The organism is Lactobacillus laiwuensis (assembly GCF_019972835.1).
Lineage (GTDB): Bacteria > Bacillota > Bacilli > Lactobacillales > Lactobacillaceae > Lactobacillus > Lactobacillus laiwuensis.
Genome location: NZ_BPPB01000003.1, coordinates 1 through 57671 on the forward strand (window position 1 = coordinate 1; position 57671 = coordinate 57671).

35 protein-coding genes (1 of these 35 running past the window's edge) are annotated in these 57671 nt (G+C 36.6%); 6 read left to right on the forward strand and 29 right to left on the reverse strand.

Translation table 11 applies throughout. The features are described 5' to 3' along the window. From LDM92_RS02285 to LDM92_RS02295, 3 genes are all read right to left on the reverse strand, one after another. Positions 1-9223 (reverse strand): YSIRK-type signal peptide-containing protein (locus tag LDM92_RS02285; protein ID WP_223901881.1); only part of this gene is annotated, 9223 nt, incomplete at its 3' end. Positions 9224-9754: 531 nt separating this feature from the next. Next, positions 9755-19933 carry an SLAP domain-containing protein gene (locus tag LDM92_RS02290; RefSeq protein ID WP_223901882.1) on the reverse strand — a complete coding sequence of 3393 codons (10179 nt, stop codon included), beginning with the start codon at positions 19931-19933 and terminating at the stop codon, positions 9755-9757. Between the two features lie 500 nt (positions 19934-20433). Next, complete coding sequence (locus LDM92_RS02295) at positions 20434-30783, reverse strand: SLAP domain-containing protein (RefSeq protein ID WP_223901883.1); 10350 nt, start codon at positions 30781-30783, stop codon at positions 20434-20436. An 885-nt stretch (positions 30784-31668) separates the two neighbouring features. Here LDM92_RS02295 and LDM92_RS02300 point away from each other — a divergent pair. Next, complete coding sequence (locus LDM92_RS02300; RefSeq protein ID WP_223901884.1) at positions 31669-31950, forward strand: hypothetical protein; 282 nt, start codon at positions 31669-31671, stop codon at positions 31948-31950. A 44-nt stretch (positions 31951-31994) separates the two neighbouring features. Further along, on the forward strand, positions 31995-32450 hold the full coding sequence (locus tag LDM92_RS02305) for a universal stress protein (protein ID WP_223901885.1): 456 nt from the start codon (positions 31995-31997) through the stop codon (positions 32448-32450). Between the two features lie 75 nt (positions 32451-32525). Here LDM92_RS02305 and LDM92_RS02310 read toward each other — a convergent pair whose 3' ends face one another. The 20 genes from LDM92_RS02310 to LDM92_RS02405 all read right to left on the reverse strand — a co-directional run bounded on the left by LDM92_RS02310 (position 32526) and on the right by LDM92_RS02405 (position 48054). Beyond that, positions 32526-33647 (reverse strand): helix-turn-helix domain-containing protein, encoded by a 1122-nt coding sequence (locus LDM92_RS02310; RefSeq protein ID WP_223901886.1) that lies wholly within the window; start codon positions 33645-33647, stop codon positions 32526-32528. Next, complete coding sequence (locus tag LDM92_RS02315) at positions 33631-33849, reverse strand: hypothetical protein (RefSeq protein ID WP_223901887.1); 219 nt, start codon at positions 33847-33849, stop codon at positions 33631-33633. The genes LDM92_RS02310 and LDM92_RS02315 overlap by 17 nt, the downstream gene beginning before the upstream one ends. Positions 33850-34070: 221 nt before the next feature. Further along, positions 34071-35264: an FtsW/RodA/SpoVE family cell cycle protein gene (locus LDM92_RS02320; RefSeq protein ID WP_223901888.1), complete on the reverse strand. Its 1194-nt coding sequence runs from the start codon at positions 35262-35264 to the stop codon at positions 34071-34073. Between the two features lie 16 nt (positions 35265-35280). Then, entirely contained in the window at positions 35281-35508 is a 228-nt protein-coding gene (locus tag LDM92_RS02325; RefSeq protein WP_223901889.1) for a DUF2969 domain-containing protein, read from the reverse strand. Positions 35509-35516: 8 nt separating this feature from the next. Further along, positions 35517-35810, reverse strand: a complete 294-nt coding sequence (gene yidD / locus LDM92_RS02330; RefSeq protein WP_034981179.1) for a membrane protein insertion efficiency factor YidD — start codon at positions 35808-35810, stop codon at positions 35517-35519. A 16-nt stretch (positions 35811-35826) separates the two neighbouring features. Further along, positions 35827-36816 carry a rod shape-determining protein gene (locus LDM92_RS02335; protein WP_045927967.1) on the reverse strand — a complete coding sequence of 330 codons (990 nt, stop codon included), beginning with the start codon at positions 36814-36816 and terminating at the stop codon, positions 35827-35829. 81 nt (positions 36817-36897) lie between these two features. Continuing rightward, positions 36898-37128 carry a DUF1146 family protein gene (locus tag LDM92_RS02340; protein ID WP_046331980.1) on the reverse strand — a complete coding sequence of 77 codons (231 nt, stop codon included), beginning with the start codon at positions 37126-37128 and terminating at the stop codon, positions 36898-36900. 73 nt (positions 37129-37201) lie between these two features. Further along, the gene (locus LDM92_RS02345) at positions 37202-37639 is read right to left on the reverse strand and encodes a F0F1 ATP synthase subunit epsilon (protein ID WP_046331979.1); all 438 of its coding nucleotides are present in this window, start codon (positions 37637-37639) and stop codon (positions 37202-37204) included. A gap of 11 nt (positions 37640-37650) precedes the next feature. Beyond that, positions 37651-39090 (reverse strand): F0F1 ATP synthase subunit beta, encoded by a 1440-nt coding sequence (gene atpD, locus LDM92_RS02350; RefSeq protein ID WP_046331978.1) that lies wholly within the window; start codon positions 39088-39090, stop codon positions 37651-37653. A gap of 22 nt (positions 39091-39112) precedes the next feature. Next, a complete protein-coding gene (locus LDM92_RS02355) occupies positions 39113-40075 on the reverse strand; it encodes a F0F1 ATP synthase subunit gamma (RefSeq protein ID WP_223901890.1) in 963 nt (320 codons plus the stop codon). A gap of 11 nt (positions 40076-40086) precedes the next feature. Then, complete coding sequence (gene atpA, locus LDM92_RS02360; RefSeq protein WP_187154285.1) at positions 40087-41598, reverse strand: F0F1 ATP synthase subunit alpha; 1512 nt, start codon at positions 41596-41598, stop codon at positions 40087-40089. 14 nt (positions 41599-41612) lie between these two features. Beyond that, positions 41613-42161: an ATP synthase F1 subunit delta gene (atpH, locus tag LDM92_RS02365; RefSeq protein WP_223901891.1), complete on the reverse strand. Its 549-nt coding sequence runs from the start codon at positions 42159-42161 to the stop codon at positions 41613-41615. Beyond that, a complete protein-coding gene (gene atpF, locus LDM92_RS02370; RefSeq protein ID WP_223901892.1) occupies positions 42161-42673 on the reverse strand; it encodes a F0F1 ATP synthase subunit B in 513 nt (170 codons plus the stop codon). Before atpF ends, atpH begins: the two co-directional genes overlap by 1 nt. A 42-nt stretch (positions 42674-42715) precedes the next feature. Continuing rightward, positions 42716-42940, reverse strand: coding sequence for a F0F1 ATP synthase subunit C (gene atpE / locus LDM92_RS02375; protein ID WP_034981200.1), 225 nt, complete (start codon positions 42938-42940; stop codon positions 42716-42718). Between the two features lie 18 nt (positions 42941-42958). Continuing rightward, positions 42959-43672 (reverse strand): F0F1 ATP synthase subunit A, encoded by a 714-nt coding sequence (gene atpB, locus LDM92_RS02380; RefSeq protein ID WP_046331973.1) that lies wholly within the window; start codon positions 43670-43672, stop codon positions 42959-42961. Between the two features lie 117 nt (positions 43673-43789). Further along, positions 43790-44419, reverse strand: coding sequence for a uracil phosphoribosyltransferase (gene upp, locus LDM92_RS02385; RefSeq protein WP_198179422.1), 630 nt, complete (start codon positions 44417-44419; stop codon positions 43790-43792). Between the two features lie 84 nt (positions 44420-44503). Further along, a complete protein-coding gene (locus LDM92_RS02390) occupies positions 44504-45508 on the reverse strand; it encodes an L-threonylcarbamoyladenylate synthase (protein ID WP_223901937.1) in 1005 nt (334 codons plus the stop codon). Further along, positions 45508-46356 carry a peptide chain release factor N(5)-glutamine methyltransferase gene (gene prmC / locus LDM92_RS02395; RefSeq protein WP_223901893.1) on the reverse strand — a complete coding sequence of 283 codons (849 nt, stop codon included), beginning with the start codon at positions 46354-46356 and terminating at the stop codon, positions 45508-45510. The genes LDM92_RS02390 and prmC overlap by 1 nt, the downstream gene beginning before the upstream one ends. After that, positions 46349-47437, reverse strand: coding sequence for a peptide chain release factor 1 (gene prfA, locus LDM92_RS02400; RefSeq protein ID WP_223901894.1), 1089 nt, complete (start codon positions 47435-47437; stop codon positions 46349-46351). Before prfA ends, prmC begins: the two co-directional genes overlap by 8 nt. Before the next feature lie 17 nt (positions 47438-47454). Next, positions 47455-48054, reverse strand: coding sequence for a thymidine kinase (locus tag LDM92_RS02405; protein WP_223901895.1), 600 nt, complete (start codon positions 48052-48054; stop codon positions 47455-47457). Positions 48055-48197: 143 nt separating this feature from the next. Between LDM92_RS02405 and LDM92_RS02410 the strand changes: the two genes are divergently transcribed. Then, complete coding sequence (locus LDM92_RS02410; RefSeq protein ID WP_223901896.1) at positions 48198-49550, forward strand: Mur ligase family protein; 1353 nt, start codon at positions 48198-48200, stop codon at positions 49548-49550. Positions 49551-49655: 105 nt separating this feature from the next. Here the strand turns inward: LDM92_RS02410 and LDM92_RS02415 are convergent, their stop codons facing one another. From LDM92_RS02415 to LDM92_RS02430, 4 genes are all read right to left on the reverse strand, one after another. Then, positions 49656-50732, reverse strand: a complete 1077-nt coding sequence (locus tag LDM92_RS02415; protein WP_223901897.1) for an RES family NAD+ phosphorylase — start codon at positions 50730-50732, stop codon at positions 49656-49658. After that, on the reverse strand, positions 50729-51640 hold the full coding sequence (locus tag LDM92_RS02420; protein WP_223901898.1) for a sce7725 family protein: 912 nt from the start codon (positions 51638-51640) through the stop codon (positions 50729-50731). The genes LDM92_RS02415 and LDM92_RS02420 overlap by 4 nt, the downstream gene beginning before the upstream one ends. Positions 51641-51653: 13 nt before the next feature. After that, the gene (locus LDM92_RS02425; protein WP_223901899.1) at positions 51654-52502 is read right to left on the reverse strand and encodes a sce7726 family protein; all 849 of its coding nucleotides are present in this window, start codon (positions 52500-52502) and stop codon (positions 51654-51656) included. Between the two features lie 116 nt (positions 52503-52618). After that, positions 52619-52936, reverse strand: coding sequence for an ATP-binding cassette domain-containing protein (locus LDM92_RS02430; protein ID WP_309294907.1), 318 nt, complete (start codon positions 52934-52936; stop codon positions 52619-52621). A gap of 405 nt (positions 52937-53341) precedes the next feature. On the opposite strand from LDM92_RS02430, the gene LDM92_RS02435 reads away from it, so the two are divergent. From LDM92_RS02435 to LDM92_RS02445, 3 genes are all read left to right on the forward strand, one after another. After that, on the forward strand, positions 53342-53758 hold the full coding sequence (locus tag LDM92_RS02435; RefSeq protein ID WP_223901900.1) for a hypothetical protein: 417 nt from the start codon (positions 53342-53344) through the stop codon (positions 53756-53758). A 100-nt stretch (positions 53759-53858) separates the two neighbouring features. Next, the gene (locus LDM92_RS02440; RefSeq protein ID WP_223901901.1) at positions 53859-54488 is read left to right on the forward strand and encodes a DUF3862 domain-containing protein; all 630 of its coding nucleotides are present in this window, start codon (positions 53859-53861) and stop codon (positions 54486-54488) included. Positions 54489-54744: 256 nt separating this feature from the next. Beyond that, positions 54745-55686, forward strand: coding sequence for a hypothetical protein (locus tag LDM92_RS02445; protein ID WP_223901902.1), 942 nt, complete (start codon positions 54745-54747; stop codon positions 55684-55686). Positions 55687-56178: 492 nt separating this feature from the next. Here the strand turns inward: LDM92_RS02445 and LDM92_RS02450 are convergent, their stop codons facing one another. Together LDM92_RS02450 and LDM92_RS02455 are read right to left on the reverse strand one after the other, a co-directional pair. After that, a complete protein-coding gene (locus LDM92_RS02450) occupies positions 56179-57318 on the reverse strand; it encodes a site-specific integrase (protein WP_223901903.1) in 1140 nt (379 codons plus the stop codon). A 97-nt stretch (positions 57319-57415) separates the two neighbouring features. Continuing rightward, positions 57416-57671, reverse strand: the 3' portion of a protein-coding gene (locus LDM92_RS02455) for a helix-turn-helix domain-containing protein (RefSeq protein ID WP_223901904.1). 815 nt of this gene lie beyond the right edge of the window; the window shows 256 of its 1071 coding nt (coding positions 816-1071); its start codon lies beyond the right edge, outside the window; it ends in the stop codon at positions 57416-57418.

Consider the following 57671-nt stretch of genomic DNA (forward strand, 5'->3'; position numbering starts at 1 on the left):
CGGTACTATTGCCATTGTTATTGTTGTTGGCACTATCTTTAATAATTTTATCAATGACAGTTGAATCTGATGAAGCCTTATTAATTGCTTCAATACCATCGTCACGCTTGCCGTCAATATCAGTTAAAGTATTATTTTGATTAATCTTTTCCTGAGCATCAGCTAAAATACGGTCGATTTCAGTCTTAATCTTGGCTTTTTCATCATCAGTATAGTTATCACCGTTTTCATGCTTTACCCTATTATTATCAATTTTCTTCTTAGCATTAGTAGCAGCATCTGAGACAGCAGCTTTGGCAATTTCCCGTATTCCAGTTATTCTATTATTCGAAACTTCATCGTAAGAATTACCAGATATATATTTATACTTGTCATGCTCACTATTAGTTGCATAAATCCATGCAGAATCACCAAAGTATTTCTGGTTCTGGGCAACGGCTCCTTTGTATTCAGTCTCAATATCCATATTAGCAGAACTCTTAACTGTGTACAATGCTTGCTGCATTAACTGATCAATTGCCTGTCTTGTCATATCAATATCGTGGTTTATCTGATTGGCAATACTTTCATACGATGCATCGGCATGAGCATCCTGAGTAAGCACAGTATTGACACTTCCATGAATACCATCAAGTCTATTTTTGAAATGATCTCTATCTTGAGGAAGTAGACTATCTATATCATTAAGCGTATCCTTTGCTTTTTTGAACATATCATTAACTCGTTCTTTGCCCATCAGTTCATTATAAGCATTGATTCCGTTGCTATACGATTGAGTTGTAGAGTCGATATTAGTTGAATGCTTAATGGCAGCAATTGCTTCACGTATAGTTTGAATATTGCTTTGATAATCAGGATTAGCTTTTTGCTCTTCCGTTAGCCCATTATATCCGGCTTCTAATCCTGTTATTTCATTTCCAGCTCCATTTAAAGCATTTGCTTGATTATATTTGAACCAGTCAGAAGTATTTTGATAAGTATCAGTTAGCTTAGTACCGATTTGATTTTCAGCAGTCGGAATTTTGTTGATATCAGTTTGTTGTTCTATACTTGCTTTTTCAGTTGCATAGAGATTATCAACTATCTGGTTTAATGCTTTCTTTTGAGCGGCAGTTAGTTGGGATAATCCAATAATGTTGTGTGCTGTTGCATATTTACTTTGTAAAATATCTTCTGCCTTTGCTTTGGCAGCAGCAAGATTAGTATCTTTTTCGACATCAGCAAATCCAGGAATGTGACTACCGGAATCACTATCAGAATATCCTTGAGTGGCATTGTTGACAATCTGATCAACGTCTTTTTGGACGTCAGCAGTAGAACGATCATTGCCGTTCTTATCTGTAGTTGTAACTGCGTCAATCTTAGCTTTATTTTGATCGTAAATATCTTGGAGCTTCTGCTTTTGCTTTTGTAAGTCGGAATTTACCAAACCGGAACTTTCAAGCTTTTTATCAGCTTCTGCTTTTTGCTCAAGAAGATTATTGATAGCATTTTGCTTAATTTGATACATTTTTTCTTTATCTTGGGCTGTTTGGTAAAGCTGGTTAATTCCAGCTTCACCCAAGTTGGTTGAGTGTCCTTCGCTATCCAATCCCTTTTCAATGCTTTGCAATTTCTGTTTAGCATTTTCCAGATCAGTTGTTGTTGGATTGTTTGGCAAAGCAACTTTACTAATTTCGTCCTTAGTTTTTTGAACTAATTGATTAAGTTGATCTTGTAAGTCAGCCTTTTGTTGGTCAGTTAAATCGCTGGCAACTTGACTTATATTACCTTTATCTTTGACATACTTATCAACAGCAGCAATTTGCTTGTTCTTTTCACTTAATAAATTGGCTGGAATACCAGCTTGATCTATCGCAGTTTCACCAGCTTTTTCAACTTGATTCAAGCTTGCGTTATCATCAGCGCCATATAAATCGCTAATGCCTTTTTGCATTGCGTCATTTATTGCAGCTTCATTTTGGCTTATTTCGGTTGGATCAAGTCCTGAACTTGGTAATTTAGCCTTAGCAGCTTCAGCGTAATCTTTTAGAGTATTAATTTGCTGATTCTTTTCTTCAAATCTCTGAGTTAAGCCACTAATTGCGTCATTGCCATCTTGTGCTGCTTGATTCATTGCACTATTGGCGTCAGTCGTATTGTTTTGAGCAGTTTGAATATTTTGAGCAGCTTTATCACGTTCTGACTTAATGCGATCTCTCATCTGATCTGCCAAACTAGGATTATCTTTAGCAATCTTATCTGCAGCTTCATTTGCCTTGTTAACTGCATCTTGCAACTTAGTCAATGCGTTATTGACAGATTCTGCCTTGACAATTTCATTATTAACCTTATTCAAATCAGCATTATTCTGATCTTTAGCATCAGATAATTGATCCTGGTTGGTAGCAGAGTTTATTCTAGTTTCACCTGACTGACGAAATTGATCAATTTTATTCTTCAAATCATTATATTGGTCTTGACCTAATTTTTTATCAGCCAAGTCTTGATCAATTTGCTGTTGTAATTTATTTGTTGAATTATCAAAATCATTTTTAGCAGAAGTCTTAGCGTTAGTGAGGCTGGTATCCTTTGCTGTATCAACAATCGCTTCTATTGCTTTATTACCCTCATCTTGAGCCTTTTGCACATCATCTTGATTTTGAGCTTTATCAATATTCTCTTTGGCCTTATCCCGCTCGCTCTCAATTGTAGATTTATCTTTAGCATCACCATCAATTGAAGTTTGGGCTTTATCATCTAAAGCAGATTTTGCTTTATTTTTGGCCGCCTGCAGTTTAGCATCAGACAAGGCCTGGTAAATATTGCTTAGACCGGTATTCTTTTCTGTATCAATGTTCTCTGCTAGAGCGCCACTGACGCTTGAAACGGCATGATCATAAGCATCATTTGCTTGCTGCTTAAACTTAGCTAACTGATCTGAAGTTAAACCAGTTAAACCATTTATTTCTGGCAGAACACCGGTAGCAGTTGAGCCTTTTCCAAGAGCTTTATCAAGTTCTTTAATTGCTTGATCTCTTTGGTTACGGATATCGTCAGCATCACTCTTACTTGCATTAGCAACTACGTTACTAATTCCCTGTAAGGTATTATTTTTGATTTTCTCAACTGTATCACTATCATTAGCCGCGCCAATATCTTTAATGCCTAAATCAGCCACTGCAAAAACTGCATTTTGGTCTCGTGAATCAGGTAGTTTAGCTCGAGCCGCGTATGCTGTATTTTTAATCAAATCGGTGGCAACAACTTTATCACTAGCTAACTTGGCAGCAGATTCAATGTTATTAATTTTATTTAATGCATCTTGATAAATACCAGTTAGTTGATCTTTATTTGTAGCTGCGTCAATTTTACTATTTGCATCTCCTGGGATTGACCCAAGCTGACTAATTGCATCATTAAATTGTTTCTTTACTTCATTTCTTTGGTCTTCCGACAATTTGCTATAAATGTCATTTAAGCGATTCTTGGCACTGGTAGCAGCATTGGCAATACTATTTTTTGTATCAGTTTTAGATGTATTAAAACCATTACCTGCAGCTTCTGCAGCGTCAATAGCAGATTCACCATTTTTCTCAGCTGTATTAGCATCAGAAACGGCAGCTGTAGAATCAACTACGGATTTTGCATTATCACGTGCAGAAGTAATATTATTAATAGCTGTTGTCTTGGCATCATTAGTAATATCTGACGAATTATTGATTCGGTCAATCGCCTTTTGAGCATAATCATCAAGCTTTTGTTTATTAAGGATCTTATTAACATTTACGTCACTAATCACATTGTCAATTAATGACTTACCATTCTGGACGATAGCATTAAGTTGCTCATTAGTAGTGGTGTTTTTATTATTGATACCAGTAGCGCCAATATCATAAGTAGCATCTACTTTGGCACGTAAGTCAGCTTTGTTGGCACTTGTAATCTGGTCCATATTGCCAATTTGTTCTTTTACTTTATTGCGCTCATCCATTAGGGCTGCTAAAGCTTGGTCTTTTGCAGATTGCAAGTTTGCTGCAGTTTGAATGCTGGCTAAATCGTTTTGACCTTTAGTTAACGCTGCGTCTACATCATCTTTACTTGCGCCTTGAATAGCAGTTTGAGCTTGATTGAAAGCACTTGTAATCTGATTATAGTAGTCATTCTTTTCCGTTACGCCCAAATTAGGGTCATTAGTAATCTGACTGTTTGCAGAATCGCGCGCATCTCTTAATTTTTCGATTGCAGCTTGACGCTGTTTCGTTAAAGCCTGAGCTTCGAGATCAGGCGAAAGAGAATTAATAACAGAATTAATAGCATCAATTCCCTTCTGCGCATCAGCGTTAATATCAGTTACTGTATGGTCATTATTAATAGCTTGGATTGCTTGATCATAACCGTCATCGATTTGATCTCGTTTAGCTTGTACTGTTGCCGGATCAAGCTGTTCATTTTTTTGCGCACTTGCAAGAATATCTTTAACATTAACTTTGGCCTGTTGCAATTTACTAATTGCTTGCGCTTTAGTAGCTGTAATTTGGGCAGCGCCTAAATCTTTAAGAATATTGTTTTGACCATCTTGTTTAGCCGAAGTAATATCAGAAACATTTTGAGCCGAAGCAATTTTTGCCTTTGCAGCCTGGGCATCTTGATCAATTTGGTCTTCATAATACTTTTTATTTGAAGGACTGAGTTGACTATCAGCAATGCTTTCAATTTTAGCTTTTGCATCATTAACAGCTGTATCTACATCTTGAGCTGCATTTGTTCTAGCTTCTTCTACCTCCTTATTTGCAGTACCTTGGGCATCGCTAACAATATTATCTATACTGTTTTTAGCGTTAGTGACTGTCTCAGCGATTTTAGAACTATCTACCTTGTTTAAAGTATCTATACTGTCAGTGACAACCTTGCTAATTTGATCATGATATGCTTTCTTTTGTTCAGCAGTCAGATTGCTTGTCTGGTCAATTTGTTTATCAGCATTAGTTTGCTCTTGTCTGATCTGCTTGATAGCATCAGCTAAGGAATTGTTACGCTCACCCTTAGCTTTAGCTGAAGCCAGTAAGCTGTTCAAGGCAGCGATACCATCATTACGTGCTGAATCAATTGCAGTTAAACTCTCTGCTTGGTCAATGCGCTGGTTATAACCAAGAGGAGTTGTTGAATTATTGAGCAGTTTCTGTGCAGCCGCCACGTTATCGTCAATATCATTGGCTGACAAGCCAGGCAAGCTACGCAGTTGGCTTTCAAGATCGCTTTCAGCTTTAGCAAGCTTGATCTTGGAAAGTTGTCTTAAAATTGACCGCTTGGTTGACTCCTCGGTTGTTGAAACAGCAGCAGAATCACTAGCTTGATCAATATTAGTCAAACCATCAGCCACTGTTTTTTCGATTTCAGAGTTTGAAGGGATGCCTAGCGAATTTTCATTTGCGTTTGCATATCCCATAATTTCAGCTTTTGCAGCATTTTGATCAAAAATAGTTTGTGCAGCTGCTTCTCTTTGTTTGATCGCAGTGTTGTCAGAAGTGCCATAAATTGACTTTTGCTCATCATACTTAGCACTTCCTGGTTTAGTTGTTGCAACTTCTGCTGCTTGATCAATTGCATCTAATAAAGGAACCTGCTGATCTGAACTAATACCTGAATCTTTTACTCGCTTTTTGGCAGCTGCAGCTGCAGAATTAATTTTACTTGCCTCTTGATCAGCATTTATATCCTTAATAGACTCCTTACCCTTGGAACCGTCAGGATCATCACCAGTGATAATGTTGTGAACTGCTTTATTATAAGTATCCCTTATTTCTGCAGTCTTATCGGCATGATTGTTAATTTCATCTTGAGCAACAGACTGTAAGTCTTTCAGTGCCTGAATTGTTTTATTAACTTGATCAATTATACCTTGAGCTTCTTTTTGGTGCCCGTCCACTGATACTTGGTCAAGATCTTTTTCAATATCGCCTTCTGGTTGAGCGATAGCCTGAGCGCGAGCCAGACGTTTAGGTAAATTAACTACTTCGTCCTTCTCTTCTTTACTCAAGTTAGGATCGCTTGAAAGCTTGTAAGCATCGACATAGACTTGATCAATTTTTTGTTTAAGATCAGTTTCAATACTCTTCTTATAGCCATAAGCCGCTTGATCAATCGCATTAATACCATTCTTCATTGCTTCAGTAATATCTTTATCAGATTGAGAACTCTTAACAGTATTTATAGCTTTATCACGTGCAGCATTAATTGCATCTACCATTGTAGGGAATCTCTTTGACTGCAATGTGGCTTCATTATTTAAATTTGTAATTGCATTATTACGAGATGCCTCAATCGTTGAAGAATTTTGCGCCTGACTTACGATATTCTTAATTGCATCAAGGGCAGCATTCTTACGATTGTTAACCTCTGTTAAAGTATTAGCACTTGAAGCATAAACTGAAGTTTTTTCGTTATCGGAAGTAATTGTCTTAGATGCAGCCGAAGCAATTTTATCTAGCTGATCATTAAACTCTTTGATCTGTGCATCAGATAAATTATTAGGCCTGTTTATTTTGGCATCACTAATAGCATCAGTGATTGCCTTGGCAGCCTGATCTTGCGCATCTGTTAAAGTTAAAATATCCAAGTTTTTAATTATTGGGCGACGTCCGGTAGCTACACTAGACGGATCATAGCTAACAAAGTTAGCATTTGGAGTTAATTCTATAGAGTAGCCTTTATCAAACCTGATCGTTTGATCGGCTGGAATAGTAAAACTAAATGAACCGTCATCATTTACAATTGCAGCATATTGTGTCGGTAAAGGATTTAAAGAACTGTTGCTTGAATCTCTGGTGGTATCTTTTGTTTGTGCGTATGGATTGTCGATTATATTTTTACCGTTTTGATCTTTTGGTGTCCATGCAGTTTTTACACCCATACTATCAATTAAGTTGGCTATAATATATGCTTTAGTTGCAACTGGCAAAATCAAACTAAACGGATTTTTCAAATTTTCTGGATCTGAATCTGGTCCATCAGTAGCAGAATTATAATTAATTACGCTGCCTGCCTCACCGGAAATTGTTTGTGAGCCATCATCATTTCTAGTGATTTTAACCTTACCAGGATCAATATCCAAAAAGCCGCTTGGATTGGCCGGAATAAAACTAATGTTGTTATAGCCGAAATTATTGCTATTATTGAATGCTTTTTGAATAATATCCGAAAAGATTTGATCGTAAGTCCAACCGTTCTTAATACCATCAGCTAACGAATTTTGGACATCAGCTGGCAATTTGTCAAGTGAAATATGAGCTTTAGCTGCCTGTGCTTTGATTGCTGCTAATTTCTCTGCTGTTAGTTTTTCTTGACCATTAAGTAACTCAATATTATCAACCGCTATCGTACTATCAGTTTTCCTAACAGTTAAAACGTGAAATGGTGGCAAAGTTACCTTACCAACCCCACTTTGAATTGAACTTAAATCAAACTGCTGCCGCACATTTGTTAAAGTAATCGGCATTGTGCCAATAATACTCGTAGCAGGATTGGTGTTGCCCTGGACATTCAAAATTAATGAGGTGGGATTATTAACAAATAATTTTCCGCCTTGCACATCTACCAAAAGTATTTGACCATTACCGCCATCAATGTATCTACCATTTGGACCTGGCCTTCCCAGAATGATGTTAAAACCACCGTTTTCAATGTTGGCCGTACCCCTAATTAGGACTAAAGTACCAGAATAGTCGCCCATATTTGAACCATTAATGTTTAACGATCCTCGTGGTAAAATGTTAAAATTACCACCATCATAAATCAGGTTTCTGTTGCCCCAGTTATTAGCTATATCACCGTTAGTAGTAATATTGACCTTTGCATCACTATTAATATTAAAAACAGAGTTACCATCATTGATCAGGATCGCACTAGATTGATCATTGTCATTTGTACCATTATAGTGATCGCTACCAGTTGTGATATTCAGCTCACCATTAACATTGACGGCTTCATTATTGCCTAACATGGCGATAGCTAAAGGAAGCCCAGTATGTTCAGCAGCATTGGAACCTAAATTATTATTAGGAATATAGATCCGCGGTGAAAGGAACACCTTAGCGTTCTTTTCAATGTTAACAATATTGTTGTTACCCGCCATTTCTATCACGTTACCGCCAACGGTTTTACCCGTAAAAGTCCCGCTAAAATCAAGTGAGTTATTTGAACCAGTAAATTCAAATAGTTGTTGAACATCGCCACTTGAAATCGTAATTCCTGGATAAGGCGTGTGCGTTACTTCCCCATAGTTGGTACCAGTAAAGTAAATTTTAGTATTATTACCACAGTGAACCATTTGCGAACCATGGAAATTAACATTATTAAAAGTAATTTTTGAAAAATGACCATCCTGATTGTAATCATCAGTCATGATGACGCCCCAGATATCGGCACTCCATAAGTCAAGGTTGTCGTACGTTATATCTAAATCTTGCGTACTGCCACTATTTAATTGGAGGTGGTTACCTTTCAAATCCACTTTAAATCTGGTATTACCATTACCTGCGGATTTGATGAGCATTTTCCTGCCATAGAAGTAGTATGCTTGTGAGCCATTCTCTGGTCCGTCAGTAATATCGTTCATAACGTCAATTTCAGAAATACTATCAGTTTGAAATGCAGTTATAAGCTCATTAAAGTTATGGACCTGTGCTACACTAGCATCCCTAGTATTTATTTCTGTGTTTTCAGGAGCATTTGAATTATCAGCCACTGCAGCAGTTGAATCGACAGGCTTTGTTGTATCACCTTTAGCGGATGAGGCAGCAGCGGTATCCTGATTATGACTAGACTGTTGATCAGAATTATTCGTCGACTCGGGCATTGTCTTTTCTGATTCTGCTTGACCAGTTGCAAAACTGTGACTAGCTTTTGAGTCACTATCTTTTAAAAACGAACTTAAGCCAGAAAAAGTGCTTAAATCGTGCTTTGTATTATCTTGAATTGATTGCTTTTCTACAGTTGCAGTTTTTGCCTTAGTCGCAGTTTGTTCAGTATTAGTTGTTTCATTTCCATTAGTTTGGGAATCTACTTCTTCACTTGCTGGATCAACTGTATCAGCTTTAACTGTTTGATTGCTTAAGCCAAAGAATGTAAAACCAAGCAAGACAGAAGCAGCACCAATAGTCAATTTACGAATTGAGAAGTGGTCTTGCTTTGCCTGCATTTCCATTTTACGTATTCTTTCCTTATTATTATTTTTACCTAGCATAATAATCCTTCCTCAAAATTATGATTACATATTAATTGTAAGTCCTGCTATTTTTACTGTCAATTTAGTAACACTATTATGCATTTTAATAGGTAATGAAATTCAAAAAAATATAATATAAAATAACTTAAATTTTAAGTGTTATGCTGATTCAATAGTATAATATATATAAAAATAACAATAATTTAATCAATAGAAATGAATTTTTTATTTTAAATAAAAATTAATTTTACTGTTTTTATAAACATATTTATATATAATATACAAAATATAATTTGTACTATATATACATGAATATATTTGTGATCTGATTAACATAGTCAATTAAGCAAATATAACTTTTTTCGGACTTGCTTAGATATTTAGATAGTATGGAAGATATGCCTGCTAGAGTTTCTCTCGCAGAAAAAAGGAGGAGACTCAGCCCCTCTTTTTCTAAAAGTATAGATGATTTGAAAATGCAAAAGAAGTGCCACAAGTGTGACACTTCTTTTGTGATATTTAAGCTGTATATGCTAGAATTTTAAATTTTTAAAAGTTTGCTTTCTTAACGAACCTCCCTTTACTTATTGTGTAGTATTTTTTATGACCGATTTTGACTGGATTACCATAGGTATTCACAGATTTACGCTTCTTGAGTACTTTCTTGCCTAGACGATGACCATACTTATTGTATACATAAGCATTATGTTTCAGCTTTAATTTCTTGGCATCAATATTGCCACTAGCTATATAAAGGCCATCAGGCAAAGCATAGTATTTCTGACCATTGATTGTCTTCTTACCAGTAGTTTCAACAACTGAACCTGCATTGAAGATCAGCTTATTTGCACGCCTGCCGTTTTCATCATAAAGGTAAGCATTATGCTTTAAGCTCTTAGCAACAGTGACAACAGGTTGTTCAGTAGTATTGGTATTTGTTGGTGCAACCTCTTCATTGGCTGATTTTGCAGAAGTTACTAACTTAACATTTGCTGCTTTGACGAAGCGGTTCTTACCAATAGTAAAGTATCTCTTACCACGGATCTTAACGACTGCGCCATAGGTATTTAGCAGTTGACCCTTCTTGTAAACGCCTGTCTTCTTAACCCGCTTGCCAAATTGATTGTAAATATAAGCATTGTGAGTCAATTTTTGTCTAGTAGCCAATACATTTGCTGTAGCAACAAAGTACTTCTTATTCTTAGCACCTTGATCAACTAAGACGTAGTATTCTTTACCATTGATCGTCTCTGTGCCATAAACAGTAACTATTGAACCAACACCTAAAGTGATCTGGTTAGCACGTTTGCCTGATTCATCATACAGGTATGCATTATGCCTCAATTTGACTTGTGATGAATTAGTTAAATTACCATCACCATTTTGAGGCTTGTCTTTACCTGCATCAGCTGAGCCAGTTCCTGGTTTATTTCCAGGTCCTGGAGTTACTGTAGAACCGCCACCAGTGTTTCCACCGTTGCCAATGTTTTCAGTGTTTCCACCATTACCATTATTATCGCCGCCGTGAATAACCTTATCGATTGTTGCTGGATCGGAGCTATCCTGATGAATGACATCTATACCGTTATCACGGTTCTGGTCAATGTCGTCACCGCTACCAGCATGATCAATCTTATCTTTGGCATTATCTTTTTGATGATCAATCTCATCCTTGATCTTTTGTTTTTCATCATTAGTTAAATCACTGCCATCTTGGTGCTTGCCCTTATTATTGTCGACATCTTTTTTGGCATTCTTAGCAGCATCATCAACGGCACCCTTGGCAATTTCTTTTTCGGCTTCAAGTTTATTCTTTTGAATTTCGTCATAAGAATTGCCCTCCGTGTTTTTATGTTTATTAAAAGCATTTTGGATTGAAGAAGTATCAGCGTTATCACCAAATTCTTTATGAATTTTATCGATAGCTGCTATTGCTTTATCAGCAACTTCCTGATCAGCTTTCTTCTTGCTGGCATCAATTGCCTTATTGACCTCAACTTGAATATCATCTTTAGCTGTGTTAGCAGCCTTGTCAATATTGGTCTTCTTACCGGCAGGATCATCACTAGGAGCATTAACTTGATCAATTGCTTCGTTACCCTCTTTAACATGTTCATTAACATTATTAATGAGGTCCAACTTAGTTTGACTATCGATATCTTTATTATTGATAATCTCAGTTTTAGCCTTATCAGCAGCGTTCTTAATGTCTTCCTTAGCTTTGAGTTTGTTCAAAGCTGTAATGCCTTGATTGTATGCAGAACTAATATCCGGAATATTGTCAGCCTTATTAATATCGGCAAGACCAGCAATAATATCATTGATATAGCCCTGATAGTCTGGATTAGCTCTCTGGTCACTAGTTAATTTATCATATTCACTTTGTAAACCGTTAGTGCCGCTTGTCGCATTCTGTTTATCTTTCACAAACCATACTGAAGGATTCTGCCAAATCTGATCAATGCTAGTACCAATCTGAGCTTCATCTTTTGGAACCTTGTTAACGTCAGTGATAGCTTCAATGTTTCCTTTTTCACTATTATAAGCATCATCGATAGCTTGGTTAGCTTCCTGCTTTTCAGAATCAGTTAACTGCGACTGGTTAATGATATTATGAGCCTGATTCTGTTTTTCTTTCAAATGGCCTTCTGCCTTGGTCTTAGCACCAGCAAGAGCTGCTTGATCAATAACATTTGCGGTGCCAGGCATCTGTTCTCCAGTTGTAGGATCTTTATACCCGTCCCTAGCTTTATCAATTATTGTTTTAGCATCTTGCTTGACATCTTCAACGCTTCTGTCGCTACCATCCTTATTTTTATCAGGAATATTATTAATAGCAATCTTACTCTTGTCAATGATATCCTTGATCTTTTGTCTTTCAGCTTGTTGATCTGTTGCTGACAAGCCAGAGTCTTCAATCTTCTTATTAGCTTGATCCTGTATATCTTGTAACTGCTTAATAGCATCTTGCTTGGCTTGATAGATATCCGCTCTGTTTTTAGCTAGATCGTATATCTTATCTACGCCTGCTTGACCAAAGTCAAGTGCTTCATTGTTTTCTGGAACACCCTGTTCGATATTAGCCAACTTCTTCTTTGCGGCTTCAAAGTCAGATTGAGTCGCGTTATCAGGTAAAGTGACTTTGCCAATTTTGTCTTTGGTACTTTGCACTACTTGATCAAGTTGCTTTTGCAAATCAGCCTTTTGATCATCAGTTAAATTAGTAGCAACTGAATTAATGTCACCTTTACCTTTGACATAATCATCGATAGCTGCAATTTGCCTGTTCTTTTCAGCTAGCAGATCACTTGGCAATTTAGCTTGGTCGATGGCCTTTTCGCCGGCCCCTTCAATATCATTTAAATTGTCATTATCCTTAGCGCCATAAATGTTGCTGGTTGCATTTTGCAAAGCAGTATTAATAGCATCTTCACCTTGACTAATTTCATTAGCATCAAGATTATTGCCTTGCAGACCCTTCTTTGCAGTTTCTGCATAGCCCTTTAACTTGTTGATAGCGACATTCTTAGCTTCAAAGCGGTCAGTTAAACCAGTAATTGCTTTGACACCATCTTGTGCAGCCACATTCATAGCATTATTAGGGTCTTGTGCATCATTTTTAGCATTTTGAATGATTTGAGCAGCTTTATCACGTTCAGATTTGATCTGTTCTCTCATTTGCTCAGCCAGATCTTTATTGTCCTTAGCGATTTCGTCTGCAGCAGCAGAAGCCTTATTGACGGCATCTTGCAACTGAGTTAAAGCATTGGTCAAAGATTCTTCTTTACCAATATCAGTACTGATATTATTTAGATCATTGTTGTTCTGGCTCTGAGCATTAGTCAAACCATTTTTATCCTTGGCCGAGTTTATCCTGGTCTCACCATCTTTACGAGCCTGATCAATTTTGGCATTTAGCTCGTCATATTGGTCTTGACCCAGCTTTTTATCAGCTAGGTCTTGATCAATCTTTTGTTGGAGTTTGTCTGCAGCATTCTTCAGATCATTCTTAGCTGCGACTTTATCATTGGCAAGTTGAGTATCCTTTCCAGTTTCCACGATACCGTTAATGGCATTTTGGCCTTCATCTTTGGCTTTATTAACTTCATCGGTATTTTTAGCTTTATCAATCTTGTCCTTGGCTTTGTCACGCTCGTTATTGATTGAATCTTGGTCATTTGAATCATTTTTACCAGCTTCAATTGCAAGTTTATCCAAGTCTGATTTAGCCTTGTTCTTAGTTGCTTGCAATTTGGCATCTGTCAATGCCTGATTAATGTTGACTATACCAGCATTCTTTTCACTTTCAATTTGATCTTTAGAAGCTCCGCTGACCTTGGCAACAGCACGATCATATGCGTCTACAGCTTGTTTTGTGAAAGCAGTCTTTTGATCATCAGTTAAGTCATTCAGTCTATTAATTTGATCACGAACACCAGCAAGATCGTCCTTCCCATCTAAAGTATCCTTTAGCTCTTGCAGTGCTTCATCCCGTTGATTTCTAATCTGCTCAGCTTGCTGAGAGGCAGCAATATCAAGAATGTTTTGTATGCTTTGAATAGTGTTGCCTTTGATCTTATTAACAGTTGCAATATCACTGGCAGCATTAATGTCATTTTGACCAAGATTCGTAACAGCTTTGACTGCGTCCTGATCTTTCTTATTTGTTAATTGGGTATTTGCTTTAGTACTTGCTTCATTAATTGCAGTTATTGCGGCAGCTTTGGCAGCAGCTAAGTCTGCAACTGTTTCTGCCTTATTAATAGCAGCTATTGCATCTTTACTATAGCCATCTACCTGATCTTTATTAGTAGCCTTCTTAATGTTTGCAATTGCAGTGCTGGAAGCCTGCTGAATAGCATTGTTGGCCTGATCAAATACGTCCTTAACTTTTGCCTTATCATCATCGTTAAGTCCATTATAAATTCCTTGCAAACGAGAAGTGGCATTAGTTGCAGCAGTAGAAATTTGATCAATTGCGCTGTTCTTATATCCTTCAAGGCCATTGCCTTTGGCAGCAGCCGCGTCAATTGCCAGTTCACCATTTTGTTCTGCAAGATTAGAAGCTGGAATATCTTTTTGACTGTCGACATTACCCTTGGCCTCATCACGAGCAGCTTTAATTCCAGCAATAGTGGAATCTTTCACAGCTTGAGTAATATCGGTTGAGTTGCTAATGCGATCAATAGCTTTTTGAGCATAATCATCAAGTTTTTGCTTGTTAATAACTTTATTAATGTTTAAATCACTGATGACATCATCAATAGCTGCTTTGCCTTGTTGAGCTGCTTGGGTAACTTGTTGAATAGAAGATGTACTTGCGGAGTTAATATTCTTGACTGCTTGATTGTATTGCTCGTCAACTTTAGCTCGTAAACCGTTCTTATTGGCACTTGTAACTTGATCCATATTGCCAATTTGCTCTCTAATTTTGCTTCTCTCAGTAAGCAAGTCATTTAGAGCTTGATCCTTGGCAGATTGCAAGTTTGCAGCTTCCTGAATCTCAGTCAGTTTCCTCGTGCCATTGGTAAGAGCAGTATCAATATCGTCTTTACCAGCTGCTTGAATAGCCGACTGAGCATTATTAAAGGCATTTGAGATTTGGTTATAGTAATCGTTCTTTTCGGTAACGCTTAAATTAGGATCGGTAGTTATTTGGGTATTTGCATTATCGCGAGCTTCTTTTAGTTTATTAATAGCATCCTGACGCTGCTTTGCTAAAGCTTGTGTGGCTTCGTTATCCGAGATACTATCAACGATACTTTGGATACTCTTTTTGCCTTTATCCGCATCATTATTAATATCTGAAACATTAAAGTCGCCCGTTACAGCCTGAACAGCTTGATCATAGGCATTGTCAATCTGGTCTAATTTATCTACCCAGTCTTTGTCGTTAAGTGAACCTTTATCATGAGCGGTAGAAATGGTCTCTCTGGCTTCATTCTTAGCAGTTTGTAAATCAGATATTGCTTTGGCACGTGCTGCAGAAACCAGAGCATCGTTCAAGTCCTTGGTAATATTGTTTTCACCGTCCTGAAGAACAGATTTGATACTGTCTTCATCTTGAGCGGCAGCAATCTTATCTTTAGCTGATTGTGCATCCTGATCAATCAAATCTTCATAGTGCTTTTTGGTTGATTGACTGAGTTGACTGTCAGGTATGCTTTCAATCTTAGCTTTAGCAGCCTTTGCTGCATCCTCAACTGCTTGTGAAGCTTTTGCCCGTGCATCTTTGATCACACTGTTACCCTTATTTTGGGCATCAGCGACTATACTGTCTATCTTTCCTTTGGCTGTTGTAACAGCATCATCAACCTTTGAAGGGTCAATGCTGTTTAAACCGTTAATACTGTCATCTGCAACTTTTTTAATTTGATTATGATATGAATCCTTTTCGGCGTCACTGAGGTTTGTTATAGCATCAATAGCTTTATCAGCATCCTGTTGTTTCTGCCTAATCTGTGCGGCAGCATCAGTTAGTTGATTATTGCGTTTACCTAACTCTTGCTGCTTAGTCAACAGATTGTTAAGAGCTGTAATACCGTCATTTCTGGCTCCGTCAATTGCTGCAAGTGAATCAGCTTGATCAACCCTCTGAGTATATCCCAGTGGATTAGTATTATTACTTAAAATCTTCTGAGCCTGCGTTTTAGCATCATCAATATTCTGAGCAGTTAAACCAGGAATATTGCTGATTTGATTTTCAACATCTGCTTCAACATCGGCTAACTTCTGCTTGGAGATTGCTTTAAGCACATTCTTTTTAGCAGTATCCTCTGCAGTTGCAACTGCATTAGAGTCAGCAGAATTATCAATACTTGCCAATCCGTCACTAATTGCTTTGGCGATAGTGGTGGTTGAATTAACCGACAGACTATCCTCGTTAGTAACAGCATATCCTGAAACTTCAGACTTAGCAGCAGCCTTATCAAAAGCAGTTTGCGTTGCTGCTACTCTTTGATCGATACCTGTAACATCTGAGGTACCATAAATTGATTTATTAGCATCATAATTTGAATCACCCGGTTTGGCAGTAGCTACTTTAGCAGCATTATCAATTGCATTTAAGTAAGCTACTTGATCTGCAGGAGCAAGACCAGAATTTTGGACTCTCTTCTTAGCTGCTGTAGCTGCCTTATTAATAGCGTCTGCTTCCTGATTTGCATAAACTTGTTTGATTGCTTCTAGACCATTTGAACCGTCAGGATCGTCACCATTGATGACTTTATGTACGGCATCATTTAAAGAATCCTGAATATCAGTTGTTTTGTCACTATGCTTGGCAATTTCATCTTTGGCTGCTGCCTGTAATTTCTTAATTGCAGCGATAGTATTCTTAAGAGCGTCAATGGTATCTTGAGCTTCTTTTTGGTGATTTTTGACTGAAGCTTCATTAGTATCTTTATCGATGTCACCTTGAGTAGCGACGATTGCATCCGGACGTTTCAACCTGTCAATCAAGCCATTGACTTCATCTTTTTCTGTATTATTTAGGTTAGCATCTTTAGCAAGGTCAGCTATATCAGATTTTACTTGACCGATTTGCTGGTTAAGACCTGTTTTCACAGTGTTCTTATAGTCAAGACCAATCTTGTCAATTGCCTTGATTCCGTCATCCTTAGCTTTAGCAACATCAGTGCTATTTTGTGCTGCCTTAACTTGGCTAATTGCATTATCCCTAGCGCCATTAATTGTCTGCGATTGTGAAGGATAATATCCAGCTTGTTTACTTGCTTCAGCGTTCAGGGCATTAATGGCATTAGTCCTATCAGTTTCAACTTGAGCCGAATTTTGTGCTGCTGTAATAGCATCATTAATAATCTTTAAAGCATCATTTTTGCGTTGATTTACTTTAGTAATTGAGTCTGCACTAGGGTCATAGACTGAAGTTGACTTGTTAGCACTATTAATGGTCTTGGAAGCAGCAGCAGCAGCCTGAGTCATCGCATCATTAAATGCCTTATTCTGATCGGCGGTCAGATTATTTGGCTTATTCGTTTTAGCATTATTAATTGCATCAGTAATTGCCTTAGCTGCTTGATCACGGACTTCACTCAATGTCAAAATATCCAATTTCTGTCTGACAGGTTTTGAAGTATCAGTTGGATCATAGCCAATGAAGTTAGCACTAGGTGATAATTCAATACCATAATTTTTATTAAATTTGACAGTTTGATCTGCCGGAATGGTAAAGGTAAATGAACCATCATTGTTGACCTCAGCAGCATACTGGGTTGGCAGCGGATTTAGTGAGCTATTCTTAGAGTCTCTATACGTATCATCAGTTGCAGCATAAGGATTGGGAACACCATTATTCTTATCATCCTTATCTGGCCACGGAATTTTTTTGCCCTTATCGTCAATAATATTGGCGGCAATATAAGCTTTAGTAGCTACCGGCATAACCAAACTAAACGGATTCTTAATGTTTTTTGGATCGCCTTTAAGGTCATCTGGACCATCTGTATCAGGGTTATACCCAATTACGCTTCCTGCAGCACCTGTAATAGTATTTGATCCATCGTCATTTCTCTTGATAGTCACCTTGCTAGTGTCAATATCCATAAAACCACTTGGGTTGGCAGGAATAAAGGCAATGTTATTATAACCAAAGTTCTTACTATTATTGAAAGCTCTTTGAATAATATCAATAAAGAGATCGTCAAAAGTTTTATTGGCCTTAGCAGTTTCAGCTAAAGATTCTTTCACATCGGTTGGTAATTTATCATAATCAATACCAGCATTCGTTACATTGATTATTAATTCCTGTAATTTTTCATTATTTAGAGGCATTTTCCCATTCAGCAACTCAAGCTTGTCTACGAGAATGGTGCCTCCCCGTTTTTTTCTAACATTTAAAACGTGGAATGGAGGCAAAGTGACCTTGTCAATTCCAAGTCCTAAGCCATTAAGATCAAATTGCTGCCGTACATTAGTTATGGTGATATTATTTTCGCCAATGATACTGGTGTCAGGGTTCTTGTTAGCCTGCGCATTCAAAATTAATGAAGTAGGGTTATTGACTATTAAGGTACCACCTTGAACGTCCACTAACGTGATAGGTTTGTTACCGGCACCTGATCCAGAACCTACTGTCGTGGAACCGTCAAGACTGATATTAAAAGCACCGTTTTCAACATCAGCTTTGCCATTAATAAAAACTAAAGTTCCGCTGTAGTCACCCATATCTTGACCAGTGACATTTAAAGCACCTTTTGGTCTAATTGTGAAATTACCACGATCGTAAATAAGGTTACCATTATTTGCATCACTAATGTTACCATTAGTAGTGACATTTACTACACCATTAGTTCCAATATTAAAACTAGAGTCATTATCCTGTAAATATATCGCCCTACATTTGCTGTTATTACGAGTACCTTGATATGGCTTTACAGTAGAGTTATCGCCCATATTAATATCCATCTTACCCGCAACATCTACTTTGCCCTTACCTCTGATGTAAATGACAGAGAATGGCATCCACCCTTCACCAGTTGCTCCATGAGAACCATCATAGTCTTTAAGGGGAGTTAAATTAACAGTTGCGCCTTGATCAACTTGGACAATATCATTGTCACTTTCCATTTGAATGACGGTGCCACCAAAAGTAGATCCTTTAAAGGTTCCATCTACAAATTCAACGCTGCAATTTGCACCAGTGAACTGAAATAATTGCTGGTCGTTACCATCATATGGTTCACCTGGAAAATAAGGTGTCTTAACTGTATTTATATCATTATCACCATAAAAGAAAATGTGAGTGTTCCGACCAGCATAGATCAACTGGGAACCGTAAAATTTGGTATTTTTAAATCTAATATTAGCAGTTTGATTAGTATTTAGCCCAGCAGTATCAAATACACCGTAAAAATCCCCACTCACTAACGTAACATTCTCATAAGTTATGTCTGCGGAAGTATTCGTGGAAATTTGAGGATGATATCCTTTAAAATCAATTAAATGCGGTTGATTTCCTACTGATTTGATTACTAAATTTCTTCCCGGAACATTACCAAAACTATAAACATCTCCATTAGGTCCGTCATTAATATCATTCATGATATCAATTTCACTGATACTTGCATTTAGGTAAGCTTTAGTAAACTCACTCCAATTTGTTACATTCGCAACAGTACCAGTAGTAGCGTCCCTCTTGGCATCTTTATCGACTAATGCGGGAGTCTGAGAATCAGTTTTTTCTGCACTATTTGTTTTTGAATTATCCTGATCTGTTGCACCATCTGCTTTAGCTGGATCCTTTGTAGCACTTTGATCCTGATCAGGAGTTTTTGCACTGTTATCAGCGGCAGTTTCCTTGTCTTTTTGATCATCAGTCTTGGAATCAGTAGTTTTAGCTGTAGAATCCTTTGTAGTAGAGGTTGTATTCTCAGTATCCGTACTCTTTAAAAAAGAACTCAGACCGGAAAATGTACTTAAATTAGTATCTTGCTTCTTCGGACTTGCTTGCTTATTTGCGTTTGCAGTATCTGCTTTGTCTGCAGTCTGATCAGATTCAGTCTGGGACTTATTCGTTTCAGAACTAATTTCTTCCTTTGCAGGATCAATAGTGTCAGCCTTGGCAGTCTGGCTATTCAGGCCAAAGAATGTAAAACCAAGCAAAACAGAAGCAGCACCAATTGTCAATTTTCTAATTGAGAAGTGGTCCTGCTTTGCCTGCATTTCCATTTTACGAATTCTTTCCTTATTATTGTTTTTACCTAACATAAATTAATCCTTTCTCAAAAATCATATTTACAGCAATATTCTAGTTCCAGGCATTTTTATTGTCAATATAGTATTTGATATTTACTTGTTGCAAATAACTTATATTTAAAAAATAAACTATTTAATTTATAAAATAACATATTTTTATTAAAAAATGCACTTATAATATAATTTATTAGGATATAAAATAACATTAATAAGTATTAAAAAAACAATAATCTTTTAAATATTTATGTATATAAGAAATATTTCCAATAATTAATCTTTTCATATATTTTTATATACTATACAGTAGTTAAAACACTGTTTACTATATATGAATATTTTTATAAACCTTATACTAACTTGATTTGTGGGATTAATTTTAATATTTGAAAAAATACTATATAAAAGAATAGTTATATACTATTAGTTTTAAAAAACTACAAAAAAGCGCAAAAAAAAGTGCCGGAAAATGTTATTTCTAACATTTTCCGACACTTTATTTAAGCTATTTCAATTTAAAAGTTAGCTTTTTTAACAAAACGTCCTTTTGAAATAATGAAATATCTCTTGCCGTTTATCTTGACTGAATTACCATAAGTCTTAACTGACTTACGTTTCTTCAATACTTTCTTGTTTGCACGATGACCATATTGGTTGTAAACATAGGCATTGTGCTTTAACTTCAACTTCTTGGCATCGATATTGCCGGCTGCAATAAACATACCATCTGGAAGTTCGTAGCAAACCTTACCGTTGACTGTCTTCTTACCAACAGTTCCAACTTGAGAACCTGCTTGGAAGATCAACTTGTTAGCACGGTTACCATTCTTATCATAGAGGTAAGCATTGTGCATCAAAGTCTTTTCAACAGTAACTTGAGGTTTTTCAGCAACTGCACTGGTTGGAACTACTTCAGCCTTTGCAGTACTTACAGCTACGACACCTTTAGCAAAATTAGCAGCTTTAACAAAGCGATTCTTGCCAATGATGAAGTACTTCTTGCCACGAATCTTGACAGCTGCACCAAAGGTCTTAATTAGTTTGCCCTTCTTGTATACACCAGTCTTCTTTACCCGTTTGCCAAATTGATTGTAAATATATGCATTATGCTTCAGCTTACGAGTTGAATGATCAATGTTACCAGCAGCAACGTAGTAGACCTTGTTCTTAGCACCTTTATCAACAAGGACGTAGTAGTCTTTACCATTAATGGTCTTAGTGCCATAAGTAGTTAGGACTGAACCAGCTCCAAGAGTTATCTTGTTAGCACGTTTACCAGTTTCATCATAGAGGTAAGCATTGTGCATCAAAGTTACATCTGAAGAGTGGCTCATATCAACTTTCGTGCCATCATCCTTATTCGTGTTAGAAGTGTTGTCTGCAGTTGGGTTCTTTGCTGGTATTACTGGTTGAATTGGAGTAGCTATTCCACCACCATTATTGTTGTTATCACCATGCAGAATCTTATCGATTGTAGATGTATCAGAACAATCTTGATGGATTTGGTGGATACCATTACCACGAATATTATCAATATCAGTTACATTGTCAGCTTTATCGATCTTATCCTTGGCATCTTTAGCGTCCTTATCAATCTGCTCATTAATCTTATTCTTATCAGCATCAGTGTAATCAGTGCCATCCTCATGCTTTAGATGGTTGACTTTATCCTTAGCAATATCAACTGCATCATCAATTGCGCCTTTAGAAATTTCCTTATCAGCGTTGGTCTTATCAGAGTTGATACCATTTTGTGATGAACTATGAACATGCTTGTTCTTTTCATAAGCATCATCTGTCTTAGGCGTCTTGCTGTCATCACCAAACTCATTGTGAATCGTATCTACCGCATCACTATGGTTCTGGGAAATTTCGCTGTTAGCGTGAGAAACATTCGGATCACCTTCGGCTTCAGCATCATTAATTACAACATTGATATCATTATGAGCATCATTTTTAATCTGATCAATCTTATCTTTGTTAGATGCGGCAGTACCATTAGAAGAATCGATCTGGTTGATCTTGTCCTTAGTGTCTTCAACAACCTTATCAACATCACCCTTTAGACGATCCTTGGTATTGTCATCCAACTTATCATTATTATCAATATCAGTCTTAGCTTTATTAGCTTCGTTCTTAACTTCTTGAAGAGCATTCAACTTATTAAGAGAAGTCATACCCTTATCGTAAGCTGAACTTGCATCCTTAATGTTCTCAGCTTTATTAATTGCTGCAATTGCATTATTAATATCGTCGAGGTAGTCTTTGTAATCAGGATCAGCCTTTTGACCAGAGGTTAATTTATTAAGACCAGCTTGTAAACCAGCTACACCGTCCGTACCGGTCAAAGCATTCTTTTGTTCATCAGCGAACCATTCACTAGGTTTAGTCCAAATAGCATCGATTGCTTTACCAATCTCGTCCTTATTAGTTGGAACATCTTTAATGTCAGTCTTACCATCAATATCAGACTTTTCATCGGTAAAGGCCTTATCAATTGCATCAGTAGCTTTTTGCTTTTGATCTGCAGTTAACTGTGAGCCCTTAATAACGTCATGCGCTTGAGCACGTTTATCATTAAGTATGGTTTCAGCAGTTGTCTTAGCACCCTCAAGTTTAGCTTGATCAACGATATCTTTGATTCCAGTTACTTTATTACCATTTTCATCTAAGCCATCAATAGTATTTTGAATAATTGTATTTGCTTCAGATGTTACCTGTTCAGGAGTCTTATCTTTACCATTTTCATCTTTGTCAGGTATATTAATGATCTGGTCCTTAGCTTGTTCAACGAGCTTGTCGACTTTATCCTTCAAAGGCTTTTGATCAGCAGCAGACATACCTGAGTTTTCGATGGCATTGATCTCTTCTTGATGTTTCTGCTCAAGTCTAGCAATTGCGTCATTCTTAGCCTTAACAATATCGGCTTTTTGTTGAGCAAGCGTCTTGACTTTGTCAATTCCAGCTTCACCAAAGTCAACTGTTTCGCTACTTTCAGCAACACCTTTTTCAGCTTTATCAACCTTATCCTTAGCTTTGTCAAAGTCATCTTGGCTTGCGCCTTCTGCTAAAGCAATATCATTGATCTTAGAAATAGTCTTTTTCTTGGCAGCTTCAACTTGCGCCTTAAGTTCTGCGATAGTGTCAGCTGGTAGACCAGCTTTATTCTTATCGGTTTGAGCAAAACCATCAATTGTCTTTTCAGCATCAGCAGCATACTGGTTGATAGCAGCAATCTGTTTGTTCTTTTCTGCAAGGAGCTTAGTTGGTAATTCAGCTAATTCAACAGCGTGTTCGGCATCCTTTTCAATTTTATCTAAATCATCGTCAGCAGATGCTTGATAAATATTGCTGATTCCATTTTGAACTGCATTGTCGATATCAGCTTCACCTTGGGCAAGTTCGTTTCCGTCAAGGAGATTATTGCCTTTTTCATCCTTAAGATTGTTAAGGTCATCCTTAGCTTTATTAGCAGCATCCTTCAAAGTCTTGATGTGGTCAACCTTATTGCCGTAATTATCAGTCAGACCGGTAATAGCATTGACACCGTCTTGCGCAGCATTTTGAATTGCTTCTATTGGATTTTTAGCATCATTTTGAGCGTTTTGAATGTTCTTAGCTGCCTTAGCACGCTCTTTTTCGATTGCGTCCTTCATTTGTTTAGCAAGCTCTTTATCATTCTTGCCTAGTTCGTCAGCTTTTCCATTAGCCACGTTAACTGCATCTGATATCTTGCCCAAAGCCTTGTTTACAGCTTCCGTTTTATCTACATCTGAAGTGATTTGGCTTAAAGCATTATTACCATCATTTTGGGCTTTGTTAATAGTAGTTGGATCTCCAGCTTGGGAAATAGCTCCCTTGGCTTTATCAACAGCCTCTGTTACCTTATCCTTAAGAGCTTTGGCTTGATCGTGATTTAACTTACCGTCTTTTTCATCTTTATCTATACGATCGTTGATCTTATCGGCAGCAGTCTGAATGTTGTCTTTAGCAGTTTGCTTGTCTTTATCTATCTGTGCTGTATCAGTACCATTACCGTTATCACCTTGATGATTGATTTCTTTATTGATATCATCTTTACCATTTTGTTGAGCATTGTTGATATCGTCAGGCGTTTCGGCATGATCAATCTTGTCTTTAGCCTTGTCACGATCATTGTTGATATTAATGATGATTTTGTCTTTATCGTCTTTACTAATGGTATTGTCTTTATTAACTTGATCAATGGCATTATCGGCAGTCTTGTCAACATCTGCTTTAGCAACATTCTTAGCAGCTTGGAATTTCGCATCTGACAGGGCTTTATCAATCTTGTCCTTGCCAAGGCCTTTTTCAGTTTCGATATCTGTTTCAGCAGCACCTTCAATTCTGATATGTGCTCTATCGTGAGCAGCCAGAGCCTGATCTTTAAATTGCTTCTTTTGATCAGAAGTTAGATCAGTCAGTTTGTCAATAGCAGAGTCAATATCGGCAAGTTCTTGAGCAAGTTCAGCATTAGCCTTATTCTTTTTAGCCCAAAGAGCGTCATCTTTATCTTTATCACCTGTACCAGAATCTTTAATGTTTTTAATACTGTTAAGAGCATTATCTTTAATTTGAAGTACTGTCGAACTGGTAGTAGCGGCATTAATATCTGCAATTCCCAGTTTAGCAACGTCATCGACACCGTCTTTGTCTCTCTGGCTGGTCAACTTATCCTTAGCGGCTTGTGCGGCATCCTTGACAGTTTGAACAGCGACAACCTTAGTCATTGCTACGTTGGCTGTGTCACCTGCAGTATTGATAGAATTGATGGCATCATTAGTTAATCCACTAATAGTATCTTTATCAAAGGCTTTATCAATTGCGGCCTCAGCTTGTTCAGCAAGTGCTGGAATATCTTTGACAGCCTTATCGTATGCAGCCTGAGCTTGCTTCTTCTCATCGTCAGTTAAAGCATCATATGCATCTTTTAAGTTCTGTAAAGCTGTATTTTGAGCACCTTCAATTTTGGCCTTTGCTTCTCCTTTGGCTTTGTCCATATCAGCTTTATTGGCCTTAGCTTCAGCTTGTAAGATGCCAGTTTCACCGTCTTTTTCAGCTTTATTAGCATCTTCAACTGTAAGTTGCTTACCAACTAATGCTTCAGCATCATCACGAGCTTTTTGAATATTGGTAGTGGCTGCACCCTTGTCAGCATCTGACATAGTTGAGCTGTTAATCCGGTTAATTGCTTGTTGAGCATAGTCATTTAACTTTTGCTTATCATCTGATATTGTCTTGTCTAAGCCCTTTGCTTTGCCTAGGATATTCTCCATATTGGTAATCCCGGCATCACTTTGAGAATTAATCTTAGCAACAGTATTAGAAGTTGGGTCTTTAACCTTCTTGACAGCATCGTTATACGCATTTTGCAGGTCAGTCTTAATACCAGCTTTACCAGCGGTACTGATATTGGTTAAACCGTCAATAGCTGCATTATCTGTATTGAATTCATGTTGTAAATCAGTTAGAGCTTTGTCTCTAGCAGATTGCAAGTCAGCATTATTTCTAATGTCGTTTAAGTCTTCAATACCTGCATTGTGAGCTGAGTTAACAGTGTTCTTATCAGCAGCGCTAACGGCTTGTTTAGCATTACTTAAAGTAGAAGAAATCTGGTCAAAGTAGTTATTCTTTTCAGTGTTAGACAAGTTAGGATCTGCTTGAATATGGTCATGCAGAGCTTGAGCTTGATCTTCTAAATCTGCGATCGCGTTATTCTTAGCTTTTGCTAAGTCGACTTTGTCTTTATCTTGAGAAACGCTGTCAGCAACTGCCTTCATAGCATTGATACCAGTGTTCTTGTCAGTAACAACATCTGCTGGAGTATGGTCATTAGATACAGCAGTTATCGCAGTTGTATAGGCATTGTCAATATCATCAAGGTCTTTTACCCAGTCATCATCAGAAAGTGTCCCATTCTTATGAGCATCATTAACAATTCCCTTGTCAGTATCCTTTTCAGCATTCAATTCTGCAATTGCTTGTGCTTTAGCAGCTGTAACTTGGCCTAAAACAAGATCACCATTAATGTTGCTCTCACCGTCTTTTTCAGCAGTATCCATAGCATCTTTGTTACTTGCTGAGTTGATGGCATTAGTTGCTGAAGCAGCATGCTTATCAATCAAATCTTTGTAGTATTGCTTGTTACTTGGGCTGAGGTACTTGTCAGGAATCTTATCAATAGTATCCTTAGCGTTTGTAGCTGCATCTTGCAATGCTTTAAGTTGAGAGCTCTTCTCCTTGTTAAGACCTGCTAAATCTTTGCTTGCAGCAGTGGCCTTAACACTATTAATCTTGTCAATTGCTGCCTGTTTATCAGCTGTGATCTTAGCAGGGTCAGTATCTTTATTGACATTGTCAACACCCTCAGTAGCATCGGCTTTAATAGTATTAATTAATGAATTTCTATCTCCATCAGTTAAATTAGGATATTTGGTTTTATCATTAATTTCTTTAATAGCATTATCTCTTGCTTGATTAATGGCGTTGATAGCATCGTTCTTGTTACCAAGGGAAGAATTACTTATCAGCAAGTTGTTTAAAGCATCGATACCATCTTTAGTGGCAGTATTGACATCTTCAAGAGTGTTAGTCTTAGGATCATCAATTTGGTCCTCGTAGCCAGTCTTGTTGCTATTAGATAATAAATCCTTAGCTGCTTGCTTTGCTTTTTCAATATCATTAGCAGTCAGGCCCTTAACTTTTTCAAGTTTGCTTTCAACATCTTTTTCAGCTTGATCAAGTTGCTTCTTAGCAGATTCTTTGTAGGCTGCTAAAATAGCTTCCTTACCCTTAGTAATATCACTACCAATGTCACTGGCTGCGGTGTGACCAGCTATAGCATCTTCAGCCGTCTTAGCAGCAACATCAATACCAGCATCTGTGTCAACACCAAGATTACTCTTAGCTTCATCTGCATAATCTTGAACTTGCTTCTTAGCAGATTCCTTGAAACTATTCCCAACATTTGTCTTACCATCTTTTAAGTTGCCGGTAACCATTGCAACGGAACTTGACTGGCCAATTAGGCTGCTTGCATTATTAACAGCTTGGTCTATATTATCGTCTGATTTTACACCAAGTGCATCTTTATCGGTATTAGCCATGTCAGTAAGCTGATTCTTTGCAGCTGTCTTATAGTTGTTTAGGACGTTGGTCTGACCTTTAGTCATATCATTTTTGATATCAGTAAAATCAGTGTGATCATCAATAGCATTTGCAGCTTCACTAACGGCCTGATCAATCTTGGTGTCGGATTTAACTCCAAGACCTTCTTTGGCAGCGTTAGCATCATTTTCAACTTTAGTTTTAGCGGCATCCTTTAGTTTGCCTAATATATCATCCTTAGCCTTCTTTTCAGCCGTAGCTATGTCAGTAGCATGGTCAATGTTATCCAGTTCTTTCTTTAAAGCTGGATCAATAACTGAATCAGATGAAGGAATACCTAAAGCAGACTTGCCCTTTTCAGTATAACCAGCAACTTCGGCTTTTGCTGCTTCCTTATTAATCTTGTCATTAACTGCTTTTTGGATTCCTGTAATGTCATCAATAGTGTTAGCTGGATTATAAATTGAATTCTTATCAGTCGAAGGATTTGCTAAAGCGGCATTTTTAGCTGTATTAATGGCATCAATGTATGGCGCCTGTTCATTTTCAGATAAGCCTGATTGCTTCACGCGATTAATTGCGTCTTGTGCAGCGGTATCAATAGCTTGTTGTGCTTTCTCTTTAGCTTGTGCAGCGGCTTGAATTTGTTCAACCACTTTCTGTGCTGGATCCATAGCATCTTTTAAAGCTTTTAATGCAGCTTCTTCACGTTTAGATACTTCATCTACGTTTCCTGCACCATATACTGACTTACCTGAATCGTAACCAGGATCCGATGCAGTTTGTACTACTTTTGTCGCACTCTTAATTGCTTCTTCTAGAGCAACTTGTTCTTTAGATTTAGGATTAGACTTAGGAAATTGACTATCTAAAGTATTGGCATCTTCAATTTTCGATTTAATATTATTAGCTGCAGTGTCCTGTGCTATTTTTAAGATGCTCACAATTACTGGCCGTTCTTTGCTCTCTACATCCAACGGATTGTATTCAATAAAGTTAGCGGTAGGTGTTAGTTTAATTTTAGTGTTGGAATTAATCTGACTAACAATATCAGCAGGTACTTTAACATTAAATATGTAATTCTTACCAGATTGAGTAACTTCACCTGCAAACTCAGTTGGCAAATCTGTAGCATCATTATTCGTATATTGATATGGAGGATCATCGATCTTATTATTTAAGCTTATTGTACCTTTTCCACTATCTATCTCTGCCATGATATATGCTTTAGTGCCAAGAGGTAAAATCAGTTTAAATGGGTTCGTTGGGTCTGAATCAGGTCCATCCTTTTCATTCTTATAACCATCTACAATTCCAGAAATTGTCCAAGAACCATCTTTTTTGCCGGAAGCATCAACATTTGCTTTGGCAGTAACACTTTCAGGCTTGATATCTAGAAATCCAGAAGAATTAGCCGGACCAAAGGCAATATCATTATATCCAATGTTCGTTGGATCGGCGAAAGCTTGTTCAATAATATTTTTGAAAATTGTATCATAGTTTACTGATATGCCGGATTTAGCAATTGTATCTAAAGAGTCATATATATTTTGTAAACGCTGATCTTTAAAGTAAGGCAATTTTTTAATTAGTTCCCAAGTCTTGCTTGTAAACATATATTTGCCATTTTTACCACCTTGTCCATTGAGTAGTACAAGTTTATCAACCTTAATAGTTTTATCTTTATGAACTTGTAAAGTATGGAATGGGGGTAAAGTTAGACCCTGATCACCTAAAAAGTTTAATTTCTGGCGCACATTAGTAATCGTGATAGCATTATCACCAATAATGCTAGTGCCAGGAGAAGTGTTCAAGTGACAGTCAAGTACTAATGAAGTAGGGTTATTAACAATTAACTTACCATTACCTTCGACATTAACTAAAATTATATCGTTTGTACCGGCTCCGGTTCCAGCTCCAATAGATTTATCACCATTTAGCCGAATATTGAAAGCACCATTTTCAATATCGGCCTTATTACCGATATTAACTAATGTACCCTTATAATCACCCATATCTTGACCAGTAATATTTAAGGCACCATTTGGTTTAACAGTAAAGTTACCCTTATCTTTTATTAAATAGCCACTATTATTACCTGAGATATCGCCATTAGTTGTAATGTCTACTGTTCCACCAGTGCCATCACCATTGCTGTCAATAACAAATTCAGTGTTACCATTATTTAAATTAATAGCTTGAGCTTGTTTTTTGTCAAGCTTTCCAGCGTAATCTGATTGTCCCAGATTAATTGTTAAATGACCTTTAACGTTTACAGAACCTTTACCATTGATCCAAATAGCATATATAGTACCATGTTCACCACTATTTGCGTTAAATTTGCTATCATTATTCTTAAGAGGGTTTAAAGTTACGTCTGCACCTTTAGCGATATAAACATTATCATTATTACCATTCATTTCAATAGCAGTACCGTCGAGAGTGTTGCCGACAAACTTACTACCCTCATCAAAATAAAGTGAATTGTAAGCACTAGTAAATTCAAATATTTGCTGGTTATCTCCGCCGCCCTTAGCTTGTGAACCATCTACAGGGCTCGTGTAAGCATTTCTAACTTGGTCAACAGTAACAGTATCTTTAATATGGATTTCGTTATGATTTCCAACATATAAAACCTGTGAACCATGGAAGTCGACATTATCAAGAGTTATTACAGCCGTATTATCTGTATTATCTGGATAAGTAGTATAGTGATAGTCATTTGTTCTTGCTACCCCATAAAAGTCTGAACTCCAAATAGTAACATTTTTATAGGTCAGGTCTAACTTTTCCCTTCCTTGTAAATTAGGATGAGAGCCCTTAAAATCAATAATGTGTCTTCCACTGCCGCCTGAAGTAATTAATAATTTGCGACCAGGAAAATGTATATTGGTCTCAGTACCTGTGGTATCAGACACGATATTGTTCATAATATCAATTTCATTAATAACAGTACCTTCAGGCAAATATTTTTTATCTAATGTCAGCGCAGTTCTAAATTGATTCCAGTTTGTTACTTTAGCAACATTTCCAATAATAAAAGGTGTATTATCATCAACTTTTGTCTGAACTGCTTTTCCATCTAATCCTGTTTTATCAGTAGTAGTGGTATCTTCATCAGAAACAGCAGTATCCTTATCTGAATTAGTAGTATCGCCAGTCACATCAGCCGGCAACTTACTACTATCAGAATTTTGATCATCTGAATCAGTTATGTCAGTTGGGGTTTTATCAGTAGTGGTATCTTGTTTGCCTTCATCTGAACCTGTTACGGGAGTAGTTGCACTATTATTTGAATCAGCTGTAGTAGCTTCCTGCTTATCTTTATCTGCAGTGTCCTTATCAGCTTTATCTTTAGTAGTATCAGCCTTATCCTTAGCTGTAGTATCTTTTACCTCACTAGTCTTTGAGTCTTTTAAGAATGAACTCAAGCCTGAAAAAGTTGACAAGTCAGTCTCAGTCTTCTTTTTAGAAACTGTGGTTTCAGCCTTAGTTGTATCTTTAGTACTTGTTCCCTTAGCTTCAGTAGTAGAGTTGTCCTTATTCGACTCCTCACTTACTTGTTGTGCAGGCTCAACTGTGTCGGCTTTTACGCTTTGGCTATTCAAGCCAAAGAAGGTGAAACCTAACAAAACAGAAGCAGCACCAATACTCAATTTACGTATTGAGAAATGATCCTGCTTGTCCTGCATCTCCATCTTTCTTAATCTTTCATTGTAATTATTTTTACCTAGCATATTTATCCTTCCTAAAAAGTATGTATGATTAGTATGTTCGAATACTATTTTAGGATTGAAAATAGCTATTGTCAATATAATATCTAAGTCAAATATAGTATTTATAAATAACCATACTATAAAAATTGATAAAATTTAAAAATTAAAAAACGTTATAAATATTAAATATTTTATTAAGCTGTGATCTTTTATGTAAAAAATAACATTATAAGGAACATAAAAATTGACATTTACTTCCTTTTCTGAAGCAAATAATTAGTATAAATAATTTAGTGAAATTAATAACTATGTTTTTTTGAATAAACAAAAATGCTAAAAAGCACTTTGCAACAACCGCATTTTTGTTATTCAAATGGGGTCTGGAAAATAATAAAATAATTTTCTTTTCCTAACTGGGAAAAAACATTAAAAATGCTTGAGTCTGATAACAAATTCAGTTTTTTGACTTGAAAAATTTGTAATAAAAAACTTGCTTTTGTAACATATTTGTACAATTTTTCACACCTATAACAAATAATTAGTAAATGAGTATCATCAAATAAATATCTACAATTTTTGAAAAATAAAAAAATTATTTTGCTGAAACAGATATTTAGTTTTCTATCTTGACAAAAGTTATGATGCTTAGTACTATAATAATTGATCTGAGTCGATCGAATAGCTTAATTGTATAAGGTTGACCGGTCAAACATAAGACATGCGAGATAGTAAATAACTTTCGAATCGGAAGACTATCTTTTGCGATAGGATCCACATTCGTTGCGATACATCTCATTTTTTGAACACTGCGGGTTCAACAAGCATTGTTTTGCTATGTTTCGATGACTCGGATTTCTTGAGAATATTAGGAAACGGTCTGCGGACCGTTTTTTGTTTGGAGATTTTATGGCTATAAAAGTTGTTATCACTATCTATCTAGCAATATTACTTTTGACTGCCTTTTATTTATGGCATAATCGCCACAGTCATTTTTTAATCTATGATAGTAAAAACATTTCTAACTTCAGCTCTATCATGTCCTGGACTGCAATTATTTTGAGTTTAGAAACTTTGCTAGGTTTGATTTTAGTATTTCAAACAAATAAGTACCTTAATTTAATTACCTTAGCTCTTAGCAGTATCACTATTTTAATTTTTAGTCTTTTACTTAATCAAAAGGGTGATTAATTGCACTAAAATTTGGTAAAATAGTGGTAAGAGAGGTGTTTTAAATGATGAAACAATATCACCGTATTCAAGTCGCAGTTGACGGCTCCAAGGAAGCCGACTTAGCTTTTAAGAAGGCTATCTCTGCTGCTAAACGGAATGATGCTGCATTGGAAATTCTGCATGTAATTGATACCAGATCTTTCCAAAATGTTTCTAGCTTTGATTCAGAGATGGTTGAGCAAGTATCAAACGATGCTAAGGAAAAATTGCAGAATTACTACAAGCAAGCTACGGAAGCTGGCGTCAAGGAAGTTCACTATTCAATTGAATTTGGAGCTCCCAAGGCAATCATTGCCCACCAATTTCCTAAAAAGCACCAAATTGATTTAATCATATTAGGAGCTACTGGTCTGAACGCTGTTGAGCGCATATTAATCGGCAGCGTGACAGAATATGTTACCAGAACTGCTGATTGTGACGTCTTAGTCTGTCGTTCAAACGAAAACTTAACCAAGTAAAAAAAGAGCATTTCATTTTTTATGTGAAATGCTCTTTTTGTGTGTTATTACCTTTATAATTCAAAGCTCATGTTTTTATTTGACTAACCTTAAATATGGTGTAGGTGAAGTATTATCTTCAATGAAAGACGTTCTATAAATAGCTTCTAGTTCTTCGATAGGCAGACCTGAAATTGAAATTAAATCCTGCTTAGTTACTAAGTTTGCATCTAAAAGCATACCTAAAGCAGTTTTGAAAATACTTGGATGTTCTTGTGGTAACTTATTATCATCAGGTTCATGTTTTCTCCAATGATTTTTTGAAATTTGCTTTTGCAGATAAATGTATTGGTTTTCGGATAATAAGTGCAATACATTGGCTTTATATATTAAAGCAGCGATAGAAACGTTCCAGTATAATTTAGCTTGCCTGAAAAAATTCATACTACCAGCCACTAAATAGTCAGTAAACGACTCATCAGGAAGTAAAAAGTAGGAAGCAAATTGATTAGCTTGTTTTTCCAATAAGTTCTTATATTTATTGTTATTCAAGTCAAAAACATTTTCAACACTATTATGTAACAATATGTGTCCTAGTTCATGTGCCAAGTTGAAGCGTCTTCTCATAACAGATTCATTATTATCTGTTAATGCAATCAGTGGCACATCATTTATACGTGTAGAAACTGCATCCATTTTTTCACTATGCATAGTTGTTTCAGTAATAATAATACCATTTGCCTCCATAACATTAGTAAGATTTTTAATTGGACCATTTCCTAACTGCCACATCTTACGAGTTTGTGAGGCTAAACGTTGTATTATTTCTGGTGTAATTTTTTCAATTTTAATATTTAGTGGTTCAGGGATTTTCAGTTGTGGTAGTTTAATATATTTAGATATATATAATAAACTTTGAGCGGCCATTTCTAATCTAATTTTTTGCATTTCCCTTAACTTATTTGTACTTGCAGCTTGACTTCTAAAGAACACAGTACCCATTGGAATAACAATATCTGGTTTTCCAAAAAAGTAAACTGGAAATTTTAAAGCATTTGCAAGCTTTAAAATTGATTCTCCACGAGGCTTAGTAGCACCTAACTCATACTTACTTATTGATTCCCGCGAAAGAGAAGATTTAGCAGCCAATTCTGTCATGCTAAGTCCTCTCATTAGTCTGGCTTTTTTAAGTTGATTAGGATTAAATTTGACCTCCATTTTTCTTCTCTCTTTCTAACATACGTTTTACTTCATTTTGAAATTCCAAATCAATTTCTTTCTGTTCTGTAGCACTCACAGTTTCAAAAGTAGTAAACGAATTAGTAATGTCTTTAATATCTATCCAAGAAGTAACTCCATCATTAGGCATTCCAATATTTACATAATCTAATTTATAATCAGTACCACCATATGTAACCATTAAATACATTTGATTAGGGCTCACTGCTCATAGATTGTTTGTTGAGTATATTTTTACTTTTTAGCACTTTTTCGTCAAGTTTTGTATAAATTAAGTCTTTCTCAATTTTAAATTCGAACCATGCGAATAAAATTAACTTTAAGAAAAACGAAAACTTAACCAAGTAAAAAAGAGCATTTCATTTTTGACGTGAAATGCTCTTTTTGTGTGTTACTAAATTGTTAGAAATCGCCTGCTTGGCTGAACATGTAGTCTTTATTATGAAACTTCATGGACAAGATCATCCCAATACCAATCATATTTCCAATTAGGGCCGAACCACCCTGAGAAATAAACGGCAACGGAATACCTGTGAGCGGCAAGAGATCAATACTCATGCCGATGTTTTCAAACACGTGGAAAAGTATCATCATAATTACGCCGGTTGAAACGTAAGAATAAAAGGCGTTTTTAGTATCAAATGTGATGCGTACCATCTGCACGATCAAGTATAAGTAAAGCAAAATGACGGCCACACTACCAACAAAGCCGAATGATTCACCAATTACTGAATAAACCATGTCAGAACCTCGTACTGGTACGTAAACACTCAGTTTGCCAAAGCCATTGCCAAAAATTTGTCCAGAACCGATGGACTGCATACTTTGCCACAATTGATAGGCAGCTTTAGAAGTATCAGTAGATGGATTCAGCCAAGACATAATACGTCTGAACTGATATGGCTGGAAAAAGTGACTTAAAATTGATTGTCCTCCGGGCGTGGTAACCATGTAAATGACCACGACTCCCAAGACAAAAACTGCCGCAAACATCGGTGCAATAATTTTCCAAGAAATACCGGAAACTAGCACCACGCCACCTACAATTGCAATAAAGACTAGCATCGTACCGAAGTCATTTTGCAGTTTTAACAGTATGGCAATCGGTAACAGCCATGCTAACATTTTACCGATTAAAATCCAGTCATTTTTGATAGTATGAGCGAACTTGTCATTATGCTCGCGCACGACCCGCGCCAGCATTAGTATAAAAGCCGGTTTCATGACTTCAGATGGCTGAAAAGAAATTGGCCCGAGCTTAAACCAGCTTTTGGCACCGGCATCTGCAGCAATGCTGCGATTATAAAAGAACAAAACCGCAATCAAGAGCAATATGCCAAGTCCATAAACATACGGTGCGATGCGGAAAAGTTGCTCGGCATCAAACTGAATCACAAACACAACGATGGCCACTGAAATAATATACCAAAGTCCTTGCATTGCCACCGCTTTAACCGGGCTACCCATGTGACTGGGATCGTCAACCGCAGCAAAATAAATGGAATAAAGGCCCACAGTTGCTAGCAGCAGTACGGGGACAACAATATTCCAGGCAATGCGATCAAAAAGACTGGATTTATTTTGTACTTTGACCATTAATTATCACAACCTATTATTTTTCATGTAAAGCAAAGTATGAAAGCAAATCATTAATGCAGCTTTCGAGGCTTTTGGCATACAAGATACTATTGGTTTTGCCAGTTGTAGCCCGATAACGACCAGCAATTTTTTCAATTACTCCAATAGATTTTTTCTGAGGAATTACTACTTCCCAGGTAGGGTTTTCTTTACCCTTGACTTCATTAATTTCAACGTTAATATTTTCAGGTTTTTTTGACATAAATTCTCCTACTTTATATTTGGATGAAATTTCTTTGCTATAATTTCATCTTCATATCGTTCTGGATGAGGATTGCGAAAAATAGTAAATTTATCTGGTACGGGATCAACTCCACCGCGCACAAAAGGATTGCAACGCAATATCCGACAAATTCCCATTATCAGTCCTAAAAATGGCCCAAATTTGGTTAAGGCATCAACCATGTAAGTTGAGCAGGTCGGATAATAACGGCAAGACTTTGGCAAAGCTGGAGAAATAAATCTCTGGTAAATTTTGACTAAATAAATCAATATTTTTCGCAAATCGAGCCTCCAAAAATTAGTGGCGCTGATGCTTTTCAATATTCTTGAGCAAAATCCCAGTACCAAGTGCTACCGCTTCAAGTGGATGATCAGCTGTAAGTACCGGCACTTTAAGGTAATATGAAATCAGCTTGTCAATATTTTTCAAAAGCGCTCCGCCACCAGTGAGCATGATACCGCGATCAATGATATCCGCCGAAAGCTCAGGTGGTGTTTTTTCCAAAACTTCTTTAGTAGACGCGATAATAGTCATCAAGCCATCGTGAAGTGCTTCCTGAATTTCAGGCGCAGTCACAGTGGCCTGCTTCGGCAAGCCATCAACCACATCACGACCGCGAACAGTGATTGTTTCATCCTTATCTGGTTCAAAAGCACTACCAATTTCAATTTTAATTTGTTCAGCGGTCCGAGAACCAATCAGCAAGTTATGCTTATTTTTGATATAAGATACAACTGCCTGATTCATATGATCACCAGCATAGCGCAGTGATTGACTGGTAACAATTTCACCCATTGATAAAACAGCAATATCAGTAGTACCACCACCAATATCGATTACAATGTTGCCTTGAGGTTTAAAAATATCAAGACCAGCACCGACAGCAGCAACTTTAGGCTCAAAATCAAGGTAGACTTTACCTCCGCCCGATTTTTCAGCAGCCTGAATAATCGCCTTCTGTTCAATTGATGTTACTCCTGTAGGAGCGCAAATTAAAATATTTGGCTTGGACATAAAGCCCTTGACGTTCAGCTTTTCAATAAAGTATGACAGCATCGCTTCGGTAATGTCGAAATCAGCAATAACACCATTTTTTAAAGGGCGAATTACACGGATATTGCCCGGTGTTCTCCCTACCATCTTGTATGCTTCTGTTCCGACAGCTACTACTTTATTTGTACTTGTATTAACGGCAACAACTGAGGGCTCATTTAAGACAATTCCCTTGCCGGAAACATTAATGAGCACATTTGCTGTCCCTAAATCTATTCCTATATCTCTTGCCACGATAATCCTCCATCATATTCAATGTATATTTTACCATAAAGATTTCAAGTTTGTTTGGGACTTTATCCGCTTTACCAAGTCTTAAAAGAAATTACTTAATTGCAAAGAAGTATCAATTAATGTGATCAAAAAATTACCAACAAGAAAACCTAGAGCAATCGCAGCAAAAATCAGCAGCAGCTGTGCTTCAAAGACCCTGTTTTTACGAATTATTTTTTCAATGCGGACACTTTTCATAATCTGAAAGGACAAGCCGATCGTAATTAAATAAATTACTATACTAATTAAGGCATGGACGCCAAGTTGAAACATATTCTTTCTCACTTTTCTTAAGTCACAATAAAAGCGGACGCACAAAGCAGTGCATCCGCTTAAAACTTTAATTCTAATTGTCTGAATTGTAAACACTTATTCGATTGATGGCTCTTCTGAGTGCAACCTGTGCTCTTTCAAGTGATCGCTGGTCATGAGCAGCTTGAGCTTTTTTCAGTGCATTTTGTGCACGTTCTCTAGCTGCCTTAGCTCGAGATACATCAATATTGCCAGCTCGTTCAGCACTGTCAGCGATTATGGTAGCTACATTATTGGAAAACTCAAAGTAGCCACCGCTAACAGCAATGTGATTGACAACATTATTCATTTCACGGCTTCTTTTGACTTTAATCTCACCTATCGCCAGTGGAGTCAAAATCGGCAAGTGATTATACATCACTGAACGTTGACCATCAATGGCCCGCATTTCCACAATACTGGAGTGATGAGAAAAAATCAGGCCATCTGGAGTTACAACATTTACCATAAAAAGTTTTTCTGGATCTGCCATTTGACATCACCTTACTTTTCTAATAATGCTTTAGCTTCTGGATCACTAGGAGTTACACCCATTTGCTCAGCCTTCTTTAAAACATCTTCAATTCGGCCTACACTACGGAATGCATCTTCAGGAAGATCATCTAAGTGACCATCCAAAATCATCTTAAAGCCCTTAATCGTTTCTTTAATGGGAACATAAGAACCAGGCACACCTGTAAATTGCTCTGCCACGAAGAAGTTTTGTGATAAGAAAAACTGTACTTTACGAGCACGGCTAACAATGACCTTTTCCTCGTCAGACAACTCATCCATTCCCAAAACGGAAATGATATCTTGCAATTCGTGGTAACGTTGCAAAATGTGCTGTACACCTGTTGCCACTTCATAATGTTCTTGACCGACAATTTCTGGGTCCAAAGCACTCGAAGTTGACTGCAACGGGTCAACAGCCGGGTAAATACCTTGCTCAACTAAGCTACGTTCCAAGTTGGTAGTAGCGTCAAGGTGAGCAAAAGTAGTAGCTGGAGCCGGGTCAGTATAGTCATCGGCCGGCACATAAACCGCCTGAATCGAAGTAATAGAACCCTTCTTAGTTGAAGTAATTCTTTCCTGCAGCTGCCCCATTTCAGTAGCTAAAGTTGGCTGATAACCAACGGCACTAGGCATACGTCCTAACAGAGCGGAAACTTCGGAACCAGCCTGAGTAAACCGGAAAATGTTATCAATAAAGAGCAACACGTCCTGGCCTTCAACGTCTCTGAAGTATTCAGCTAAAGTAAGTCCAGTCAATGCTACACGCATTCTGGCACCAGGCGGCTCATTCATTTGACCAAAGACCATGGCTGTTTTGCTTAAAACGCCAGATGCTTTCATTTCAAAGTAAAGGTCATTACCTTCACGTGTTCTTTCACCAACACCGGTAAAGACAGAAATACCACCATGTTCTTGGGCAATGTTATGGATTAATTCCTGAATGATCGTGGTTTTGCCAACACCGGCACCACCGAACAATCCAACTTTTCCGCCTCGAACATAAGGTTCAAGCAAATCAATAACTTTAATACCAGTTTCAAGAATTTCTTGACTTGTAGTCAACTCATCATATTTAGGAGCATTCTTATGAATGCTGTCACGAGCATGATCTTTGTCAAATTTAGGACCATTATCAATAGGTTCCCCTAAAACATTGAAGACACGACCCAAAGTATCATTTCCAACAGGAACTGAAATAGGGCCACCTGTGTCTTCGACTTTCATGCCCCGTCTAAGGCCATTGGTAGATTCCATGGCAATTGTTCTTAATATACCGTCGCCAAGTTCCAATGTAACTTCCAGAACAACAGATTCATCGTCCGACTTAACGACGCGCAAAGCATTGTCAATATCAGGCAGATTTTTGTCAAGCGGGAATTTGACATCGACAACTGGGCCGATTACTTGAACAACTTCACCTTCACTCAAAACATCTACCTCCTTTTCTTAATTATTTCAAAGCATTAGCACCACTGACAATTTCAGTAATTTCAGTAGTGATTTCTGCTTGTCTTGCACGGTTTAATTTAGTAGTTAAACTCGAAACCAAATCATCAACGTTGTCCGTAGCACTCTGCATTGCAGTCATTGAACTGGCATGTTCTGCAGTTTTGGCATCCAGAATAGCACCGTAAATGGTAGAGCGGGCATATTGAGGAATTAGTGTTGTTAAAACGGCATTAACATCAGGTTCGATATCGTATTCTAAGTCTTTATGAGCTTCAGCTTCTTTGACACCAATATCAATGTCAACGATCGGCAACATTTTTTCAACCCGAAATGCAGATGATAATGAATTAATATGGTGGGTGTAACAAACATACAGCTCATCATAAACTCCGTTCAAATACATTTTGATCGCAGTTGAAACAATTGGTAAAACTTCATCAAATGTAGGTACATCAGTGATACTGTCATTTTCATAGACAACATTAAGATTGTTTTTCTTGAAAAAATCAGCACCTACTGACCCCACGGCTAAGACTTTAATATCTTTATGTTCAGCTTTTGAATCCTCAAACAGACCCATCATGTTTTTAATGACAGCACTGTTATAAGATCCGACTAGACCACGGTCACCGGTAATAACCAAATAACCGGTAGAGTTAATCTTTTTGCGTGCCTGGACCATATCGGAAACAATCCCCAACCCAAAGACATTTTCATAGTCAATTTTGCCAATACTGTCTTCGTCAATTGCCACATGCTCTTTATGCAAGTGATTGACTACTTCAGCACTCATCAAACGCGACAAAGTCTGTCGCACATGATCATTATAAATCGTGTAGCCTTTGTCCCGCTTTTCAGTTTGGTTTAACTTTGATGCTGAAACCATTCTCATGGCCTCGGTAATTTTACCAGTTTGCTTGACTGAAGCTATTTTTTTCTTCAACGCAAGTAAAGATGCAGGCATATAACTACCTCCTATTTATTACTTGGTGAAAAGCTATCCGCAAATTTAGAAATTGCTGCTTGCAATTTCTTTTCATCTGGCAGGTCACCAGTCTTGCGAATATGTTCTAGTAAATCTGCGTGATTAGTATCGAAGTTGTCGTATAACTCTTTTTCAAACTTGGCAATATCATCAACTGGAACAGAATCAAGATAGCCGTGAGTTAAAGCATAAAGAATGACAACTTGTTTTTCAACCGGAATTGGCGTATGCAAAGGCTGTTTCAAAACTTCAACAACTCTTCGTCCACGATTCAGTTTGGCTTGAGTTGCCTGATCCAAATCGCTGCCAAATTGAGCAAAGCTTTCCAGTTCATGGTAAGCTGCTAAGTCAGTACGAAGCGTACCAGCAACTTTCTTCATAGCCTTAATTTGAGCACTACCACCAACACGAGAAACTGAGTTACCAGCATCAATAGCTGGACGAGTACCGGCAAAGAACAAATCACTTTGCAAGAAAATTTGACCATCAGTAATTGAAATTACGTTAGTTGGAATATATGCTGAAATATCTCCCGCTTCAGTTTGAATAAACGGAATAGCAGTCATTGAACCGCCACCCAGTTTATCACTCAACTTAGCACTACGCTCTAATAAACGAGAGTGCAAATAGAAGACGTCACCAGGATAAGCTTCACGACCAGGCGGACGACGGAGAAGCAAAGAAAGTTCACGGTAAGCAACGGCTTGTTTGGACAGGTCATCAAAGACCACCAAAACATCCTTGCCATTGTACATGAATTCTTCGCCCATAGCTGTTCCGGCATATGGTGCTATATACAGCATAGGTGCCGGCTCACTTGGTCCAGCTTCGACGACAATTGTATAATCCATTGCGCCAAAGCGTTTTAATGTTTCTACTTGAGATCTGACAGTTGATTCCTTTTGACCAATAAAGACATAAATACAAATAACGTCTTGTCCTTTTTGACTCAAAATTGTATCAATTGCCAAACTTGTTTTACCAGTTTTACGGTCACCAATAATTAACTCACGTTGACCGCGACCGATTGGCACCAAAGCATCAATGGCTTTGATACCCGTTTGCAGCGGCTGATTAACTGACTGGCGTTCCATAACACCCGGTGCCGAAGCCTCGATTGGACGAGTCTTTGACGTTTTTATTTCGCCAAGTCCATCAACTGGCTGACCTAGTGGGTTAACAACGCGACCAATTAGTGCATCTCCAACCGGCACACGCATAATTTCACCGGTTCTTTTGACTTGGTCACCTTCACGAATATCATCAAAATTGCCCAAAATAATGATACCAACATCATTTGATTCCAGGTTTTGTGCAATGCCATAAGAACCATTGTCAAATTCCAATAGCTCGTTGGCCAAAACATTGTTCAATCCGTGAGCCCGGGCGATACCATCACCTATGTATGTAACAACTCCAACTTCATTAATGTCGAGCTTATCATCATAGTGTTCAAGCTGCTGCTTGATTAAAGAGCTAATCTCTTCTGCTTTTATGCTCAATGGTTTCACCTCTTTTAATTTTTATTAATTAACTGCGCACGAATTTTTTTCAGTTTGTTTTTGACTGACCCATCGATTACGCAATCGCCAACTTTTAAAATTACGCCGCCAATAATACTTTGGTCAACCACATTAGTGAGAATGACTTTTTGCAAATTATATTTTTGGGCGTAACCAGCACCTAATTTTTGCAATTGCTCTTGATCTAGCGGCACTGCTGAAACAGCAACACCAGTTTCGATCTTTTGACTTTGATTATATAAGTCATTAAAACATTTTATTATTTCCGGCAATTCCAAAAAATGGTCATAGTCTAGCAGTAAATTCAAAAAATTTTGAACTTCTTTGGTCAGACCTTGCTCAATCGCAGAAAGCGATTTCGCTTTTTCAGCACTGTTAAAAATTGGATCGCTAAAAGCTTGCAAAATCTGCGGATAATCTGAGATAGCTTGTGCCAGCTCCTGCAAATCAGTATGAACTGACTCCAAAGCATCCATATCCTCTGCATAATCAAATAGTGCAGTACCATAGCGTGCAGCAATCTCTTCTGTACTTAAGGCCATTATTTATTCAGCCCCTTAATAAACTGATCAACCAAATCTTTTTGGTCATCAGCAGATAAATTCTTAGAAATTACTTTTTCCGCAATCGTCACAGAAATATCTGCTACTTGTGCACGGGCTTCATCTAAAGCATCAGCTTTTGCCTGAGCGGCAGCGACCTTGGCCTTTTCATGAATTGAAGCCGCGTTATCATTTGCTTCTGCCACAATCTGCGTACTGGTTTTTTCAGCATTCGCCTTTGCATCAGTAAGAATTTGCGTTGCTTCTTGTCTTGAGTTCTTCAAGGCAGCTTCACGCTCATTAGCCAAAACTTCGGCCTTTTTGCGATTGTCTGCAGCCGAATCAAGATCATTGATTACCTTTTGGCGTCTTTTTTCCATCATGTCGGAGACAGGGCCCCAAGCATAATGCTTAACCAAAAGAAGCAAAATTGCGAAAACAATTAAATACCAAAGAGTATTTCCAAGGTAAATGTGACCTGCTGAGGCTGCAAATAAAATTTGAAATGTCATTTACTGCCCTTCTCTCTTTTACCTAAATTATATTAAATAAAATTAAACGAAGAGAATCAGGAAAGCAACAACAATCGCTAAAATAGGAACGGCTTCAATCAAACCAACACCAATGAACATTGTTGATCTCAAGTTACCAGCGCTTTCTGGTTGACGGGCCATACTCTCAACGGTCTTAGTGATAACTTTACCATTACCCCAAGAAGCTGCTAAAGCAGCAATACCAGCTACGATAGCTGCTGAGATATATTTAAAAGCTTGTGACATATTTAAACCTCCAATAAATTATTCTTTTGTAACCTTTTTCCCGACATAAACCATGGATAAGGTTACGAAAACATATGCCTGGATAGAGCCAATGAAGACAGAGAATCCTTGCCAGATCATAGCAAGCGGTGCTGCTAAAACCAAAGTGACAACACCAAAGCTAGGAGCAAAGCTGTTACCTATTAAAGTTAACAACACTTCACCTGCATAGATATTACCATATAAACGCAAAGATAATGTCAAAAAGTTAGTGACCTCTTCAATCATATTTATGGGAAACAGGAAACTAACAGGTTCGGCATAATTGCGCCAATAGCCACCAGTACCGAATTTTTGCATTCCAAATGTAAATGAAAGAAGCAAGGTCATCATTGCAAATGACATTGTCGTCACTGGGTCCGCAGTAGGAGATTTAACAAAGATGTTATCTCCTGCTTTAACCTCTAAGAAGAGGCCTAACTGGTTCATAAACCAAATATAGATGAATAGAACAAAAGCATACAAGGAAAGGTGCTTTCTTGCATCCACATCACTGACATTGTCTTTAACAATACCATCAGTGAAGTCTATGAGGTATTCCATGATATTTTGCTTTTTATTCGGCTTCATCTCCACTTTGCGCGATAGCCAGATGCAGACAAACAATACTACAGCTGCCATTAACGTTGAGCCTATGATCCCAGACAGATCAAATGTTAAACCCAGAAATTTAAAAACAAATGATTGCTCCAATTCTTCGTGACCTCCCTTCTCGTGTCCAAATTATCGAACACTCATACAATATTAACACCATTCAATAATTTTGTGAAAAATGTAAGCGAATTTTGCGACTATTTTACCTAAAAACAGTTATTTAGTACCAAATAGCCGGTCGCCGGCATCCCCCAGACCTGGTGTAATATAGCCGTTTGGCAGCAATTTTTCATCTTCTGCAGCAGCATAAATATCAACGTCCGGATTTTCTTCTTGAATAGCTTTGACGCCTTCAGGAGCAGCTACCAGTACAGCCAGTTTGATTACTTTGACGCCACGCTTTTTAAGCGCACCAATCGCCATATTAGCTGAACCACCAGTAGCAAGCATTGGATCTACGACCAAACATTCACGTTCAGCCACATCTTTTGGCATTTTGCAGAAATACTCATGTGGCGTAAGGGTTTCTTCATCCCGGTACATGCCAATTACCCCAACTTTAGCCGAAGGAATCATTTCCATAACACCGTTAAGCATACCAATACCGGCACGTAAAATTGGCACAATAGTCAATTTCTTGCCGGCAATCTCTTTTTGGGTGGTCTTGCCAATCGGTGTTTCAATTTCAACATCTTTTAGCGGCAAATCTCTGGTAATTTCATAAGTCATCAGTCCCCCGATTTCACCAACTATCCGCCGAAACTCGTTGGAACTTGTTTCCTTACGCCTAATAATTGTTAACTTGTGTTGAATTAACGGATGATTTAAAACCGTAAATTTGCCCATCTTTTTCCTCCTATAAACATAATTACGTTTACGAGTATTTTAATAAAAAAAACAAAGGGTTTAAAGTCCTTTGCTAGTAAATTTTTATTTTGCCATATAATGATGACCTGCAGCAGCCTTATTAAGCCGATTCATGTAGGCTAGAGTGTCCTCGCTACCGTTAAATCCCTGCACAAAAATTTGTTTAATTTCGGGCTTATCGTCAAAATAGCGCAAGCCCCCGAATAAATTATGATCGGCATCCGCTAAATTTTGACCTAGATTAAATTTATTAACTGCTGGCAGCTTGATTTTTTTAAGCACATCAGCTAAAGCCATCACCCCTGTCGCAGTCGTCAACTCTATTCTTGCAAAATCCTTGGGATCATCAACCACGACTACCGGGGCACTGGGAGCATAATGGCGGTATTTCATCCCTGGAGCTTTTGGCACATCCTTATCGGAAACTTTGCCGCTGTTAATTAAAACTTTTTCACCCAGGGCCTTACCCAACTCTTCTGGTGTAATTGCACCCGGACGTAAAACCACTGGAGTAGCAACAGAAAGGTCAATAATGGTCGATTCCAACCCCACTTCTGTGGGACCACCATCAATAATTCCCGCAATTTTACCCTTTAAATCATGATAAACATGCTGGGCAGTAGTCGGACTAGGCTTAGTTGATGTGTTTGCAGAAGGCCCGACAATTGGATAACCCAATTTACTGATCAATTCATGAGTCAGAGCATCATGAGGGCAACGAAAAGCCACGGTGTCAAGACCACCAGTGACAGCTTTAGGCAAACTGTCAGGTTTAACATATAGCAAGAGAGTTAGCGGACCAGGCCAAAATTTTTTAATTAATTTTTGAGCACGTTCCGGCACTTCTTTGGCATATTTAGACATCATTTGAGCATCAGAGACTGTCACAATTAAGGGATTGTCACTAGGACGACCTTTTGCTGCATAAACATTTTTAACGGCTTGCTCATTTGTAGCAAGCGCACCTAAGCCATAAACGGTTTCAGTAGGAAAAGCAACTAATTCCCCTTCAGCAAGCAACTTTACTGCATCATCTATTTGATCCTGTGAAAAAATTTTTGTTTCCATCATTTATGCCACTTTCCCTTAACCATACGCGGTTTTCCGGCTAAATCTTTTCTAAATTCTATGGTAAAGTCAGGCAGTTCTTGAGCAAATAACTCTGCCAGCTGGTCTTTTTCACTAAAACCAAACTCTAAGAAAAATTCGCCGCCACTATTTAAATGATCGCGTACCTGTTTAACAAATTTCTGATAAAATTCAATGCCGTTTTTACCACCAAAAAGCGCTTCTTTTGGTTCATTTTGCAGAACATTCTGGTCCATTACGTCTTTTTCTGTTTCCTTAATATAGGGAGGATTAGAAATTATTTTATCGAATTTTTCCAGTCCGATTAAGATATTGGCTTTACGGACTGTCACATCCACTTTATGAATCAAAAAGTTTTCTTCACTTGTTCTTAAGGCAGCATCAGTGACATCAGAAGCATATAAATCAAGGTCTGTAATTTGCTTTTTGGCAGCTTCTTTAGCTAGAGCTACGGTAATGCAGCCAGAACCGGTACCCAAATCAAGCACTTTGTCTCCACTAGCTAGATCCTGCAGAGCCCATTCAACCAATTCCTCTGTTTCAAAACGGGGAATTAAAACGCCGCGCTGCACTAAAATCTTGTAGCCAAAAAACCAGGAATAACCCAAAATATACTGGGGCGATATCCCTTTAGCCAGCTGGCGCAAATCATTTTGTGCCTGTTTAACCTGCTGCGGCGTTAGCTCCATATCTTGTTTTAACTGAAATTCACTAGGACTCAGCTGCAGTCTTTCAGCCAGTAAAAAAGCAATATCTTCCGGTCTTTGTTCAGGTGCAGTTTCAGCAGCCCAGATTCTCAGACTCTTTAAAGTGTCAATCTTAGACATTTTGTTCAGCCAGCTCCTCTAGTTGCTTAGTTTGATTATACAAAATCAAAGCATCAATGATTTCATCAAGTTCACCATTCATTATCCGGTCAAGTTTATTAAGCGTCAAGCCGATACGATGATCAGTCACACGGTTTTGCGGGTAGTTATAAGTTCTGATGCGCTCAGATCTGTCACCGGTTCCGACAGCATTTTTACGTTTGGCATCATACTTGTCCCGGTTTTGACTTTCATAATAATCATAGACACGAGATTTTAAAATCTGCATAGCTTTCTCCCGGTTTTGCTGCTGACTACGTTGATCCTGCATTGCAACAACGATTCCTGTCGGCAAGTGCGTCATACGCACAGCACTTGAAGTTTTGTTAATATGCTGACCACCGGCACCACTAGAACGGTAGACATCAACTCTAATATCTTTGGGATCTAAATCAAGGTCAACCTGCTCATATTCAGGCATGACAGCTACAGTTGCCGTTGAAGTATGAACACGACCTTGAGATTCAGTTACAGGAACGCGTTGCACGCGATGAGCGCCATTTTCATATTTAAGTTTTGAATAAACCTTGTTGCCAGTAATCATAATGGCAATCCGTTTATAACCGCCAACTTCGGTTGGCTCACTGTCGACAATAGAAACCTGCCAGTTTTGTCTTTCTGCATATTTTTCATACATTCTGAGCAAATCACCGGCAAATAAGGAAGCTTCATCCCCACCAGCAGCTCCCCTGATTTCCATAATGATATCCTTGTCATCATTAGGATCCTTTGGCAGCATTAAAATCTTGATTTCATCTTCCAGTTTGTCAATATCTTGCTCTAACTCGTTATTTTCATCTTTGGCCATTTCTACCAAATCAGAATCATTTTCATTAGCAATAATATCCTTATTATCAGAGATTTCTTTTTTATCGGCCTTATATTTGCGGTATTTTTCAACTACATCTCGCAAATCTGCTTCTTCTTTAGAAACCTCCATATACCTTTTAGTATCATTGATAACTTCTGGGTCAGCCATCATCTCTTGTAATTCGTCATAATGAGCAACAAGACTTTCAAGCTGTGCCATAATTTTATCCATGTTGTTCTAATCCCTTCCTATCTTTCTTGCTCCGGGTGAAAATAATGAAACCGACAAACCGGATAATAACTTTCATCCCCGCCAATTTGAACTTGTTCGCCTTCATAAACCGGTTTACCATTGTGTATCCGCTGATTCATTGTAGCCTTTCTACCGCAGTAGTGGCAAATCGTTTTGATCTCTTTTATTTTATCAGCAAAAATTAATAAATTCTTGGTTCCTTCAAATAAATTATTTTGGAAGTCGTTTTTTAAGCCAAATGTCATTACCGGAATACCTAAATCGTCCACTATTTTGGCACATTCCACCACATGATGACGCTCCAAAAACTGTGCTTCATCCACAAACACGCAGGCAATCGCGCCATCTCCACGTGCTTTTTCCTGCTCATTCAACTTTTTTATATAAGCAAAAATATCAAAATCATGGTCAATCGGAACTGCATTTCTGTGAAGTCCAATTCTTGAGGCCACAGTTCCAACTCCGCTGCGATCATCAATCCCACTGGTTAACAAAGCGATTTTACGACCTTGAGCTTCATAGTTATGAGCATCCTTTAGTATCTCTAAAGTTTTGCCACTGCTCATCGTGCCATACTCAAAAAATAATTGTGCCATTTTTGCTCCTTTGTTTCATTTAAATTCACCTAACTCATCTAGTATAATGTAAAAATAAAATATGTGTAGTTAAATGGTTAAAAACTCGTTTTCAATTTGTGGCTATGCTATAGTTGATAGTGATTTTAAAGCGAGGGAAGAAAATGAGTTTTAAGTCTGTAATAGCAAAAGGCGCGGGTAAATCAAGTTACTGGTTTTTACATAATGTGTTAAAAGGCGGTACCAGTTTTCCCGGCAAGTTGGCAATGGATCTGGATCCTGAAATTTTAAAAACACTGGCTGAAGGCTATGAAACTGTAGTTGTTACAGGTACAAATGGTAAAACAATGACTACAGCTTTGATCGTAGCAGCACTGCGGGAAAAATACGGTGACGTTTTGACCAATCCATCGGGTTCCAACATGCAGCAGGGAATCGTGACCGCTTTTTTGGCACATAAAAAGAAAAAGTCTTCGAGACCAATTGCAGTGTTAGAAGTTGACGAAGCTAATGTCAAAATGGTGACGGAATTGCTTCATCCCAGCGTTTTTGTTTTAACCAATATCTTTCGCGACCAAATGGATCGCTATGGTGAAATCTACACAACCTACGATAAAATTGTTGAAGGAATCAAACTGGCACCCAAGGCTACTATTATTGCCAATGGTGATGCCAGTATCTTTTCTTCAGTCGACTTACCTAATCCTAAAATTTTTTATGGCTTTAAACTGCCTAGCGATGAGCCGCAAAATGACAGCAAGGCTCCTGTCAATACCGATGGCATCTTATGTCCTAAGTGTGATCATATTTTACATTATCATGAACGTATTTATGCCAACTTGGGAGATTTTTTCTGTCCTAACTGCAACTATCACAGACCCGAATTAACCTATTCTGTTAACAAGATTATTGAGCAGTCACCAAATAAACTCAAATTTCAAATGGGCAAAAAAGACTACAGCATTAACATTGGCGGAACTTACAATATTTATAATGCTCTAGCTGCTTATTCTGTGGCACGCTATTTTGACCTGAGTGAGGAAGAAATTGCTCAGGCTTTTGCAAAAAATAAGCGGATTTTTGGCAGACAAGAATTAATTAAATATGAAGGAAAAGAAATTGACCTGATCTTAGTTAAAAATCCGGTTGGTCTAGATGAGGTGCTGCACATGCTTAACACTGAAAAAGATGATTATTCATTAGTAGCATTGCTTAATGCCAACCACGCTGACGGCATTGACACTTCCTGGATTTGGGATGGTCAGTTTGAAGATCTCAACCATAAGCAAATAAAAAAAATTTTGGTTGGTGGCGAACGCTGGCACGACATGGGCTTTCGTCTGGAAGTCGCCGGTTTTAATCCGGGTGAAATGGTTACCTGCACAGATAATGAGGAAGTAATTGCCAATATTGCCAATTTGCCAACTAAAAAAGTTTACATTTTGTCTACCTATACTGCTATGCTCTCTTTACGCAAGACTATGGCTGAGAAAAAGATGATTAAGGCTGGGATGTAAAAGCAACAATAATATAAATTAAAAACCCGCAAAGTGTGTAATGAAACATTTTGCGGGTTATTTTTATTTTGCATTTTGTTTATAATTCAAATTTTAATAATTAATTTATATTTTTATAGGATTATAATTCACTGAACTGATCTTATTAAATGATAAATGACTAATATCAACTTCAACATCTTTATCATCAAATACTACTAAATTATAATCTTGATTTTCCTTTGATGTCATTGCACTGCCATACTTTATTCCACTATATTGTGATTTTATAACGTCACTTATATATTGGGTAGGTAAGTAATCTAAAGAGTTGTACTGACTTCCACTTGGTTTTCTCATATCCTCACAAATTGAATTAAGAATATCGCGATTTATTTGATAGTCAATTAAAAATTCTGGATCCATACTACTACCAAATACTGAAATGTTATCTAGTTTCGTTAAATCAACAATTTCTAAATCTTTCTTTAATGTAAATTTTCCAGTTACTACCACATCTCCAACAGCAGGTCTAATTTCATCAATTGTTAATGACTTATTACTTGATAAATATAAAACTCCTATTCCAGTTGAATTTAGCCTACCAGCAGAGACAAGACTTTTGGGGGGTATTTTCATATCTCCACTTTGATAATTTTTTCTTTTATTGTCATGATCTATTCTTGAACGATAAAAAATTGTCCCTGCCTTTATAATAATTTTCGTCCACTCTAAAAATTTTAAAAATATATCCGGTCTAAAATAATTATTATAAAATCTATTATGATACTTTATATCTTTACAAAAGTCCTTCCAGCTATGATTGCCCAGTATTGATCGATTACATCTTTCACTTTTCGATTCCAACTGTGGAATTATTGTAATTGATGGCACTGGAAAATTATTATTAAAGAGAGCAGTCAAAAATTTTTGTATTTCTTCTGCATTAATTGCAAATATGTTCCAATCTTTTTCCAACGAGCTAAAAGTATTTGTTAAATGAACAGAATTTTTATATTTTTTATCTACATCTTCTTCATAAACTGACAAAAGATTCTCAAAATCATCTTTAAGTCCAATATCTGAATTAGTATCAAAAATATAATCTACTTCATTATGAATGTCACAAACATCTTTATGGTTAATTCTTTTAATTCTTTCTATTATATCAGTATCTTTAAAACATTTGACACAAACTTTCATTTTTTTCTTTCATCTAAATATCTATTCATAATTTCTAAATGATGCATAATTGAGTATTTTTTTAGTACCCCTAATCCGTGATACAGTTTGGTATCATAATTTTCTCTTAAAATATCAGCTCCCAATGAATGATTTTTCTTGGGCTGCCTATCATACCAAACTGCAAATTTTTCGAGAGCCTCAAGTACCTTAGCATTTGGATCCCTAATATCTGAATTACTATCAGAAGTAAAGTGACGAATTCGAAGTTCATCTTTGTCACCAAAATAAACTAAATGTATTGAAACAGCTAATGGTGCAAAACCATGGTCATTGTATTCCTTTCCAATTATTGAATAATCACTAAAACCAAAATAACCAGCATTATTAAAGATTTGATGATCTATTGAAAATAACTCATCTTTCTTTTTTAAATAATCTGCGTTACGTTCCTGTTTATTAAACTTGTCATCTAATAAAATAAGCTTTTTTGCATTTTGAAATTTCATTTTAAAAGATGTATTATCTGGTATTATTTTAAGCACTTTATCGTTATCGATTTTTGAAACATCTAGATTAAAAATATCCGAATCTAGAAAAACAGCCGCAGTTTCTTCAGTAGACATCTTTTGTAATATATCAATATCAGACTGCGATTTTATAATTCTACCTTTAATAAAGAATTTGCTGTTTCTCGCATCTTTAAATTCCTTCGTATTAATTTTCTTATAAGATCCCACCTGAGCGTTCTGAATAGCCACAAATTTTTTCTTGTTATCTATCATGTACAGCACTAGTTTTTTAAATTGTGATTTTTCATTTACAGGCTCAATAATCGGCACAATATTATTATTAATCTTTTTATTCCTAACTAGTTCTTCAATCGCCTTCAATTCAAATAATTTTCCGCGTAAGTATGGAAAGTACATAATTTAACCCCTTTCACTTATATTTTTCCTGTAGTCTCTGATTTAGTTCTTCAATTTGTTTTTTCCGATAATCGGAAAAATAAATTACTTCTCTTAAGGCAGGCGAAAAACTTAATATTAACGAATTATTATCCTTATATTTATTTAGATAACGGAGTTTAAGCATAGTAGTTAGTTCCTGCTGAGCTATCTCAATCGGTAGCTGTTTAAACATTTTTAAGCTATCTCTAAAGTAATGGAAATCATCTGCGTTTGATAATTTACCAAAATATTTCAACAAAATTTCTTCATATTCTTTTTTTCTCAATATTTTGAATATTACTGTATGATCGAGAAAATTATTGTATTCATTTGCTTCTCGAATTTTCTTTATAGTGTTTCTTTTAGTTAAAACATATAATCCTACATTTTTATTAAGTACAGCTTTTTCCACTTTTTTTAGATGAGCTTCATCCATAATGACGTTAACATAAGTAAATGCTTTAAAATAATCTTGCAGTTGGCCTTTTAGTCTTTTTAGGCTATCTAGTCCACTTTTTATTTCGAAAACTTGAGCTTTACCATTTATTAGAATGAAATCAGCAATTGAATTACTGATCGGGAGTTCTCTAATTGCACTAGTTGTATTTAAGCTATGTCTACCAATTAATAAATTATTTAATAACTGATTCTTATAATAATATTCATTACGATAATTTCTTTTCATGAAATTATAAATGGCGTCAAAAGCGTCCTCTTGAGTTTCAATTTGCTTTGAAAGAGAATACTTATCAATTACTATTTCATTGATCGCACTTTTTCCGCTAGTCAAAATTTGATTTATATTTGTTTTTGTAAAAACACGATTAATTAGAGAATCCATTATATAACTCCTTTAAAAATATTATAAATGGCTACCCTTACAATCTCAAGTGGTATTAAACCTAGTATGGATAAATTTAATTTTTAAAAGAGTCAATTAAATAATAAGTTAAGACTCTACGCATCGTTTTTTTCTATGTTAAAGATCTTGACGCTGTTTTCTTGTGCTATTTTTTTGTTAAAGTTGTGAGCCACTTCAATAACTATTGAAGGCAGTTGGTAAATTAAGCGGTGTACTTCATCAGCATTTTGATGATCCAGGCTAGAGGTAATTTCATCTAGTAAAAAAATCTTCTTATGACTCAGCAGTCCTCTGGCAACAGCCAGTCTCTGTGCTTGTCCACCGGAAAGATTGCTACCTTGTTCTTTAAATTTAAAATCTAATGCTTTGCTACCGAGTTCATTGATGTGAACCCTAAAATTTGGACAATATATTAGCTAAATTAAGGACTAATTGCCGATATTCAATCAGAGTTAGTCCTTTTAGTTTGCTTTTGAACTTAAAACTAATGTATTTATACCTAGGTGCGTATTGGCATACAACGATATAGATCCCGATAGCTCCCACTTGCAGAGTTAAATCTTTTCCAGCATATTTTTTACATTTGGCTAAAACACCATGAAAATTATATTTTAAGCATTAAAACATCTTCAATTTAGCCTTAAATAATATTAGTGAACATCATTTACGGTATTAAAAATGTACGATAAAATTAAAGTATACTTGATTAGAAATTAATTATAAAAACTAAAAATCGTTATTAATTTTTGCTATCAGGTATTTTTGTCCACCACGCCAGTGACACCAAACCTACGGCAATATCGCTTCAGGAGGAAGTAATGATTAAATTTAAGAAGGCCTTTTCGATTGGCGCCACTGTTTTAGCGGCACTGACAATTGCAGGTTGTTCTAACAATAAGACTAGTAAAGAAAGTCCTAATAAATCTATTAAAACCACTCATCAACAAAAGAAACCAGAACCAAAAGTGGCAGACTATCCCAATATTAAAGCTGCGGAAGCTGCTCTCAGTAAAGGTAAAAATTTAAAAGGTAAGACAGTACAATTTAAAATTAAGAAATTCGAGCCTCAAAGTTCCTTTGGTTACAACATGGAAACCGGCAAGCATCTTAATTTTGTTAGTCCAGAAAATCCCAACGCTAAAAAGGGAGATACTGTTTTTCTAAAAATCAAAAAAGTAAAATCGGTACTTGGCTCCTTTGTCATCACCTATTCTGATCTATCTAAAGTCAATTAATGATTATAATAAGGGATACTAATATAGCAAATCTATTTCGTAAAGTATCAAAAAATTTTTAACGACCCAACACATATAGTTTTAAATATAGGAGGAAGTAATGAAAAAGCGTACGAATGTATTGTCAGTAGCTGCTATTTGTTTAGCAGCCTTATCCTTAGTTGGTTGTTCTAAGAATAGCAATAGTAATGAGTCTGATAACAATAAGCCGAAAAGCAGCCAAAAAGTAAAGAAATCGAATACTCAAAAAACGTCTTTTAGAAAATCTTTTGACAAAATTCAAGTCGGTGACGTCATGCAACAAGGTAATGGCGGGAGTACTCTTAAAGATGTGAAAAACATTTTGGGTCAGCCAAATTCGATTTCAGCCACTGAGGTTAAAGGCTTTAAGGTAAAATCATATTCGTGGACTAAATATGGGACTACAATAATGGTTCAATTTAGTCATAAAAAGGCTATTACCAAAACTGTCTCGGGCTTTAAATGGAGCCGCAACAGCACTAAGCTAACGCTTAAAGCATTTAACTCAATAAAAACAGGTAGTTCTTACAGTACACTTGTCAACACTTATGGTGAACCTGACGGGTTGAACGAAAATGTCGTTTTAGGGAAGAAAAATGTAACTGCGGTTTACTTCACTGGAATTAAAGCAAAAACTGCAGGAGCAAATGCCAGTTTCACATTTGCCGATGATAAACTAGTGTCTAAAACTGAAACTAATTTAAAATAAATAAAAAAGCTAGATGAGCAAAACTCATCTAGTTTTTTATTAGGTAATCTTATGCAAATTTAATTGTTTGGTCTCGCAAGCCTTGATTAAGAGTGAGAAAATAAGGCTCATATCTTTTCTACACAATCGGGCAATAATTAAAAATTTAACTGACAAAATCGCTTTTTTATTTACTTTACTATTTGTCAACAATTATTCTAAATATTCATTAAAAAATGATATTTATTAATGTATAATTATTTTTGAGGTGAGGAAAATGGATGAGAATACAGAAACAAATGCGTGGAGATTTGTTGACCTAGTATTTACAGGGAAAAGATATGCAAAAAAGCAGTACGATAATTTAGGTGAACTTGCTGGAAAGCTCAAAAGTAATGAAATCGCTTTAAAGTACATTGATCTCGATATTCAAGATCTTATTTATAGCACTACTGTTGGCAATGATGAAAAATTAAAGAAAATATTAAAAAACTGCTATTATGAACTTGACAAACCAGATCCAGAGCAAGTTAATGAAAATAACTTACCCTTTTACCTGAGAGAATTAAAAGATCTTACAGATTCTGAAAGTCAAAACCTTTATAATAATGTAGTTATTTCATATAAACGGTATTATGGTGCTATTACTAAACAAGGGGATTTGGTTAATATTAAGGAACGACTTGATGACCTAGAACGAAGAGTTGAAAATAATAGTATAAATGCAGAAAACAATATTAAAAAGGAGCTTTATCCAGAATTCATTACACTTCTAGGAATCTTCACTGCTATTACTTTTGCCATTTTCGGTGGAATGAACTTACTTAGCAATTTATTCAAAAATATGAGGAATACACATGCTTCATTAGGTCATGCTCTAATTCTTGCTTCAATTTTCGGTTTCACCGTGTTGGGAATTATTGAAATACTGTTTATTTGGATTTCAAAAATCAATCTAACAAAAGTTGACAAAGACAATAGAAAAGATAAAAAAGAAGATTGTTCAGGATCAGATAGGACTTGCATAAATAAAAAATGTTTAAACAAGAATTGTTCAAATATAGATTGTTCAGATGAAATTTGCTTAAATAAAGATTGTTCAAATGCCATAGATAAAGAAGAAATTAAAATAGTTAAACATAAAAAAATTTTTTATTGGTTTGCATTTAGTTTTTTAACAGTAATACTAATTTTGGGATTTGTGTTATTTTTCTTTTAGAAAAATATTTTGCATATTAATAAAAAGTATGTATCGGTAAATAGACAATTTTACACTTTGAGATAGCTTTTAAATTTGAAACAAATTTGAGAATTTTATTTTAGCTAAACACTAATAGATTAGTCCACTTACTGATCAATTTAAAAAAATAAAGTTTTAGCCAATTTGGGCTAATTCATAAAACCAAAGAAAAAAGAGTCTGGGAAAAAAGTGCTCTTTGAAGTTAAATTAAAAAATTTCACAATTTAAAAAGACCGACAAATCAACGTTTTATTGACGTGATTTGTCAGCCTTTTTAGTTAGGTTAGAGTTTTTTCCCAGACTCTTTTTTAACTCTCTGATGGACAAATGTTGGGCACTAGCTACCACCACGATTGCCGTTGAGCTGTTTTTATTGGGATATCCGGGATAGCATTGCACTTGCTGTAATGCTTGTTACATCAACGTTTTCAGAACTCAATTTAAAATTTTGCACCGAATTTTGTACCCGATTTATCCATTCATGTAATTGTCTAGTTTTTCAACAGCCTTATTCTGATGATACTTTGATACGTGAGTGTAAATATCCATCGTAGTTTTAATGGACTTATGTCCTAGCCTAGCTTGTACGTCTTTCATAGAAACACCTGCTTCAAACAACAGGGAGGCGTTGGTATGCCTAAAACCGTGAATAGTAATACGCCTAAGACCTGCTTTTTCGCAAATAACTTTATTCCAGTTTACAATAGCGCCCTCACTCAATGGCTTGTTCTCTACCCCACGGTTAAATATGACCTGATCACTTGTAATGCTAATAACTACTGCTTGTTTACGCTGTTCTTGTTGCCACTGTTTTAGAATATTTGCTGTACTCTTATCAATTGCTATTTTACGATAGCTGCTATTGGTTTTTGGTGTTTGCACAATAACCTTATTATTTAATCCTTTGGTAAGGGTACGTTTAACACTCAATACATTCTCTTTAAAATCAATATCAGACCATTTAAGCGCTAATGCTTCTCCTCGGCGCAATCCTGTATAAGCTAACAGTCTAAACAAGGTAAACGCCTTTTTGTTGTATTTCTCAGCATACATCAGGAACTTCTTTAGCTCCTCTTTAGTATAAAAGTTGGTAAACTCCTTGTGGACATTCTTAACTTTAGGACGAACCACATTCTTCATAGGATTTTTATTGATTAACTCTAACTTAATAGCATAGTCAATTGCATCACTGGTATAAAAAATGTATTTCTTATAAGTTCCTGGTGCATCCCTAAACCACTGGTTTACTGCCTTTTGACACTGAATTACTGTCAGCTTATCCAAATAAATATTACCTAGCACCTTAACCACATGGTCATTAAGAATACGTTTTGTAGTGGCAAAGGTGCTTTCTTTGACTGTCGGTCGATAAACCTCTAGCCACATCTCTATCACTTCAGAAAGCTTAACCCGTCGTTCATTAAATGGCTTATATTCTCCTGTCTCAATGGCTAACTCTGCTTTTAGATACGCTTCACGTGCTTCTTTTAGGCTCTTTAAGCTGCTTTTTCTAATTAAGATAGATTTACCTGTACTCCTATCTTTACCAGCATAGATACTGAATTTATAACGTCTCTTACCTGTTTTAGTTTCATATTCAATAATGTTCATAGTTTAGTTACCTCTTTTAGTTTTAAAAGGCAATGGTGGACTAATCAAAGTATCCTAATCTATGTTTAATATATGTTCAATAATAAAATAGGAGTTATCAATAAAAATTATCTTCGTCTTGGTATAGATAATCAGGATCTTCATAACCAACATCTAGATAGTTATCTTCTACATCAATTTCTCTGTCTTTTAGCTCATCAACATATTTGTCTATAATAGCAGTATTTTCTTTATTTTCCTTTTTATAATCACTAAATAATTCTAAATATTCCTTATCCTGAGAATTGGTTAATAAGAAGTTTTTAAGCTTTTTGTCTTTCAACAATCTATCATATAATTCATCAATTATACCT

Excerpts from the sequence above, each read along its gene's own strand:
- LDM92_RS02295 (WP_223901883.1), bottom strand. The coding sequence starts at position 30,783 with ATGCTAGGTAAAAATAATTACAATGAAAGATTAAGAAAGATGGAGATG.
- LDM92_RS02320 (WP_223901888.1), bottom strand. The coding sequence starts at position 35,264 with ATGGTCAAAGTACAAAATAAATCCAGTCTTTTTGATCGCATTGCCTGG.
- LDM92_RS02420 (WP_223901898.1), bottom strand. The coding sequence starts at position 51,640 with ATGTACTTTCCATACTTACGCGGAAAATTATTTGAATTGAAGGCGATT.
- atpE (WP_034981200.1), bottom strand. The coding sequence starts at position 42,940 with ATGTCACAAGCTTTTAAATATATCTCAGCAGCTATCGTAGCTGGTATT.
- LDM92_RS02425 (WP_223901899.1), bottom strand. The coding sequence starts at position 52,502 with ATGGATTCTCTAATTAATCGTGTTTTTACAAAAACAAATATAAATCAA.
- LDM92_RS02450 (WP_223901903.1), bottom strand. The coding sequence starts at position 57,318 with ATGAACATTATTGAATATGAAACTAAAACAGGTAAGAGACGTTATAAA.
- LDM92_RS02345 (WP_046331979.1), bottom strand. The coding sequence starts at position 37,639 with ATGGCAGATCCAGAAAAACTTTTTATGGTAAATGTTGTAACTCCAGAT.
- LDM92_RS02305 (WP_223901885.1), top strand. The coding sequence starts at position 31,995 with ATGATGAAACAATATCACCGTATTCAAGTCGCAGTTGACGGCTCCAAG.
- LDM92_RS02290 (WP_223901882.1), bottom strand. The coding sequence starts at position 19,933 with ATGTTAGGTAAAAACAATAATAAGGAAAGAATTCGTAAAATGGAAATG.
- prmC (WP_223901893.1), bottom strand. The coding sequence starts at position 46,356 with ATGTCTAAGATTGACACTTTAAAGAGTCTGAGAATCTGGGCTGCTGAA.
- LDM92_RS02410 (WP_223901896.1), top strand. The coding sequence starts at position 48,198 with ATGAGTTTTAAGTCTGTAATAGCAAAAGGCGCGGGTAAATCAAGTTAC.
- LDM92_RS02390 (WP_223901937.1), bottom strand. The coding sequence starts at position 45,508 with ATGGAAACAAAAATTTTTTCACAGGATCAAATAGATGATGCAGTAAAG.
- LDM92_RS02415 (WP_223901897.1), bottom strand. The coding sequence starts at position 50,732 with ATGAAAGTTTGTGTCAAATGTTTTAAAGATACTGATATAATAGAAAGA.
- LDM92_RS02300 (WP_223901884.1), top strand. The coding sequence starts at position 31,669 with ATGGCTATAAAAGTTGTTATCACTATCTATCTAGCAATATTACTTTTG.
- LDM92_RS02405 (WP_223901895.1), bottom strand. The coding sequence starts at position 48,054 with ATGGCACAATTATTTTTTGAGTATGGCACGATGAGCAGTGGCAAAACT.
- LDM92_RS02355 (WP_223901890.1), bottom strand. The coding sequence starts at position 40,075 with ATGCCTGCATCTTTACTTGCGTTGAAGAAAAAAATAGCTTCAGTCAAG.
- LDM92_RS02310 (WP_223901886.1), bottom strand. The coding sequence starts at position 33,647 with ATGGAGGTCAAATTTAATCCTAATCAACTTAAAAAAGCCAGACTAATG.
- LDM92_RS02440 (WP_223901901.1), top strand. The coding sequence starts at position 53,859 with ATGAAAAAGCGTACGAATGTATTGTCAGTAGCTGCTATTTGTTTAGCA.
- LDM92_RS02325 (WP_223901889.1), bottom strand. The coding sequence starts at position 35,508 with ATGTCAAAAAAACCTGAAAATATTAACGTTGAAATTAATGAAGTCAAG.
- LDM92_RS02435 (WP_223901900.1), top strand. The coding sequence starts at position 53,342 with ATGATTAAATTTAAGAAGGCCTTTTCGATTGGCGCCACTGTTTTAGCG.
- atpH (WP_223901891.1), bottom strand. The coding sequence starts at position 42,161 with ATGGCCTTAAGTACAGAAGAGATTGCTGCACGCTATGGTACTGCACTA.
- LDM92_RS02445 (WP_223901902.1), top strand. The coding sequence starts at position 54,745 with ATGGATGAGAATACAGAAACAAATGCGTGGAGATTTGTTGACCTAGTA.
- atpF (WP_223901892.1), bottom strand. The coding sequence starts at position 42,673 with ATGACATTTCAAATTTTATTTGCAGCCTCAGCAGGTCACATTTACCTT.
- prfA (WP_223901894.1), bottom strand. The coding sequence starts at position 47,437 with ATGGATAAAATTATGGCACAGCTTGAAAGTCTTGTTGCTCATTATGAC.
- upp (WP_198179422.1), bottom strand. The coding sequence starts at position 44,419 with ATGGGCAAATTTACGGTTTTAAATCATCCGTTAATTCAACACAAGTTA.
- LDM92_RS02315 (WP_223901887.1), bottom strand. The coding sequence starts at position 33,849 with ATGGTTACATATGGTGGTACTGATTATAAATTAGATTATGTAAATATT.
- LDM92_RS02340 (WP_046331980.1), bottom strand. The coding sequence starts at position 37,128 with ATGTTTCAACTTGGCGTCCATGCCTTAATTAGTATAGTAATTTATTTA.